General features: G+C 65.8%; 34 protein-coding genes (1 of these 34 only partly in view). 19 read left to right on the plus strand and 15 right to left on the minus strand.

The genetic code is table 11. The annotated features are described in order from the left end of the window. A protein-coding gene (locus FIV42_RS18535; protein ID WP_141199128.1) for an alkaline phosphatase crosses the window boundary here: on the plus strand, positions 1-656 show its 3' portion. Its footprint begins 1972 nt before the window's first position; only the last 656 of its 2628 coding nucleotides appear in the window; the start codon falls outside the window, past its left edge; its stop codon occupies positions 654-656. 2 nt (positions 657-658) lie between these two features. Here FIV42_RS18535 and trpCF read toward each other — a convergent pair whose 3' ends face one another. Further along, positions 659-2026 (minus strand): bifunctional indole-3-glycerol-phosphate synthase TrpC/phosphoribosylanthranilate isomerase TrpF, encoded by a 1368-nt coding sequence (gene trpCF / locus FIV42_RS18540; protein WP_141199129.1) that lies wholly within the window; start codon positions 2024-2026, stop codon positions 659-661. Between the two features lie 216 nt (positions 2027-2242). Here trpCF and panB point away from each other — a divergent pair, with 216 nt between their 5' ends. After that, complete coding sequence (gene panB, locus FIV42_RS18545; protein WP_141199130.1) at positions 2243-3046, plus strand: 3-methyl-2-oxobutanoate hydroxymethyltransferase; 804 nt, start codon at positions 2243-2245, stop codon at positions 3044-3046. Here the strand turns inward: panB and FIV42_RS18550 are convergent. Further along, positions 3043-5025 carry a hybrid sensor histidine kinase/response regulator gene (locus FIV42_RS18550; protein WP_141199131.1) on the minus strand — a complete coding sequence of 661 codons (1983 nt, stop codon included), beginning with the start codon at positions 5023-5025 and terminating at the stop codon, positions 3043-3045. The genes panB and FIV42_RS18550 overlap by 4 nt on opposite strands. Before the next feature lie 207 nt (positions 5026-5232). Between FIV42_RS18550 and panC the strand changes: the two genes are divergently transcribed. The 9 genes from panC (at position 5233) to FIV42_RS18595 (ending at position 24050) form a co-directional block, all read left to right on the plus strand. Then, complete coding sequence (gene panC, locus FIV42_RS18555) at positions 5233-6111, plus strand: pantoate--beta-alanine ligase (RefSeq protein WP_141199132.1); 879 nt, start codon at positions 5233-5235, stop codon at positions 6109-6111. A gap of 226 nt (positions 6112-6337) precedes the next feature. Next, positions 6338-6940 (plus strand): TetR/AcrR family transcriptional regulator, encoded by a 603-nt coding sequence (locus FIV42_RS18560; RefSeq protein ID WP_141199133.1) that lies wholly within the window; start codon positions 6338-6340, stop codon positions 6938-6940. Between the two features lie 94 nt (positions 6941-7034). Then, positions 7035-7739, plus strand: a complete 705-nt coding sequence (locus tag FIV42_RS18565) for an electron transfer flavoprotein subunit beta/FixA family protein (protein ID WP_246099064.1) — start codon at positions 7035-7037, stop codon at positions 7737-7739. 78 nt (positions 7740-7817) lie between these two features. After that, positions 7818-8792, plus strand: coding sequence for an electron transfer flavoprotein subunit alpha/FixB family protein (locus FIV42_RS18570; RefSeq protein WP_141199135.1), 975 nt, complete (start codon positions 7818-7820; stop codon positions 8790-8792). Positions 8793-9015: 223 nt separating this feature from the next. Continuing rightward, positions 9016-14202: an Ig-like domain-containing protein gene (locus tag FIV42_RS18575; RefSeq protein ID WP_141199136.1), complete on the plus strand. Its 5187-nt coding sequence runs from the start codon at positions 9016-9018 to the stop codon at positions 14200-14202. Between the two features lie 193 nt (positions 14203-14395). Beyond that, entirely contained in the window at positions 14396-17086 is a 2691-nt protein-coding gene (locus tag FIV42_RS18580; RefSeq protein ID WP_141199137.1) for an Ig-like domain-containing protein, read from the plus strand. Positions 17087-17158: 72 nt separating this feature from the next. Continuing rightward, positions 17159-19273: a hypothetical protein gene (locus FIV42_RS18585; RefSeq protein ID WP_141199138.1), complete on the plus strand. Its 2115-nt coding sequence runs from the start codon at positions 17159-17161 to the stop codon at positions 19271-19273. Between the two features lie 207 nt (positions 19274-19480). After that, positions 19481-22096, plus strand: coding sequence for an ATP-dependent chaperone ClpB (gene clpB / locus FIV42_RS18590; RefSeq protein ID WP_141199139.1), 2616 nt, complete (start codon positions 19481-19483; stop codon positions 22094-22096). 343 nt (positions 22097-22439) lie between these two features. Then, on the plus strand, positions 22440-24050 hold the full coding sequence (locus FIV42_RS18595; RefSeq protein ID WP_141199140.1) for a CTP synthase: 1611 nt from the start codon (positions 22440-22442) through the stop codon (positions 24048-24050). Between the two features lie 154 nt (positions 24051-24204). Here the strand turns inward: FIV42_RS18595 and FIV42_RS18600 are convergent, their stop codons facing one another. Both FIV42_RS18600 and tpx read right to left on the minus strand, forming a co-directional pair. Beyond that, a complete protein-coding gene (locus FIV42_RS18600; protein WP_141199141.1) occupies positions 24205-25626 on the minus strand; it encodes a monooxygenase in 1422 nt (473 codons plus the stop codon). Positions 25627-25719: 93 nt separating this feature from the next. After that, positions 25720-26244 carry a thiol peroxidase gene (gene tpx, locus FIV42_RS18605; RefSeq protein ID WP_168210750.1) on the minus strand — a complete coding sequence of 175 codons (525 nt, stop codon included), beginning with the start codon at positions 26242-26244 and terminating at the stop codon, positions 25720-25722. A gap of 71 nt (positions 26245-26315) precedes the next feature. On the opposite strand from tpx, the gene FIV42_RS18610 reads away from it, so the two are divergent. Genes FIV42_RS18610 through FIV42_RS18620 form a run of 3 tightly spaced genes read left to right on the plus strand, consistent with a single transcriptional unit; the run spans position 26316 to position 30403 of the window. Then, positions 26316-27602 (plus strand): C69 family dipeptidase, encoded by a 1287-nt coding sequence (locus FIV42_RS18610; RefSeq protein WP_141199143.1) that lies wholly within the window; start codon positions 26316-26318, stop codon positions 27600-27602. Positions 27603-27624: 22 nt separating this feature from the next. Further along, positions 27625-27909 (plus strand): acylphosphatase, encoded by a 285-nt coding sequence (locus FIV42_RS18615; protein ID WP_141199144.1) that lies wholly within the window; start codon positions 27625-27627, stop codon positions 27907-27909. A 7-nt stretch (positions 27910-27916) separates the two neighbouring features. Beyond that, positions 27917-30403: a helicase-related protein gene (locus FIV42_RS18620; RefSeq protein WP_141199145.1), complete on the plus strand. Its 2487-nt coding sequence runs from the start codon at positions 27917-27919 to the stop codon at positions 30401-30403. A 216-nt stretch (positions 30404-30619) separates the two neighbouring features. Here FIV42_RS18620 and FIV42_RS18625 read toward each other — a convergent pair whose 3' ends face one another. Beyond that, positions 30620-31021 carry a cereblon family protein gene (locus FIV42_RS18625; RefSeq protein ID WP_141199146.1) on the minus strand — a complete coding sequence of 134 codons (402 nt, stop codon included), beginning with the start codon at positions 31019-31021 and terminating at the stop codon, positions 30620-30622. 108 nt (positions 31022-31129) lie between these two features. Next, on the minus strand, positions 31130-34513 hold the full coding sequence (locus FIV42_RS18630) for a serine/threonine-protein kinase (RefSeq protein WP_141199147.1): 3384 nt from the start codon (positions 34511-34513) through the stop codon (positions 31130-31132). A gap of 1145 nt (positions 34514-35658) precedes the next feature. Between FIV42_RS18630 and FIV42_RS18645 the strand changes: the two genes are divergently transcribed. Continuing rightward, entirely contained in the window at positions 35659-36384 is a 726-nt protein-coding gene (locus FIV42_RS18645; RefSeq protein ID WP_141199149.1) for a hypothetical protein, read from the plus strand. An 844-nt stretch (positions 36385-37228) separates the two neighbouring features. Here the strand turns inward: FIV42_RS18645 and FIV42_RS18655 are convergent. Then, the gene (locus tag FIV42_RS18655) at positions 37229-40813 is read right to left on the minus strand and encodes a serine/threonine-protein kinase (RefSeq protein WP_313788402.1); all 3585 of its coding nucleotides are present in this window, start codon (positions 40811-40813) and stop codon (positions 37229-37231) included. A gap of 300 nt (positions 40814-41113) precedes the next feature. Here FIV42_RS18655 and FIV42_RS18660 point away from each other — a divergent pair, with 300 nt between their 5' ends. Next, complete coding sequence (locus FIV42_RS18660; RefSeq protein WP_141199151.1) at positions 41114-41428, plus strand: hypothetical protein; 315 nt, start codon at positions 41114-41116, stop codon at positions 41426-41428. A gap of 15 nt (positions 41429-41443) precedes the next feature. Here FIV42_RS18660 and FIV42_RS18665 read toward each other — a convergent pair whose 3' ends face one another. Further along, positions 41444-45031 (minus strand): serine/threonine-protein kinase, encoded by a 3588-nt coding sequence (locus tag FIV42_RS18665; protein ID WP_141199152.1) that lies wholly within the window; start codon positions 45029-45031, stop codon positions 41444-41446. A 170-nt stretch (positions 45032-45201) separates the two neighbouring features. Here FIV42_RS18665 and FIV42_RS18670 point away from each other — a divergent pair, with 170 nt between their 5' ends. Further along, on the plus strand, positions 45202-46173 hold the full coding sequence (locus tag FIV42_RS18670) for an isoaspartyl peptidase/L-asparaginase (protein WP_141199153.1): 972 nt from the start codon (positions 45202-45204) through the stop codon (positions 46171-46173). Positions 46174-46186: 13 nt separating this feature from the next. On the opposite strand, the gene FIV42_RS18675 is transcribed toward FIV42_RS18670, so the two are convergent. The 3 genes from FIV42_RS18675 to FIV42_RS18685 form a co-directional block, all read right to left on the minus strand. Next, a complete protein-coding gene (locus tag FIV42_RS18675; protein ID WP_141199154.1) occupies positions 46187-49750 on the minus strand; it encodes a serine/threonine-protein kinase in 3564 nt (1187 codons plus the stop codon). Between the two features lie 32 nt (positions 49751-49782). Continuing rightward, positions 49783-50571, minus strand: a complete 789-nt coding sequence (locus tag FIV42_RS18680) for a hypothetical protein (RefSeq protein ID WP_141199155.1) — start codon at positions 50569-50571, stop codon at positions 49783-49785. Positions 50572-50678: 107 nt separating this feature from the next. After that, the gene (locus FIV42_RS18685; protein ID WP_141199156.1) at positions 50679-51518 is read right to left on the minus strand and encodes a hypothetical protein; all 840 of its coding nucleotides are present in this window, start codon (positions 51516-51518) and stop codon (positions 50679-50681) included. A gap of 368 nt (positions 51519-51886) precedes the next feature. On the opposite strand from FIV42_RS18685, the gene FIV42_RS18690 reads away from it, so the two are divergent. Next, the gene (locus tag FIV42_RS18690) at positions 51887-52102 is read left to right on the plus strand and encodes a hypothetical protein (RefSeq protein ID WP_141199157.1); all 216 of its coding nucleotides are present in this window, start codon (positions 51887-51889) and stop codon (positions 52100-52102) included. An 11-nt stretch (positions 52103-52113) separates the two neighbouring features. Then, positions 52114-52758: a hypothetical protein gene (locus tag FIV42_RS18695; protein ID WP_141199158.1), complete on the plus strand. Its 645-nt coding sequence runs from the start codon at positions 52114-52116 to the stop codon at positions 52756-52758. A gap of 98 nt (positions 52759-52856) precedes the next feature. On the opposite strand, the gene FIV42_RS18700 is transcribed toward FIV42_RS18695, so the two are convergent. From FIV42_RS18700 to FIV42_RS18715, 4 genes are read right to left on the minus strand one after another with little or no spacing between them, the layout of a single operon-like run. After that, complete coding sequence (locus tag FIV42_RS18700) at positions 52857-54830, minus strand: ATP-dependent DNA helicase (RefSeq protein ID WP_222615265.1); 1974 nt, start codon at positions 54828-54830, stop codon at positions 52857-52859. 10 nt (positions 54831-54840) lie between these two features. After that, positions 54841-55473, minus strand: a complete 633-nt coding sequence (locus FIV42_RS18705) for a hypothetical protein (RefSeq protein WP_141199159.1) — start codon at positions 55471-55473, stop codon at positions 54841-54843. Further along, the gene (locus tag FIV42_RS18710) at positions 55470-56768 is read right to left on the minus strand and encodes a Na+/H+ antiporter NhaA (RefSeq protein ID WP_141199160.1); all 1299 of its coding nucleotides are present in this window, start codon (positions 56766-56768) and stop codon (positions 55470-55472) included. Before FIV42_RS18710 ends, FIV42_RS18705 begins: the two co-directional genes overlap by 4 nt. A 45-nt stretch (positions 56769-56813) precedes the next feature. Continuing rightward, a complete protein-coding gene (locus FIV42_RS18715; protein ID WP_168210751.1) occupies positions 56814-57560 on the minus strand; it encodes a 3'-5' exonuclease in 747 nt (248 codons plus the stop codon). Positions 57561-57671 lie beyond the last annotated feature (111 nt).

The following is a 57671-nucleotide window of genomic DNA, read 5'->3' on the forward strand; positions in this document are numbered from 1 at the left end:
GGAAGCAAGTCGTTCGCTTTCTGGGCGAAAAAGGAATGGCCCCGGCGTCCGAGCGCATGAATGACGAGGATGCGTCGACGCCGACGTTGCGTCAGATGACGCGCGCGGCGATCAACCAGTTGTCGCAGTCGAACAACGGTTTTGTCCTCGTCGTCGAAGGAGGCCAGATCGACTGGGCGCAGCACGGATTGGCACGTGACAAAAGCCTCATCGACGAGGTGGCCGATTTTGACGACGCGGTCGCAGAGGCACACGCGTTCGCGCGCCGCGACGGTAATACGCTGCTCGTAGTGACCGCCGACCATGATCACACGACGTCTGTCATCGACGACCACTACCAATTCGACAACTGCTCCTGCGCGGCGGCCGTGGAGTGTGGCGGCGATTTCGAGCTCGAGAAGATCGAGGCCGCCGTCGACAAGGTCGGCTTTAATGAAGGTCTGACCGACACCACGTTGCAGGGCAAATATTCGCCGCTGGAGATCTCGATCCAGTACGCTTGGCTGGTCCAGGAAGGCGCAAAGCGTGCGGGGCGCCCGGGCCCGCATTCGGCGAACTTCGTGCCGCTCTTTGCCTATGGTCCCCAGTCGGACGCTTTCGGTGGATTCAACGATATCCCCGACATCGGCGCGTTGCTCCAGCAGGCGCTGCGCTAATCCTAACGCCGCAGGGCGGCGAAGAACTGGTCGAGGAGGGCGCGGCTCTTGGTGCCGGTCGAGCTCTCGACGCCCAGGTTGACGTCGAGCGCCCACGTTCCGAAGTCGTCGGCCCGCGCAGCGTTGTCGGGAGTGAGCCCGCCTCCCAAGAGGATCCGGTCGCGGCTGCGGGCGTCGAGTTCTCCGAGAAGCGACCAGTCGAAGATGGCGCTTTTGCCTGCGCGGCCGCGCTCGAAGTTGTCGAGCAGGATGCGGTCGGCGTGGATGGACGACAGGTTGGGCAACTTGCCATCGACGTGAACCGCCTTCCAGATTTCGGTCTTGCGGGGGATGCGGCGTCGAAGCTCGAGGATGTAGTCGTTGCTCTCACGGCCGTGAAGTTGCACCGCGCTCATGCTCAGCCGCTCGGCACAGCAGGCGATTTCGTCCATCGAGTCGTCGACAAAGACACCGACGAACTCCAGGGGCGCCGCCGCACAGATGACCCGCGCGGCGTCGTAGTTGACGTGACGCGCCGAGCCCGGCGCGAAGATAAGCCCGCCGTGAGTGGCGCCCGCCTGCCATGCGGCTCGCGCGTCGGCAGGATGCGCCAAGCCACAGACCTTGACCCGGCCAAAGATAAGCTCTCGAAGTGCTCGCGGGACGTCGCCCGAATCGACCAGCGACCCTCCGGTGAGCACCGCGTCGAAGTGGGCGCGCAGTGCGACGATCTGGCGGTGGTCGTCGAAACCGCCCAGTGAAATGACGGTGCAGTCGTCGGGCACCTTCGGGGCGAGCTCGCGGGTATGCCCCAGATCGAAACTCATGTCGTCGAAGTTGCGGTTATCGATGCCGACCAGCGAGATGCCGGCGTCGAGCACCTGGTCGAGATCGTCGCTATTTCGCACCACCCCGACCACGTCGAGGTTGACTGAGCGCGCCGCGGAGACGCACTCGTCGAAGACCGCCGGGGTGACCACGGCGGGCATCAGCGTGATGGCATCGGCCCCGAACTCACGCGCCTCGTGGACCTGATAAGGCTCGACGACGACGTCGTCGCAGACCACCGGAAGGTCGACCACGTCACGGATCGCGCGGACTTTTTGACGATTCTGCTCGAAGCGTCCCTCGCGAAAGCTGATCGCGACGGCCTGGGCGAAGGGCGCGAAGGTGCGTGCAAGCGCGGCGGGGTCGATCTCGCCGGTGGACTGCTCGCCGAAGGCCAATGCCTGTTCGCATTCGAGAATGTAGCCGAGCCGATCGCCGGCCAGCGCGTCTGCGAGGCTGCGGTTCGACGGTCGTTGTTGACGGGCGTGTGCGGAGACATCTCGGTCTTGCGCGCGTTGCTCGAGTGCGGTGCGCGTCTGATTGACCAGGTCTTCGAGTGCCATCGGAAAACCCTACTTTGAGTCGTGTATTCGAGAACCTGTAGTGCCTTTCAATGCTGCGGCACGTCTGGAACCTAGCCGCGAGTTAGAATTCGTGAAGGTTTGGGCGCGTGGGTGGCAGGTGGAGGTCGAGGTCCCTAGTGTTGGAGTCGTTGACCGAACCCTGCTCAACCCGTAGGATAGCCGCCCCCTGAGCAGTTCCTGTTTGGAGTAAACACCATGGCCAGAAGAACGACGACGCGTGACCTGCACGAGCTGTACGAGGCCGGCATCCCCATCACAATGGTGACCTGCTACGACTACACGTTTGCGCGTCTGGTAGAGAAAGCCGAGATCGACACGATTCTCATCGGTGACAGCCTCGGCAACGTGATGCAGGGCCAGGATACGACCCTGCCGGTGACCGTCGAGGATATCATCTACCACTGTCGGGCGGTCGTGCGCGGGAACCACAGCGCGCTCATCGTCGCCGACATGCCCTTTATGAGCTACCAGGCGAGCTTCGAGGAGGGGATGCGCAACGCTGGGCGTCTGCTCAAGGAAGGGGGCGCGCAAGCCGTCAAGGTCGAAGGAGGGCGGGCCGTCGCGCCGCTGGTCGAGCAGATGAGCGCCCACGGGATTCCGGTGGTCGGCCATCTGGGCTTGACCCCTCAGTCGGTGCACAAGCTCGGCGGCTACCGAGTGCAAGGCCGAGGCGAGGCCGCCGGCCAAGAGCTGCTGGCGGACGCCAAGGCACTCGAAGAGGCCGGCGCGTTCATGTTGGTGCTCGAGATGGTGCCCACCGAGCTGGCCCAAAAGGTCACCGAGAGCCTGTCGATTCCGACCATCGGCATCGGGGCGGGCAACGTGACGAGCGGCCAGGTGCTCGTGCTTCAGGATCTGCTCGGGATGAACCAGAGCTTTACCCCCAAGTTTTTGAAGCGCTTTGCCAACCTCGAAGAGACGGTGACCGAGGCCCTCGGCGCTTACCGCGATGAGGTTCGCGAGCGCAGCTACCCCGGCGACGAGCATTCCTTCGACTAATCGAGGGCGTCGAGCACCCGCTGGAGCGCCTTCAAGTCGACCGGCTTGGTCAGGTGCTCGTCAAATCCGGCTTCGGCCGACCGCCGACGGTCTTCCGGTTGTCCGTAGCCGGTCAACGCGATCAGTTCGAGTCCATCGAGTGAGGCGTCTTTCTGGACCGACCGCGCCAATTCGTACCCGCTGGCGCCGGGCAGGCCCAGATCGCAAAAGACCACGTCGAAGTCTTGGCTCGAGAGCTCCTCGAGTGCCTCCGAGACCCGATGGGCCACGGTCACTCGATGGCCCTTGAGTTCGAGCAAGTCTTGTAGCATCTGCGCTGCATCGGGGTTGTCTTCGACCACCAGAATGCAGCGTGACCCTGCTTCCTGGGGACGAGCCGCCGAGTCCTCGACGGCGGGCGCCTCGACCAGGGGCAGGCGGACCACGAACTCCGCGCCGCTCCCCCGGCCGGGGCTGTACGCCGAGATTGTTCCCCCATGAAGCTCGGCCAGATTCTTGGCGAGCGCCAGCCCCAGCCCCAGGCCCCCTGCAGACCGCGCGAAGTCTTGCGCTTCTTGGCGAAATGCCTCGAAAATCGACGGCAGCAACTCGCTGCGTATGCCGACCCCAGTGTCGGTGACACGTACCACGGCTTCGTCGTCGTCTTCGAACACTTCGACCAAGATGCGACCGGGCGGTTCGGTAAACTTGATGGCGTTGCTCATAAGATTGCCGAAGATCTGGGTGAGGCGCACCGGGTCGCCGGTGACCCAAACGGGGGTGTTCGAGATGGACGCTCCAATCTGCAGGTCGCGAGCCTCGACTTGGCTCGACTGGTCGTTCAGGAGTTCCTGCAACAGCTCGCGTAGATCGAGGGTCTCTTGACTCAGCGAGATCTTACCACGCGCGATACGCGACACTTCCAGCAGCCCATCGATGATGCCGGCCATATGATCAGATTGGCGCTCGAGCACGCGGGCAGCATTGACCAGACGCGGGTCATCGTCGTGAGCCGCCATCTTGACCACGTCGGTCGCGCTCTGCACGGCCGCAAGCGGGTTTCGCAGCTCGTGGCCGAGCATGGCCAGGTACTCGTCTTTGCGCCGGTCGGCTTCATGGAGGCGGTCTTTGCTCTCGCGCAGCGCTTCTTCCATGCGAACCCGTTCGGTCACGTCGCGGAAGATATGCGCGGCGCCGAGTAACCGGTCTTCCTCGTCGTAGATCGGGTTGAAGCGCAACTCGTAGACGCGCATCTCGTCTTCGGATGGTCCGAACTCCATGGTGGTCGTGAATGACTCCCCATCGAGCGCGCGGCTCCACAGCTTCTTGGCTTTGCGCTGTTCCTCGGGCCATGGCGCCATCGCCTCGATCATGCTGGTGCCCACCTTAATCTGCTGGCCCCACAGCTTTTCGAACTCTCGAGAATAGGCCTCGTTGAAATAGAGGTAGCGAAAGTCACGGTCTTCGGCGGCGATCATGTCTTCGGTGCCCCGGGTGATGCCCTCGATGAGGCTATGGGCGCGGCGAAGCTTGTCTGCGGCGCGTTGGCGTGCAGTGGTGTCTTTGAGAATGCCCAGTACACCGGCGACCTCACCGTCATCATTGCGAAGAGGCGTGCACGAGACGCTCTGATATGCATTGTTTGGCTGACCGCGCGCCTGGAGCACCACGTGGTTGTCCTCCATCCGGCTCGGTTCGCCGGCCAGGCCGCGCTCGACCACCGAGACCAGCTCGGGGAACAGCCTCGGGCCCACTTCCTCGAATGAGCCCCCGAACGCCTCAGGGTGGTCGGGCCCGACGATGTCGGCGAAGGCGTTGTTGTAAAGCCACGTGCGCGCGGCTCCCCAGACAACGAACATTGACTGGCTCGACGCAAGCATCGTGTCGACGACCGTGCGAAGCGTCGGGGGCCAGGCTTCGGGGGGGCCGAGGTCGGCAAGGGTTCCGTCATGGGCGCGGATATGTCCAGCGATGTCACCGCCGTGCTCGAAAGCACTCATTCGAAGTCCCGTGGATTGTCGGATCCGGTACCAAAAGCGACTGCGCCGCAAATATGGGCGCGATCACACGGTTAACAAGCTGCGACCGTGCGTTTCAACAGCGCAGCAAAGCGCTTGTGTGCTTGTCTTTGTCTGGCTGCTCCGCATATTGTGCCCGCCAAGAAGTGCCGAGCCATCGTTGATCACCCTTTTGTCATGTTGCATCTCATGAAAGTCATCGATTCCATCGACGAGCTCCGACGTGCGCGCCGTGCACTGGAGGGGAGCGTCGCGTTTGTTCCGACCATGGGCTATTTGCACGAAGGGCACCTCGAGCTGATGCGCGAGGCCAATCGCCGTGCCGACCACCTGGTGGTGAGCATCTTCGTCAACCCCACGCAATTTGCGCCCGGCGAAGATCTCGACGCCTACCCGCGCGACCCGCAAGGGGATCAGAACAAATGCGCCGAACTCGGCACCGAGCTTCTGTTCATGCCCACCCCCGACAACATGTATGCCGGCGACCACGCCACCACCGTCGAGGTGGCCGGGCTCGACGAGGTGTTGTGCGGCCAGAGCCGGCCGACGCACTTTCAAGGGGTCTGCACTGTCGTCAGCAAGCTGTTCAATATCGTCGCCCCTGATGTGGCCATCTTCGGCGAGAAGGATTACCAACAACTGGCTATCCTGCGGCGCATGACGCGTGACCTGAACTTCCCCATCGAGATTGTCGGCGTGCCCACGGTGCGTGAAGAGGATGGCCTGGCCATCTCGAGTCGCAACAAATATCTCGACGGCCAGCAGCGTCAGGATGCGCGTTGCTTGTCCCAGGCGCTTGCCATGGCGTGGCGAGCGTACGAGCGAGGCGAGCGTGATGCCGAGAAGTTGGTCGGGGTGGCCAAAGCGCGGCTGAGGGAGACGGTGCAGCTCGACGCGATCGACTACGTCGAGTGCGTCGACCCGGACTCGCTGGAGCGCCTGAATGGTGACAAGCGATACATCGATGAGCAGCGTGGGGCTGTGCTGGCAATGGCCGTACAGGTCGGCCACGCACGCCTGATCGACAACCTGAGGCTTGACAGACCCCTGCCGGACGCGCTTAGGTGAGCGCGCACTAACTTAGGTGGCGATTTCGGTCGCGTGTTCTGATTCGTCTTCGGGACGAGGGCGACAAGCGTTGGCGGTGGGCAATACACGCGAGATTTGTCTCGAGATCAATGTGCGTTGCTTGACACCGGCGAGGCGGGTGGTTAGGAATGAATGGCGATTCATTTTAGGGTGAATCGTCATTCAGTCGTAACGATTCCAGAGGTATTAACCCGGACCCTGAAGTATGGCTGACGCCGACAAAAAGCGAAGCGACAAGCGCGAGCGCATTCTCGACGGAGCGCTGAAGGCCTTCGCGAAGAAAGGTTTTTACAACACCAAGGTCTCGGAGATCGCCAGCGAAGCTGGTGTGGCGGACGGCACGATCTACTTGTACTTCAAGAACAAAGACGATCTGCTGATCTCTTTGTTCGAGGATCGCATGGAGTGGATCATCGATCGGCTCAAGACCGAGTTGAGCGACATGGAAGGTGGAGCCGTGGCCAAGTTTCGGCACATGGTCACCATTCATTGTCGCCTGGCAGTCGAGAATCCCGAGCTCGCCGAGTTCATCACCGTCGAGCTGCGCCAGAGCGCCAAATTTGTCAAAGAATACGAGAACCCGAAGTTCGGGGACTACCTCAAGATTTTGCAGAGTCTGATCGAAGAGGGCCAGCAGACCGGAGCGATGCGCGACGATGTCGACGTCCGCCTGGTCAGTCGCGCGTGTTTCGGCGCGCTCGACGAGGTGCTCTTGCAGCTGACCCTGTCACAGGCCGGCCCCGAAGAGGTCGACGCCAAAGCCGCGCAGATTGCCGGCATGCTCGTCGACGGACTGGTCGCCAAGTAAATAGATGAAGAAGTAGCACGAAGTTGGTTGGTAACTCTCAATGGAGGGCAACGTGAAGATCCTCACCACGGTAAAGCGGGTCGCAGACCCGGATATGAAGATCAAAATTGCGCCGGACGGCTCGCAACTCGTCACCGAGGGCGCCGAGTTCGTCATGAACCAGATGGATGAGTGGGGCGTCGAAGAGGCGATCCAACTCAAAGAAGAGCACGGCGGCGAGGTCGTGGTGGTCTCGGTCGGCCCGTCCGCGGCGACCAAAGAGATCCGCACCGCACTCGCCATGGGCGCCGATCGCGGCATCCTGGTCGAGACCGACGCCGATCTGGACAGCGACGCGGTCGCCCGCGTGCTGGCCGAAGTGGTCAAAGAAGAGCAGCCCGACGTCATCACGATGGGCAAGCTGTCGCTGGACACCGACCGCAACCAGACCGCGCAGCTTCTGTCGGCCTACCTCGACTACCCGCAGGCGACCTACGCCTACAACGTCGAGATCGCCGACGGTTGGGCCAGTGTCGGCCGCGAGATCGACGGCGGCACCAACACCAAGCGCGTCAAGCTGCCGGCGATCATCACCGCCATCGAGCGCCTCAACGAGCCGCGCTACGCCAGCCTGCCGGGCATCATGAAGGCCAAGCGCAAGCCCATCGACACCAAGAGCCCCGAAGATCTGGGCGTCGACATCGCCCCGAAGGTCAAGGCGGTCCAGTACGAGCTTCCGCCCGAGCGTGAAGCCGGTGAGATCGTCGAGGATGTCGACGAGCTGATCAGCAAGCTCAAGAACGAAGCAAAAGTGCTCTAAATGCTCGGTTTGGCGGCCCGGGGTCGACCCTCGGGCCACGCGCAACCCGAAGATTGAACTTAGATTGAGGAGTTGATCATGGCCAACGTACTCGTTGTTGCCGAACATCAGGATGGCAAGCTTCGCAAGGTGACGCTGCCGACGATCACCTTTGGTGAACAGGCTGCCGAAGTCGTCGGCGGAGAAGTCCACGTGCTCGTGCTGGGTCACGGCGTCGATGCCATTGCCGACGAAGTCGCCAAGTATGGCAACGTCGCCAAGGTGCACTACGCCAACTCGGCGGCCCTCGAAAAATACACCGCCGAGGGCTTCGCCCCGGTGATCGCTCAGGTGGCCGAGCAGGTCGACGCTGAGATCGTCGCCGCACCTGCCAGCGCCCAGGGCACCGATTACCTGCCCCGCGTGGCCGTCGCGCTCGACGCCGGCATGGTCACCAACGCCATCAAGGTGTGGGACGACGGTGGCGTGCGCTTCCAGCGCCCGATGCTGTCGGGCAGCGTGCTCGAGACCGTCGAGGTGACCACCCCGCGCAAAATCGCCGCGGTGCGTACCACCGACTTCGACGACGCCAAAGAAGGCGACGGCGCGCCGGTCGAGACCGTCGAGCTCGGCGAGAGCCGCGACGACGTCGAATTCGTCTCGATGGAGCTCGTCAAGAGCGAGCGCCCCGAGTTGACCGACGCCGACGTGGTCATCGCCGGTGGCCGCGGACTCAAGTCCGGTGAGGCCTTCGAGATGCTCGAAGAGATGGCCGACCTGTTCGGTGGCGCCGTGGGCGCCAGCCGCGCGGCCGTCGACAGCGGCTATGCCCCCACCGACTGGCAGATCGGCCAGACCGGTAAGGTCGTCGCCCCGAACCTGTACGTGGCGATCGCCATCAGCGGCGCCATCCAGCACCTTTCGGGCATGAAAGGCTCGAAGGTCATCGTCGCCATCAACAAGGATGCCGAGGCGCCCATCTTCCAGGTGGCCGACTACGGACTTGTGGCCGATGCCTTCAAGGTCGTGCCCGAGCTGAACGAAAAGCTCAAGTCGATGGGGCTGGGTAGCTAAATCAAGTCGCCCAAAGCCATCCGGCTCGACGCGGGAGCGCACATGCGCTCCCGCGTTTTTTTTTGCCCGCACATTTGTTAGGGTTCCGCGACGCTCTCGATCTCGAACACTGGGGGAGCTGGCTGCGCTGGACGAGCGCGAGTTCTCCTCTCAATAATTGAATGACAGTGCCACGAGCCGCTCGGCTCGTCGTGTGTGATTGGTTTTTTTAGGAGTCGTAGTCATGATGTATCGAAGTTCGTACCGGCAGGTCCTCGCGGTACTCGTGGTGGGCCTTTGGGCAGGCATGGCGGGCGTGAGTTGCGCGCCGGAGTTCACCGACGAGCAATGTGCCACCGACCAAGATTGCTTTCCCGACGAGTTCTGCTCGGCACAGGGCATCTGTCAGCCGGGCGCTGGCGGCGACGTCGGCCCCGACGTCGAGCAAGATGCCGACACCGTCGAAATCGCCAGCATCGAAGTCACCCCGCAGTCGGTCGACGTCGCGCTGGGTCTGACCGTGCCGCTCGACGCCACGGCTTTCGACGCCGACGGTAACGAGATCGCGGACGCGACCTTCGAATGGGAGAGCTCCGACGAGGTGGTCGCCACCGTCAACGCCGACGGCGAGGTGACCGGCCTGGAGATTGGCACGGCGACGATCACCGTGACTTCGACCGAAGATCCCTCGGTGCAGGCAACCGCCTCCATCACCGTGGTCGAAGGCGAAGTCGACACTGTCACGGTCGAGCCGAGCGCGGTGACGCTCATCGTCGGCGAGACGCAGACGCTCACGGCGACTGCGCTCAACGAAGCCGGCGAAGAGATCAGCGACCCGCAGGTAACCTGGACGAGCGACGACGAGTCGATCGCCACCGTCGATACCGACGGTACGGTCACCGCGGTTGCCGCCGGCCAGACCACGATCACGGCGACGGTCGAAGGCGTGCAGGCCACGGTCGACGTCGAGGTCCAGCTGGTGCCCGTCGCGCGCATCGAGCTGACCCCGGCCGACCCGACCGTCGAGGTGGGCAGCACGGTGGAACTCACCGCCCAGGCGTTCGACGCCGAGGACAACGAGTTGACCGGCCGCCAGATCACCTGGACGAGCGACGACGAGTCGATCGCGACGATCGATTCGGGTGGCATCGTCACCGGTGTGGCGGAGGGAACCGTGACAATTACCGCCGAAATCGGCGGTGAGACCGCCACGGTCGACGTCGACGTCGTGCCCGCCAACACCTCGCCGGTGGCCGATGCCGGGGCCGACCAGGTCGTCAGCGTCGGCGACACGGTCACCCTCGACGCTTCCAACAGCGACGACGCCGACAACGATACGCTGACCTACAGCTGGACGTTCTCCAGCCAGCCGACCAACTCGACGGCGACCTTGAGCGATGCGTCGGCCGTGCAGCCGACCTTTACCGCCGATGTCGCCGGCGACTACGTGCTCGAGTTGACCGTCGACGACGGCTCGGCCACAGCCACCGATACCGTCACCATCACCGCCAACACCCCGCCGGTGGCCGACGCAGGAAGTGATCAGACGGTCACCGAAGGCGACACGGTCACCCTCGACGGCTCCAACAGCTCGGACGCCGACGGCGACACGCTCAGCTACAGCTGGACGTTTACGAGCACGCCGACCGGCTCGAGCGCCGCGCTCAGCGACTCGACGGCGGCCTCGCCGACGTTTACGCCCGACGTGGCCGGCGACTATGTCCTCGAGTTGACCGTCGACGACGGCAACGCGACGGCGACCGACACGGTGACGATCACCGCCGAGGCGGCCAACACTGCGCCGACCGCCGACGCCGGCACCGACCAGACGGTCACCGTCGGTGACACCGTCAACCTCGACGGCTCGAACAGCTCCGACCCCGACACGGGCGACAGCATCGCGAGCTACGCGTGGACACTCGACTCCGTACCCACCAACTCGGGCGCGACGCTGACCGATGCAGCCACGGCGACCCCGTCGTTCACCGCCGATGTGGCCGGTGACTACGTGCTCACGCTGACGGTCACTGACCAGAGCGGCGCCACGGGCACCGACACGGTCACGATCACCGCACAATCGCCGACGAATACGGCCCCGGTGGCCAACGACGACGCCTTCTCGACCGATGAAGATGTCGCGGCGATCTTCGACGTGGTCGGAAACGACACCGACGCGGACAACGACTCGCTGACCCTGACGGCGATCACCGTCGATCCGACGAACGGCACGGCCAGCATCGCCAGCAACCAGATCGACTACACGCCCGACGCCAACTTCAACGGCACCGACACGCTCACCTACGAGATCTCGGACGGAAACGGCGGCACGGACACGGCCACGCTGACCATCACGGTCAACGCGGTCAACGACGCTCCCACCGCCGCCGCCGGCGCCGACCAGACGGTCACCACGGGCACGCTGGTCAACCTGGACGGCTCGAACAGCTCGGACATCGATTCCGGCGATAGCATCGCAAGCTACGCCTGGACGATCGACAGCGCGCCGACGAACTCGACGGCGACCCTGACGGATGCGGCCACGGCCACCCCGTCGTTCACCCCCGACGAGGCCGGCGACTACGTGCTACTGCTGACCGTCGAGGACCAGAGCGGCGCCACGGGCACCGACACGGTCACCATCACCGCGCAGGCTTCTGCGAACAATGACCCGGTGACCACCGACGACACGCTCACCCTCGACGAGGACACCACCCAGACGATCGACGTGGCCGCCAACGACACCGACGCCGACGGCGACAGCCTGACGGTGTCGATCGTGACCGGCCCGACGAACGGCACGGCCAGCGTGGTGAGCAACCAGATCGAGTACACCCCGGACGCGAACTTCAACGGCAGCGACTCGCTGACCTACCAGGTCGCCGACGGCAACGGCGGCACCGCCACCGGCACGCTCAGCATCACGGTCGACCCGGTCAACGACGCGCCGACCGCGAACGCAGGCGCGGACCTGACGGTCAACGAAGGCGACGTGGTCAACTTGAACGGCGCGAACAGCTCCGATATCGACACCGGCGATAGCATCGCGAGCTATGCCTGGACGCTCGACACGAAGCCGACCAACTCGACGGCGACCCTGACGGATGCGGCCACCGCCACTCCGTCGTTCACAGCCGACGTCGCCGGCGACTACGTCTTGACGCTGACGGTCACCGACCAGAACGCCGCCACGGCGACCGACACGGTCACTGTCACCGCACAGGCCGTGAACACCGCCCCGGTGGCCAACGACGACACGCTGACGCTCGACGAGGACACCACGGCCTTGGCCGACGTGCTCTCGAATGACACCGACGCGGACAACGACACGCTGAGCATCTCGGCGATCACCGCCGGCCCGACGAACGGGACGGCAAGCATTGTCAGCGGCCAGATCGAGTACAGCCCCGACGCCGACTTCAACGGCAGCGACTCGCTGACCTACGAAATTTCCGACGGAAACAGTGGCACGGACACCGCGACGCTGACCATCACGGTCAACGCGGTCAACGACGCTCCCACCGCCGACGCCGGCGCCGACCAAACGGTCAATGAAGGCGACGTGGTCAACCTCGACGGCTCGAACAGCTCCGACCCCGACACGGGCGACAGCATCGCGAGCTACGCTTGGACGCTCGACACGACGCCGAGCAGTTCGACCGCCGCGCTCACCGACGCCAATACGGCGACTCCGTCGTTCACCGCCGACGTGCCCGGTGACTATGTCTTGACGCTGACGGTCACTGACCAGAACGCCGCCACGGCGACCGACACGGTCACTGTCACCGCACAGGCCGTGAACACCGCCCCGGTGGCCAATGACGACACCTTCTCGACCGATGAAGATGTCTCGGCGACCTTCGACGTGGTCGGAAACGACACCGACGCGGACAGCGACTCGCTGACGCTGACGGCGATCACCACCGGGCCGACGAACGGCACGGCCAGCATCACCAACAACCAGATCGACTACACGCCCGACGCCAACTTCAACGGCACCGACACGCTCACCTACGAGATCTCGGATGGAAACGGCGGCACGGACACGGCCACGCTGACCATCACGGTCAACGCGGTCAACGACGCTCCCACCGCCGACGCCGGCGCCGACCAGACGGTCACCACGGGCACGCTGGTCAACCTGGACGGCTCGAACAGCTCGGACATCGATTCCGGCGATAGCATCGCAGGCTACGCCTGGACGATCGACAGCGCGCCGACGAACTCGACGGCGACTCTGACGGATGCGGCCACGGCCACTCCGTCGTTTACCCCCGACGAGGCCGGCGACTACGTGCTGCTGCTGACCGTCGAGGACCAGAGCGGCGCCACGGGCACCGACACGGTCACCATCACGGCTCAGGTTCCTAACAGCGACCCGGTGACCACCGACGACACGCTCACCCTCGACGAAGACACCACTCAGACGATCGACGTGGCCGCCAACGACACCGACGCCGACGGCGACAGCCTGACGGTGTCGATCGTGACCGGCCCGACGAACGGCACGGCCAGCGTGGTGAGCAACCAGATCGAGTACACTCCGAACGCGAACTTCAACGGCAGCGACTCGCTGACTTACCAGGTCGCCGACGGCAACGGCGGTACCGCCACCGGCACGCTCAGCATCACGGTCAATGCCGTGAATGACGCGCCGACAGCTGACGCCGGCACCGACCAAACGGTCACCGAGGGCGACGTGGTCAACCTCGACGGCTCGAACAGCTCTGATATCGACGCCGGCGACAGCATCGCGAGCTATGCCTGGACGCTCGACACGAAACCGAGTTCTTCGACCGCCACTTTGACCGACGCGGCCACGGCGACCCCGTCGTTCACCGCCGACGTCGCCGGCGACTACGTCTTGACGCTGACGGTCACCGACCAGAACACGGCTACGGCCACCGACACGGTCACCATCACCGCGCAGACGGCGAGTGTTCAGCCCTCTTCGGCCGGCGAGCTTGTGATCTCGGAAATCATGCCCAGCCCGGACGTCCTCGCTGACAGCGCCGGGGAGTGGTTCGAGTTGTATAATCCCAGCACCACCACCACCTACAACCTCAACGGCTGCACAATTGAGGACCTCGGGGCCGACTCGCACACAATCACTGTCGACGTTACGATCGCTCCCGGCGAGTATGTCACTCTCGCAAACTCCAGTTCGCCTGGCTTCACCCCGTCGTACGTCTATGGAAGTAACTGGTTTTTGAGCAGTGGTGATGAAGTCGTTTTGAACTGCGCAGGCACTCAAATCGATGTTGTCAACTACGACGGCGGTGGGTTCTCCGTTACAAGCGGTGCATCGTTGACGCTTTCGCCAGCTTCGCTCGACGCCACGAGCAACGACGACAGCACAAACTGGTGCGACGCGACAACCAGCTACAATGGCGATCTGGGCACGCCCGGAGCCGCCAACGATTCCTGCCCGTGATCGCGAGAACGGCGTGAGCAGTGTGAACTCGCCACGTCCGTGACCTCCTGATTTGGCAAAACCGCCGCCCGCAAATCGCGGGCGGCGGTTTTTTTGTGGCCGCGATCCCTTGCCGCGGCGTCGCGGCGTATTAGCTTTGGGGCATTCGATCAGCTGTTGGGCGTTGAAGATCCTCTCGAGTCCGAATGTCGCTATGGATATCTCTGACTGTTGCCGCTCGTCTCTGTGCGCGTTGTTCGCAACCTTTGCCCTGACCAGCCTGTTTGCAGCGGGGTGCGAGCCCGAGTTCAATGATCGTCAGTGCCAGTCCGACCAAGACTGCTTTGCCGACGAGGTCTGCGCGGTCGATGGGATTTGCCAGCCCCAGGACTTCTTCCCCGACGTTGGGGAGGATGGCGGCACCGGCGACGATGCCGGGCCCCAGGAGATCGTCAGCGTCCAGCTGAGTCCGGCCACCGCCGACCTCGCCATCGGGGGCTCCTTGCAACTCGAGGCGACGGCCCTCGATGCGGACGGCAACCCCGTGAGCACGGCGCTATTCGAGTGGCGCTCGTCGGATCCCGATATTGCCGATGTCGACGGGCGCGGCATTGTCACCGGTGAGCTGCTCGGCACCGTGACCGTCAGCGCGCGATCGGTGCAGAATCCCGAGATCGAGGGTTTTGCCGAGATCACTGTGGTCGAGGGAGAGGTGGCGAGCGTCGAAGTCGCCCCCAACCCGAGCACGCTCTTTGTCGGCGAGACCGCCACCTTTCAGGCAACCGCGTTCAGCGAGGAGGGCTCGCCTATCCCCGAGCCGTTCGTCGTATGGAGCGTCGAGGACGAGCAAGTCGCCACGGTCAACTCCAGCGGCGTGGTCACTGCGCTGGCCGAAGGAACGACCAACCTCGTGGCCAACGTCGAGGGCATTACCGGCAGCGCCGAGATCGAGGTGATCCCGGTGCCGGTCGACCGTATCGAGATTACGCCCCAGGACCCGTCGGTCACCGTCGGGGGCACGGTTCAACTGCGAGCGAAGGTCTTCGACGTGGCCGCCAACGAACTCACCGACCGTACGCCGACCTGGACGAGCAGTAACACGGGCGTGGCCACCGTCGACGCGAGCGGCCTCGTCAGCGCCCAGTCGGCGGGCACCTCGACGATCACCGCCGAGGTCGGCGCAGTCTCGGCCGACGTCACCGTCACGGTGGTCGAGGGCAACGCGCCGCCGTCGGCCAACGATCACACGGTGACCACCGATGAGGACACCTCCGTCGACATCGACTTGAATGGAAGCGACGCCGACAACGATCCGCTGACGTTTGCGATCCAGTCTGGCCCGACAAACGGTTCGCTGGGCACGCTCGAAACGTCCACCGGCCAGGTGACGTATACGCCGGACCCCAACTACTCCGGATCGGATACGTTCACCTTCACGGTCGACGACGGCCAAGCGACCTCGTCGCCGGCCACGGTCGATATCACCGTGCGCGAGGTCAACGACGGACCCACGGCGACAGACGACACGTTGACGACCGACGAGGACACCCCTGCGACGGCCGACGTACTCGCCAACGACACGGACCCCGAGGGCGACAACCTGTCGGTGAGCATCACCACCTCGCCGTCCAACGGCACGGCCAGCGTCACCTCGGCGGGCGAGATCTCCTACACGCCCGACGCCGACTTCAACGGCTCGGACAGCCTCGCCTACACGCTGTCGGACGGAAATGGCGGTACGGCGATGGCCACGCTGAGCATTCAGGTCACCGCGATCAATGACGCACCGGTGGCCGCGGACGACACCGCCGGGACCAACGAGAACCAGTCGGTCAACGTGGCCGTGCTCCAAAATGACGACGACGTCGACGGCGATACACTCAGCGTGACGGGCACGACCACGTCCGCCCAGGGCGTCACCGTGACCGTCGAGAGCGACAACTCGGTGACGTACCAACCGCCGACCGACTACGTGGGCACCGACTCCTTCGACTACACCATCTCCGACGGCACGGCGACGGCGACCGCCACGGTCACCGTCACCGTCAACAACGTCAACGACGCGCCCACCGCAGCGGACGACACGGCCACCACCGACGAAGATACCGCCGTGACGATCGACGTACTCGCCAACGACGGCGACCCCGACAACGACCCCCTCGGTATCATCTCGGCGACGACGCCGTCGCAAGGCTCGACGAGCGTGGCCAACGGCCAGATTACTTACACGCCCAACGCCGATGAAAACGGCACGGATACCTTCGAATACACGATCAGCGACGGCAATCTGACGGCCACGGCGACCGTGACGGTGACCATCACGCCGGTCGACGACCCGCCCACGGCCACCGACGACACCGCCTCGACGACCGAGGACGTGGCGGTGACGGTCGACGTGTTGCAAAACGACTCCGACATCGACACCTCCGCGCTGACCATCGCGTCGGTGACCACACCCACTCAGGGCGCCGCGTCCATCGATGACGGCGGCACTCCCAACGACCCGTCGGATGACACAGTGACCTACACGCCCGATCCCGACACCAACGGCTCGGATACCTTCGACTACACGGTCAGCGACGGCACTTCGACCGACACCGGCACCGTCAGCGTGACGATCACCGCCGTCAACGACTCGCCGCAGGCCGTCGACGACACCGCCACGGCCGCCGTCAGCGCCACGATCACCATCGATTTGACGAGTAACGATACCGACGTCGACGGCGATACCCTGAGCGTCTCGTCGCTCGACACCACCAACACCGACGGCACGGTCACCGACAACGGTGACGGCACCGTCGAGTACACCGCCCCGGGCACCGCCGGCACCGACACGTTCACCTACGTGGTCAGCGACGGCAACGGCGGCTCGTCGACCGGCACGGTGACCGTGACGGTGCAGTGAAATCCGGCACACACTCTGCTACATTGGCGCCATTGAAGCTCAATGGTGTGAACCCAACGCGGAGTGTGTGGCATGTTTTCTTTGCGAGTCGGTGCAGTTTTCGTCGCCTTGGTCGTGGCTTTGGGCCTGGGATGTTCGGAGCCGGAAGAGAAATCCGAGGCGCTCGACGCCGGCTCCGATACGTCGGCCGCCGATACTGGTGCTGACACGGTGTCTGACACCGGTGCAGACGACGACGCCGCCCAGGAGTGCCCGGGCGTCGCTCCGTGTGAAGAGGGCGAGCGCATGGTCGATTGTCAGTGCGTCTCCAACATGGACCGGCGCTGCGTCGACGACTCCGACTGCCGCCCCGAGGAGACCTGCCAGACCTTCGACGCGCACAAGGTGTGCATCTACGAGCCCGAACCGGTGCAGGCTTGCCCGGGGTCGCCGGGCTGCGACGCCGGTGGTGACGACGTCTTTTATGCCGGCGCCGCCAGCCGCGTGATCACCCCGCAGGGCTTCGAAACGCCCAAGCCGGCCGGCTTGGACGGCAGTTACCTTAACTTCAGCCCCGGCGGCCTCACCGACGAAAACTGGAACGACTGCGGCTACGACGGGCTTTGCCCCGGCGACGAGGGCTATACCGAGCCCGACGAAGGCGAGGGCGACGGCAAAATGCAGGGCATGTGGATCGCAGGCTTCTCCAGCGGCCGGCCCGCCCAGTATTGCCCCGAAGATAAAATCGGCTGCGACGCGCCCGACTGCTGTGTCTCCAAATACGCCCACGACGACCTCATGATCCAGGTCGCCGTGATGCGCCACAACGACATCACCGTAGCGTTCGCCGCGGTCGACACCGTCGGCTGGTTTCACACCGACATCGAAGAGATTCGCCGTCGCGTCGCCGACGAGGTCGACGTCGACCTGCTCATCATGGCCGGCACTCACAACCACGAGGCCCCCGACACCGCCGGCCAGTGGGGCCCGGGCGATCCCATGCCCTCGTACTCCGGCCGCGACGACCGCTTCATCGAGGGGATCTACGAAAAGACCACCGAGGCGGTCGTCGAGGCCGTCGAGTCCCTGGAGCCGGCCACCGTCGAGGCGACTGTGCTCGACGTGGGCGTCGAGGGCTTGGCGATGAGCGACAGCCGCCCGCCGTATATCTTCAACGACGACGTGCCGGTGGTGCGCTTGGCCTCCGAGGACTCGGGCGACACGATCGCCACGCTGCTCAGCTTCGGCAATCACCCCGAGGTGCTGTGGAGCAACAACCCGTACATCACCTCCGACTACCCGCACTTCGTGCGTAAATACATCACCGAAGGCCTCGACGCGGTCACCGACACCAACGGCGAGGCGAAGCCGGCCCTCGAAGGACTCGGCGGCGTGACCGTCTTCTTCGCCGGCTCGGTCGGCGGACTCATCAACCCGGGCAAGGGAGGCGGCAAAAACTACGCCGAAGAGATCCCCGAAGACGACCACTCCTTCGAGGCCGCCGACGCGGTCGGCCAGCGCCTGGCCAGTCACGTGCTGTCGGCCGCCGCCGACGGCGAGCTTGGCGCCGTGGACAACCCCGGGCTTCGCTTCGGGCGCAAGGAATTCTTGTCGCCCATCAAGAACCGCATCTTTCAAATCGCCGCCCTCGGTCTGGGGCTGCTCGAGCGCGACGTCTACAACACCAAGAGTCTGGGCGGCAGCAACTACGTTCCCAACGATCCGATGGTCCTGACCGAGGTCGCCGTGGTGCGCCTGGGTTCGATCACCTTCTTCACCGCCCCCGGCGAGGTCTTCCCCGAGACGCTCACCGGCGGGTTCCCGGGCAAGCCCACAGCGCGCACCCCCGTGGTCGGCGACGTCGAGGAGCATCGCGTGGCCAAAATCTGCGACGAAGACGGCCTGCCCACCGACGACGGCAGCGGCACCCATCCGTGCATCGTCAAACCCGACCAGACCAACCCGCCCGACTGGTCGGCGGCTCCCGACGGTCCGTACATCTACGACCTGATCCCCGGCGAGCATCCCTTCTTCATCGGACTGGGCATGGACTTTTTGGGCTATTTTGTGCCCGAGTACGACTTCCAGACCAACGGCTACTTCAGCCAGGCGCCCGGCTCGCACTACGAAGAGACCAACGGCATCGGGCCCGACATCATCGTCGACTGGAAGGAAGCGCTCGGTCAGAGCCTCGAGGTCGTCGAATAGTGCTTCGCAGCGCGGGCTTCCACTGCTCTCAGGAAGAGCTGGAGGCCCGCGTGCCTCGGCCTTGACGGTCTGCTGCCGGTGCCTAGTTTTGCCTCGAATAAGACCGAGGTGTCGGAGGGGCACGCACACGTCATGGGCGGCTCGAAGCCGATTGCGTCCGCCGTCTCCGGCCCACAAAAACATTATTTGAAGCAGTACGGGGTAAAAATGCGTAGTGAAAAATTCACGATCAAATCGAGGGAGGCGATCGCCGACGCCCAGGACTTGGCCGGCGATCGCGATCACGCCGAGGTGCGCCCGATTCACCTGTTGCACGCTCTGTTGGAGCAGCGAGAGGGCATCGTGCCGCCGATCATCGAAAAGCTCGGTGTAGGCACTGACCGGCTGCGCCAGTCGGTGGCCAAGGAGCTCGACCGACTGGGGCGAGTGCAGGGCGGCCAACTGAGCGTGTCGCGATCGCTGTCGGACGCGCTGCGCGTCGCACAGGACGAGGCCGACAAGCTGGGTGACGAGTACGTCTCCACCGAACACCTGCTCCTGGCGCTCGCCGAGAGCAAGGACTCGACGGGCCGACTTCTGCGCGAGCAGGGCGTCGACCGCGACAATGTGTTTCGGGCGATGGAAGAGGTGCGCGGCTCGCAACGGGTCACCGATGTCGACCCGGAGGGCAAGTACCAGACGCTCGAAAAGTACACCCGCGACCTGACCGAGCTCGCTCGCCAGGGCAAGCTCGACCCGGTCATCGGCCGCGACGCCGAAATTCGCCGCTCGCTGCAGGTATTGAGCCGGCGGACCAAGAATAACCCGGTGCTCATCGGTGAGCCCGGCGTCGGCAAGACCGCCATCGTCGAGGGCATCGCCCAGCGCATCGCCGCCGGCGACGTGCCCGAGAGCATCAAGGACAAGCGGGTGCACGCGCTCGACTTGGGCGCGCTGGTGGCCGGCGCGAAATTTCGCGGTGAATTTGAAGACCGTCTCAAGGCGGTGCTTCGTGAGATCGACGCCGCCGAAGGCCAGATCATCGTCTTCATCGACGAGCTGCACACGCTCGTGGGCGCCGGCGCGGCCGAAGGCTCGATGGACGCCTCCAACATGCTCAAGCCGGCCTTGGCCCGTGGTGAGCTCCACGCCATCGGCGCCACCACGGTCAACGAGTATCGCAAGCACATCGAGAAGGACGCCGCGCTCGAGCGACGCTTCCAGCCGATCATGGTCGAGGAACCCAGCGTCGAGGACACGATCACCATCCTTCGCGGCCTCAAGGAGCGCTACGAGGTCCACCACGGTATCCGCATCTCGGACGCCTCCATCATCGCCGCCTCCAAGCTCAGCGACCGCTATGTCGCCGACCGCTTCTTGCCCGACAAGGCCATCGACCTGGTCGACGAGGCCGCCGCGGGCGTCAAGATGGAGCTCGAGAGCCTGCCCACCGACATCGACACCATCGAGCGCCAGATCACGTCGCTCGAGATCGAAAAGCAGGCGCTCAAAAAGGAGACCGACGAGGCGAGCCAGAAGCGCCGCGAGGAGCTCGAAGAGGAGATCGCCGAGCTGCGCGAGAAGGCCAGCGGCATGAAGGCGCAGTGGATGCGCGAGCGCGAGGTCATCTCGACCATCCGCGAGCTCAAGCAGAAGATCGAGGACCTTCGCATCGAGTACGAGCAGGCCGAGCGTCAGGGCGAGCTCGACCGCGCCGCCGAGATCCGCTTCGGCAAGCTGCCGGAGGCCGAAAAGGAGCTGGCCAGCCGTCAGGAGAAGCTCGAGGCACTCCAAGAGAAGGGAAGCTTCCTTCGCGAGGAGGTCACTGACGAGGATATCGCCGCCATCGTAAGCCGCTGGACGGGGATTCCAGTCCAGAAGATGCTCGAGAGCGAGCAGAAAAAGCTCTTGCAGATGGAGGATCGCCTTCACGAGCGCGTCGTCGGCCAAGACGAAGCCATCGAGGCGGTCTCCGATGCGGTTCGTCGTGCCCGAAGCGGCCTGCAGGACCCGCATCGTCCCATCGGTAGTTTCATCTTCTTGGGGCCCACCGGCGTCGGTAAGACCGAGCTGGCCAAGAGCCTGGCGCAATTCCTGTTCGACGACGAGCAGAATATGGTGCGCCTCGACATGTCCGAGTTCATGGAGAAACACGCCGTGGCTCGCCTGATCGGTGCGCCTCCCGGCTATGTGGGCTACGACGAGGGCGGCTACCTGACCGAGCACGTGCGTCGGCGTCCCTACACGGTCGTGCTCTTCGACGAGATCGAAAAAGCCCACCAGGATGTGTTCAATATCCTGCTGCAGATCTTGGACGATGGCCGACTGACCGACGGCAAGGGCCGCACGGTCGACTTCACCAACACGGTCATCATCATGACCTCGAACGTCGGCAGTCACCATATCCAGGAGTACGGCCTCGAAGATCCGGACAAGGCCAACGAGTTGGTCGAGGAAGAGCTTCGCTCGATGTTCCGCCCCGAGTTTTTGAACCGTGTCGACGACACGATCATCTTCCACGGGCTCACCCGCGACCACATGGATCGCATCGTCGAGATCCAACTCGAGCACGTCGAGGGGCTGCTCAAAGAGCGCGACTTCGATCTCGAGTTGACCGCGGAGGCCAAGCATTGGCTCGCCGACCGCGGCTATGACCCGGTCTACGGAGCGCGTCCGCTCAAGCGCGTCTTGCAGCGCGAGGTCCAAAACCAGCTCGCCAAGTATCTGCTGCGCGGCGACTTCGAGCCCGGCTCGACGATCCACGTCGATGTCGACGAGGACGCCGACGAGTTGACGTTCGTCGCCGATGGAGCTCCCGACGACGAGGTCAGCGTCGCCCAATAACGATCATACATCTTCATCGGAGGCAGTCCGTGCTGCCGGGCCATTCGTCCAGGCAAGGTCTGCCTCCGATGGAATCTTTCCTTCCCCGGTTGCCAACTCAACCTCGCCTCACTATAGTGCCGGCAACTCGCGCTGCGAGATTTTAGGCTTGCTGGCACTCACCCTTTAATCAACTGACAAATAAGCAGAATCGGTGCTGCATATGCGCCGTGGTCTGTATGTTTGTGAGTGCGAAATCTTGGCGGGAAATGTCCGGGCGGGACCGCGCGTTGGGCAGGCGAATGACGTATCGCGAGGGATATTCTGTCCTCATCAATCTCTGTTGAAGCCGTAGTAGAAGATCATGCCGAGGAATCAAACAAAGTATGTGTTCATCACTGGCGGTGTCATGTCGAGCCTGGGCAAGGGGATTACCGCCTCGGCTCTGGGCGCGCTGCTGGAAAACCGCGGGCTGAAGGTCACCTTCGTCAAGCTCGACCCCTACGTGAACGTCGACCCGGGCACGATGAACCCGCTGCAGCACGGCGAGGTCTTCGTCACCGATGACGGCGCCGAGACCGACTTGGACTTGGGTCACTACGAGCGGTTTACCTCCGCGAAGATGACCAAGGCCAATAACTTCACCACCGGACAGATCTACGATTCGGTGATCAGCAAGGAGCGTCGTGGCGAGTACCTCGGCCGCACGGTCCAGGTCATCCCGCACATCACCGACGAGATCAAAGAATCGGTCTACCGCGCCTGCGAGGGCGCCGACATCGGCATCGTCGAGGTCGGCGGCACCGTCGGCGACATCGAGTCGCTGCCCTTCTTGGAGGCGATTCGTCAGGCCCGTTTGGACCTGGGCGAGCAGAACTCGGTGTCGATGCACGTCACGCCGGTGCCGTATATCGCGGCCGCCGACGAGATGAAGACCAAGCCGACCCAGCACTCGGTCAAGGCGCTTCGCGAGATCGGCATCCAGCCCGAGTTCTTGGTCTGCCGCAGCGAGCGCGACCTGCCCGAAGAGATCAAGAAGAAGATCGCGTTGTTCTGCAACGTCGATCCCAAGCGCGTGATCACCGCGCGCGACGCCGACTCCATCTACGAGGTCCCGCTGCTCCTGGCCGACCAGGGCATCGACCACGAGCTGGGCGAGGCGCTCAACATCTGGTCGCGCGCCACCGACCTGAGCGAGTGGCGCCGCGTCGTCGGCCGCATCCAGAACCCCAAGCACGGCGTCGAGATCGGCATCGTCGGCAAGTACGTCGACCTGACCGACGCGTACAAGTCGCTCAATGAGGCGCTGTTCCACGCCGGCATCCAGAACAACACCGACGTCGAGCTTCGCTTCGTCGACTCCGAGGAGCTCGCCAAAAAGGGCGCCGAGAAGCTTCTGGAAGGTTGTGACGGTGTGTTGGTCCCCGGCGGATTCGGCGAGCGTGGCACCGAGGGCAAGATCCAGGCGATCAAGTACGCCCGCGAGAACAACGTGCCCTTCTTCGGCATCTGCCTGGGCATGCAGCTTGCGGTCGTCGAGTACGCCCGCGACGTGTGCGGCCTCAAAGACGCCAACAGCATCGAGTTCGACGAGAAGACCAAAAACCCGGTCATCCACCTGATGGCCGAGCAGGAAGAGGTGGTCGACAAGGGCGGCACGATGCGCCTGGGCGCCTATCCCTGCAAGCTCAAAGAGGGCTCGCGCGCCGGTGAGATCTACACCGCCGACGAGATCAGCGAGCGCCACCGCCATCGCTTCGAGGTCAACAACGCCTACCGCGAGAAGCTCGAAGCCGACGGCATGGTCATCAGCGGCACCTCCCCCGACGAAGTCCTCGTCGAGATGATCGAGCTGCCGGAACACCCGTGGTTCATCGGCTGCCAGTTCCACCCCGAGTTCAAGAGCCGGCCGACCAAGGCGCATCCGCTGTTTGCGAGCTACATCGCTGCTTGCCTGGCTGCTAAGGGGAACTAAGGGGAACTAAGGGAGACTAAGGGAGACTAAGGGGAACTAAGGGAGACTAAGGGGAACTAAGGGAGACTAAGGGAGACTAAGGCAGCCCGGTTGAAAGTGGCTGCTTTAGTAACCCTAAGTAACCTTTAGTAACCCTAAGTAACCTTTAGTAACCCTACTCGAACGTCACATAGAAAATCCCCAAACACATCTCATCGGTCGTTCCCTCCCCCCAGGTCACGTCGCGCGGCTGCAACCGCTCTCCGTCGACGACGGGCTGATTCTCGGCCGTGTTATCCCACTGACATTCGATCGAAAGCTTGTCGCCGGCCGACAGCGTCTTGGGTGCCTGTAGCCTGTAGCCGTATTGCCAGTCGAAATCCCAGCGGGGGATGTCGAGCAGACAGTCTTCGGAGCCGTCGGCGCGGTCGATCCACAGGCGTCCCTTCTCGCCGAGGGTGTGCATGTGGAAGGCGACGTCGTGGATGAGGATGCTCTGGCCGACGAACGAGGCGATGTCGAAGCCCCATGAGTGGGTCGTGTCGGCGCTGCCGGCGGGGATGAGCATATTATCGCCGCTGAGCCACTGCGGGTTGGTCCAGGGCAGGTACATCGCCTCTTTGTCGACCTGGTCGTCGACCTTGAGCACGACCTCGGATTGGTCGGCCACCGGCTCGGTGGTCAGCGTGTTGTAGTGCACCTGCAAGACCACCGTGGAGCCGGGCTCGACGGCGATGCCGGTGCCCTCCGGGAAGTTGACGCCCTGGCCGCCGGGCGCCCACGAGCCGAGCCACGAGGTCGAGTCGTTGTTGGTCGGGTTCTGAGTGCCCACGCCCGGGCCGCCAAAGCAGGTGTAGCCGGGGCCTTCCTCGGCGCTATCCTTCTGGGCGATCTCGTCGGCGAGGCTCGGCGGCGCCAGATAGGCGATGACGTGGTGGACGACCTCGTCCTTGTCGGGGTTGACGCCGAAGCCGGTCACGTACTTCTTGGCGTCCTCGGGCCAGGCGATCGGAAAGCAGCGGTAGTCGTCGGGCGACTGCTGCGGGGTGTAGGCCTCGGGCATCTGCAGCGTCAAATCGGTGCGTGACAGCCCGCCGCCGACGGCCGGCAGCGGGTCGCCGGGGTTGCTCGCATCGCCCTCGGGCGTGCCCCCGTCGATCCAGGCGGTGACCGTGTCGATCTGCTCCTGGGTCAGCGAGAAATCGTGCTGGTATTCGGTGCAGCCCTCGGCGGCCAGCCACGGCGGCATGGTGCGGGCGTTGACGTGGGCGCGGATGCCCGGGCTCGCGGCCTTGGCCTCCTCGTAGGTCGTCAGCGACAGGGGCGCGATGCCGTCTGGGACGTGGCAGCTCGTGCAGCGTCCGTCGAGGATCGGCTTGACGTGCTCGTAGTAGGTGGCCTCTTCGGGGACGCCACCGTCGACGCTCGCGTCCGACTCGGCGTCGGATTCTGCGTCGGGCTGCGCGTTGTTATTGGCGTTGTTGGTGGTCCCAATGCCGTTACTGTTGGCGTTGGGCTCTTCCTCGGAGCCGCAGGCGGCGGTCGAGGCAGACAGAAGGGCGATCAGCAGCAGAGAAGCAGCGCGGCGGGTAGTCATTTGCTATCATCCTGGGCCCGATTTTGGATTGGTGGCCCGGATGATAGCAAATGAACCGAGTGGTTAAAACATCGCCCACTCGGTCTCGAATCACTAGTTCATCGCCGCGCTCTTGGCGGCGTTGACCGCCGCGTTGTAGTCGGGCTCGTTGGTCGCCTCGCTGACGACCTCTTTGTAGACGACGTTGCCGTCCTTATCGACCACGATGGCCGAGCGGGCCAGCAGGTCGAAGTCGCGGATGGTCAGGCCGAAGCTGTCGCCGAACTCGCGGAACTGGTAGTCCGACATGAAGTTGACCTTGTCGATCCCCTTCTCTTTGGCGAAGCGCTCGAGTGCAAACGGCAGGTCGCGGGTGATGTACCAGATCTCGACGTTGCCATCGATGTTGTCGGCCATCTCGTTGAACTTCTCCAACTGGTGGGCGCACACGTCGGTGTCGACCGACAGCGCCGAGGTCAGCAAGAAGACCTTGTTGCCCTTGTTCTCGTCGAACTCGACGGTGTCCTGCACGTTGCGCTTGACGCGGAAATTGGGCGCCTTGTTGTTGGGCTCGACAAGGTTGCCCTCGAGCGTAACGGGGTTGCCTTGGAACGTGACTGCTCCTTCGAAGGTTGCCATCTTAAGCTCCATTTGTTGGGGTTGTGTGAGCAATGTGAGAATGAACACGATCAGCCCGACGGCAAGCTCTCATGTGTGACACCATCGTAGCGACCCCGCCTGCTACCGCTGACGGCGCGGTCTTCCTGGGAAAAAACAGCGATCGCGAGCCCGGCGAGGCGCAATTCGTCGAGCACGTGCCCGGCCAAGATCACCTGCCCGGCGCGACGCTTCGCTGCACGTGGGTCGAGGTGCCGCAGGCCAGGCGCACCCACGCGGTGTTGCTCAGCCGCCCGTTCTGGATGTGGGGCGCCGAGATGGGCGTCAACGAGCACGGCGTGGCCATCGGCAACGAGGCGGTGTTTACGCGGCTGCGGGTGCCCGAGGTCGGCCTGACGGGCATGGACCTGGTGCGCCTGGCGCTCGAGCGCGCCCACACCGCCGAGGAGGCCCTCGAGGTCATCTGCGCGCACCTCGAGCGCTTCGGCGGGGGAGGGCGTGCGGGCTACCGCCACGCAAAATTCCGCTACGACAACGCCTTCGCCATCGCCGACGCCCACGAGGCGTGGGTGCTCGAGACCGCCGGGCAACACTGGGTCGCCAAGCGCGTGCGGGGCGTCTACACGCTGTCGAACGCGCTGACGGTGGGCGAGCACTACGATCGCATCTCCGACGGCGCGATCGCGTTCGCCCAGAAAAAAGGCTGGCACAAACGCGGCGCGCGCTTCGACTTCGCCAAGAGCTTCTCCGACCCGGCTTACCGGGTGCTCACCGGCGCGAAGATCCGACGCGCCTGCACCCTCGACACGCTCCGGCGCGCCAAAGGCACCCTCGGCCGCAAGCACTTCTTTGCCGCGCTCCGTAGCCACAACGATCATCGGCCCTCCGAGGGCTGGCGCATGCAGATGCCGTGCGCTCACGCCTCTTGGCAACCGACGCGTCAATCGGGCCAGACGACCGCTTCTATGGTGTGTCGTCTTGACTCCGGCGAAAACGAGCACTGGTTTACAGGCACGTCGTCGCCGTGCATGAGCATCTTCAAACCGGTTGTCTTTGGAGAGCGTCCAATGGACCTCGGTCCCCAACCCGGGGCCGGCTACGACCCCGACAGTCTCTTCTGGCGCCACGAGCGGCTCCACCGCCTCGTGCTCGCCGACTACGAGCGGCTCCGGGGGATCTTCGAAGACGAGCGCGAGACGCTGCAGCAAGGCATCTTGGCGACGGGCCACTCCGCCGAGGCATCACAGCATGCCTTCGCCGCCCACCGCGAGGCGATCCTGCGGTGGGTCGAGCGGGTCGAGCGCGCCAGCGAAGAGCGCCGCGCGCCCACGCCGTTCGGGTGGTTCTGGAAGTACCATGCAATGATGGACCAAACTTGAACTGTCACACCGGAGGTTCCAGATGACCGTCGAGCGTAAGCGCGCACAAATTCGGATTGCCGGCAAGGTACAGGGCGTTTTCTTCCGGGCCTCGGCCCGCGAGCAGGCCCGAGCTCGAAACCTTGGCGGGTGGGTCAGAAATAACCCCGATGGCACCGTCGAGGCGGTGCTCGAGGGGCCGGCCGACGACGTCGAAGAGGTCGTCGAGTGGGCCCACCACGGCCCCAAGGCCGCCCAGGTCGACGATATCGACGTGCAGTGGATGGACCCGAAGGGCGATGTCCAAACTTTCGAAGTGAGGCGATAGTCGCAGTATGCAGTTGCCGGTTGATGCAGTACGGGAAGAATTCGAAAGCGCACTCGGAGCCGGGGCGCCGTTGATCGTGACGGCGCCCACCGGCTCCGGTAAGTCGACGCGGCTGCCGCTGTGGATGGCAGAGAGGCTCGACGGGCCCATCTTGGTCGTCGAGCCCAGGCGCGTGGCGTGTCGGTCGCTGGCCGGTTGGCTCAGCGAGGGCCGCGGCGAGCCGGTGGGCAAGACGATCGGCTACACGGTGCGCTTCGACGACCGCACGAGCGACGCGACCGAAGTCGTCTTCGCCACCACCGGCGTCGCGCTGCGCATGCTCGGCCAAAATCCAACGGAACAAGACGGCTTTCGCTTCGCCGGCGTGCTCATCGACGAGTTCCACGAGCGAAGCTGGCAGGTCGACCTGATCTTGGCCGTGCTGCGCTCGCGCCGTCAGGCCGGCGACGATCTCCCGCTCGTCATCACCTCGGCCACCCTCGACGTCGACGCCCTGGTGGGCGACCTCGGCGCGAACCTCATCGAGGCCTCCGGGCGCACCTATCCCGTCGACGTCGAGTATATCGACGAGCCCAAAGCCCCCAGCCGCCACAACCTCGACAGCCGCGTGGCCGACGCGGTCAAACGCGCCCTCGACGGCGACGACGGCGACGTGCTCGTCTTCTTGCCCGGCAAAGGCGAGATCGCCGATTGCGAGCAGGCCCTCTCCAAAATCTGCCAGAAACGCGGCGCCGAGGCCGTCGCCGTCCACGGCGGCTTGCCGCCCGACCGCATGAAGCAGGCGCTCGCCCAATCGGCCGACAAACGCCGGGTCTACCTGTCGACCAACGTCGCCGAGACCTCCGTGACGCTCCCCGGCGTGACCACCGTCATCGACAGCGGCCTGGCCCGCATGCGCATCCACCGCGGCGGCCGCAGCGCGCTCGCCCTCGTCCCCATCGCCCAGGACTCGATGGACCAGCGCGCCGGCCGCGCCGGCCGCGTGCGCCCGGGCCGCTGCATCCGGCTGTGGAGCCGGCGCTTTCGCCCCCAGCGCGTCACCGCCCCCGAGGTCGAGCGCATCGAGCTCGACGACGTCTTGCTGCACGCCGGCGTCTGCGGCCTCGAGGGCCCCAAACTCGACCGCGCCCCCTGGGTCACCGAGCCGCCCGAATTCGCCGTCGCCGGGGCCAAAGAGCGCCTCGTCGCCGTGGGCGCCTTCGACCGCCGATTCCACATCACGCCCAAGGGCGAGACCTTGGCCGAGCTGCCCGTCGACGGCCACGACGCGCGCATGCTCATCGGCGTGACCGACGAGATGGCCGGCATCACCTGCGACCTGGTCGCCCTGCTGCAGCTCAACCGCCCGCTGATGCTGTCCACCGGCGACCGCGACGTCCACCGCGCCCGCGCCGAGCTGTGCCGCGGGCTGACCAACGAGGTCTTCGTCGAGGTGCAGATGATCCGGCGCGGCTCGGTGCGCAAACACCGGCTGCACGGCTCGGCGCTCGACGAGGCGCGCAAGGTCTCGGCGAGCCTGCGCGAGCTGGTCGACGCGCCCGTCAAAGACCCCACCCGCGACGACGCCGAGCTCCCCGACCCGCACGCCTTCGCCGAATACCTGCTCGAGCGCATCCCCGAGACCGCCTTCGTGCTGCGCGAGCGCGCCAAGCGCCGCCGCGACGGCAACAAGCCGCGCCCGGGCCGAAGCGAGCCGTGGGCCAACGGCGAGGTCGAGCTGAGTGTGTGGCCCTACAGCCCGCCGCGCCTCGAGCACGAAGACGAGCCCCCCGCGCCCATCGCCGGCCTCGTGCTCGACCATTTCTGGCTGGGCGACGGCGGCACCGGCGTGCGCGGCACCGGCCGCATGGTGCTCCCGTGCACCTACGACCAGCTCGCCGACGCCGGCTTGGGCAACGAGACGCTCGGCAAGGTCGAGCTGCGCGGCGGCCGCGTCGTCGCCCGCGTCGAGCGCGAGCTGGGCGGCGTGACGATCTCGGCGCGCGACGAAGGCCTGCGCGGCCCGCGCCTGTGGGACGCCGCCGCCGACCTCATCCTCGAAAACCGCCTCTTCAAAGGCGCCGGCGACGCCGTCCGCGACGACCTGCACCTGTGGGGCGTCCTCGCCGACTGGCCCGCCGAAGAGCGCATGTGGGACGACACGCCGGCCCCCGCGCCGCGCGCCTACCTGGTGGAACGCCTCAAACTCCTCGGCCTCACCCGCTCCGACGAGCTCGCCCTGCTCGAAGCCGACGACCTACGCCCCGACCTCGTCGCCGAGCTCGACGTCCCCGCCTACGAACTCGAACGCTTCGCCGACGACTTCCCCCGCCAATGGGAGCACATGGGCTGCGTCTACGAATGCCTCGTGCAGGCGACCAGCCGCAAGATCATCCTCGAGCCGGCCAACAAGAAAGCCAAACGCGGCAAAGACCCCAAGGCTGGGGTGTTGCCGCGCTTCCGTGGCTTCTCGGTCTACTTCCGCAACGCTAGCCGGGTTGTGCGTGTTCGTTGATTCTTTGACCTTGGTCGAGTTGGTTTTGAACCGCAAAGGTCGCAATTTGCCGTTCGCATTCTGAGCCTCGTCGCAATTCGCAGCCCCTATGTCCTTAATTGCCCATATAGAAGGCGTTTCAACCCCTGCAACGCCGCCGACGGCCCCCATTTTCCCTTTGCTTCCTTTGCGTACTTCGCGACCTTTGCGGTTAGCCCCCCTGGTGGTGTCACGCCACTAGCTCAACCGATTCAGAATCAGCCCATAGAACTCGTTGTCCGACGACCAGAAGCGCCAGCCCAAATGCGTCTTGCAGTTCGTGCAGATGGCGACCTGCCACACGTAGCCGTCGAACCAGCTGAAGTCGTCGCTCTCGGGGCCGATTTCGCGGCAGCCGTCGGCTTCTTTGAAGCAGCCGATCTCGAACAGGATGCCCGCCGGGTTGACGCAGGTGTGGGCGAATTGGCCGCCCACGCTGGTGCGGTGTTTGGTGTGGGTGACCTCTTGGCCGCAGGCGGCGCAGTTGAGCGCCTCGTCTTCTTGGCGTTGCTCGTCGTGCTCGGGCTGGGCTTCGTCGGTGGGGGCTTGGGCCGGAGGGGCGGCCGTGGTGGCGTCGTCGGTTTGGTCGAGCAGTTCCATGGCGGCCTCGTCGGCGTTGAGAGTCGGCGTTGGGAGTCGGCGTAATGGGCGGCGGAGCGGGTGGGTGCTTTCGAGAATGTGGGGGCGAGGGCGCGGCTTGGCAACCGTTCAGGCGCCTTGGGCGTTCAGGCGTTGCTGGGCGGCGGCGTCGAAGAGGCGCGTGGCGTAGTCGTTGTGGCGCGCGTCGGCGGCCAACTGGCCTGCTTTTTCGAGGCAGATGGCCAGGTCGACGTCGACGAGGCCCGTCGCCCCGATGCCCTCGAGCACGAGCCCCAGGCGTCGCTCGAAGGTGTACCAGTCGGCCTCGGCGGCCAGGCAGGGCAGCGAGATGGCGCGGGTGTAGAGCAAAAAGCGCGCGTGTTGCTGGCGCTCGAAGCCCGGGGCGAGGTCGTCCAAGATCGGCTTGGCTTGCTTGAAGCGGTCGGTCTGCACGTAGATCAACGCCAGGTTGAGCAGGGCGGTGCTCACCCCGCGTTGGTGGTGGGTGTCCTCCCCGGCGACCACCTTGCGGTAGATCTGCTCGGCCTCGGCCAGGCGTCCCTGCAGGCGGACCACGTCGCCCAGCGAGTTCATCAGCATGCTCAGCACCAGGTAGTGCCCCGTCTCGTTGCAGTGGGCGAGGGCCTCGCGAAAGACCGCCTCGGCCTCGGCCAGCCGGCCGCGATGGCGCTCGCAGCTGCCCAGCGCGTCGAGCACGGCGGGCAGGTGGAGGGTGTCGTCGAGCGCGGTGGCCAGCGCGCGGGCCTTCTCGAGGTGCTCGACGGCCTCGTCGGGGCGGCCCAGACGGGTCAGCGCCTGGCCCATGCCGCTGGCCAGGCGCATCGCCAGATCGTCGTCGTCGAAGTCCGCGGCGAGCGCTTGCGCGCGCTGCAGCAAGGGGAGGGCGCGCCCGTAGTCGCCCTGGAATTGGACGCACTGCGAAAGCCGGTAGCAGCACGTGGCCGTCAGCCGCGGGTCGTCGAGCTTCTCGGCGCTGTTCAGCGCGCGCCGGGCCAGGGCGTAGGCGGCCTCGTAGTCGTGCAGAAACGCCATGCAGATCGCCCGCAGCGCCCAGTTCTCGATGCGCGGCGCGCACACTGTCGGCAGACCCAGCGCCTCGATCGCCCCCTCGCGAAGGTCGAGCAGGACCAGCGTGGCCTCGAAGTCCGAGGCGTTGCCGCGCGCCCTCGCGCCGACGAGCAGCGGGTCGAGCGCGTCCAAATAGGCGCGCGCGGCCAGCAGGTGGCGGCCGAGGCGCTCGGCGGCTTGCTTCTCGCCGCCGTAGCGCTCCTGGAGCATCCGCGCGCACACCCGGTGGTGGCCCACGTAGCGGCCCGCTTCCTTGGCGCGGCGCTCCAGCGACTCGCGCAGCATGCTGTGGGCGAAGCGCACGCCCGTGTCGGTCTCGTCGAGCAGCCGGTGCGACAAGAGTCGCTGGATCTGGGCTTCGGGAAAGCCCGTGCCCGTCAGACGCAGGCTCGCTCGCCACTCGGCTTCGTTGACCTCCAGGCCGAGCACGGCGGCGAGCTCGAGGGCGTACATCGTCTCTTCGTCGGCCTGCGACAGCGCGCGCTCCAGCCGGCTCGACCACACCTCGAAGACGTCGTCGGGCACCGGCGCCTCCTCGCCGTCGGCGAGCACGAACCCCGCCTCGCCGACCTCGAGCACCCCGCGATCGACCCAGTCGCCCACCAACTGCACCGCAAAGAGCGGGTTGCCCCGCGTGCGGTCGGCGACCTGCCGGGCGAGGGCGGGGGCCAGATGCAGCAAGGTCTCGATGAACCGAGCCTGCTCGTGCGACGGCAGCGGGCCGAGCCCCACGTGGGTGATGGCCTTGTGCAGGGCGAACTCGGCGACCAGATGCATCGCGGTCGACTGGTCGACGAGCGCCTCGCTGCGGATGGTGCCCACGAGCACCAGCGGCACGTCGGCGCACGCGTCGCTGTCGAGGCAATAGCGCAAAAGGCTTAGGCTGTCGGAGGACCACTGCAGGTCGTCGAGCCACACGATCACCGCGCGCTCCCGGGCGATGAGGCCCAGCACCCGCGCGATCAGCGCGTAGCGTTGCTCGGGGCGGGCGAACTGGATCTTGCGCTGGCCGCGCTCGAGGTCGGCCTCGGTCGCAGGCGAGATGATCTCGGCCAGCGCGTCCCACTCGTAGGCGTCGTCGACGCCGCGCGCTCGAAACCAGCCCCGCAGCCGCTCGACGAGCGCGGCGCGCTCGAGCCCGGCGGCGCGAAAATGGCGGGCGAGCATCTTGGGCAGCCCCTCGCCGCCGCCGGGGCTGGGGCTGTGGGTCGCGCGCAGGTTCAGCGCCAGGCCCAACTCCTCGGCGCGCTCGCACAGCCACTGGGCCAAAAAGCTCTTGCCCACCCCCGACGGCCCGCGGATGAGCGCCGCGCGCGGGCTGTGCGTCTCGACCGCCTCGCACAGCGTCGTCCACAGCGCGTCGCGCTCCTCCTGACGGCCGACCAGCGGCACGTGGCGAAGCCCGTACAGGCCCAGCCCGGCGCCCAGAAGCTGGAAGGAACGCTCCGGCTTGGACGCGCGGCGCGGCCTCGTCGCCTTCTGGGTGCCCGTCGACTGCAGCGGGCTCATCTCCGGAAGCGGCCTCATTTCCTGCAGTGGACCGGACGCGTCGGCCGCGTTGCGGTAGCGCTCGAGCGGATCTTTGTGCAACAGCCGGCGCACCCAGCCCTCGAACGCCTCGGGCACCGCGATGCGCGGCTCGAGCGGCGGGATAGGCGCGTGCAGGTGCTTCTTGGCGACCGAGACCGTCGGAAACGCGCGGTACACCGGCTTGCCGCACACCAGGTAGTAGGCCAGGCACCCGATGGCGTACAGGTCGGTCCAGGGGCCGACGTCTCGCCAGTGGCCCCGGAACTGCTCGGGCGACATGAACGACGGCGTGCCGCAGGCGCCACGCAAGACCGCGTCCTCGAAGCGCTCGGCGACGAACGCCAGGCCGAAGTCGGTCAGCTTGACGCGGCCCCAGTCCGGTTCGTCGGCCAGCAGGATATTGCCGGGCTTGATGTCGCGGTGGATGACCCCGCGAGCGTGGGCGTGGGCCAGGGCGTCGAGCAGCGCGAGCAGAATGGAGCGAATCGACGCGAAGGAGAGCTGGCGCTCGACGTCGGCCAGCGACCCCCGCGGGCACAACTCCATCGCCAGGTACGGACTATGCGCCCGAAGCTCGCCGAGCGTCGCGTCCTCGACCTCGGGAGTGACCTCGCCGTGGTCGAAGACCATCACCACGCCCGGATGACTCAGCCCGGCGACCGCGCGCACCTCCTGGCGAAACTGACGCCCGTACTCCTCACGCAGCGCCTGCTCCTCGGTCACCACCTTGATGGCCGCGTCCACCCCCTGCTCACGATGCCGCGCCCGCCACACCTGGCCCATCGCCCCCTCACCCAAAAACTCGAGCAGGTCGAACGGCCCCAACTGACCGATCGGTTCGGCAGGGCGATAATGTGGAGAGTTGGAGGTCACGGCGGCTACGACTCGGTACAAAGGCTGCTCAGTGCAGAGGTGCCGGTGAGGATCGGGGATTCGAGGGCGCTTGCCAAGGGGCGCAGAGAGAAAAATGTGATTTTTGGGGCGCGGTCGTCTCGACCGCCGGGGTCCGTCTCGGGCCCCGCACGTGTACGAGCAGGGCGTGCGCCCTGCTGAGACGGCTACGGTCACGGACACGGTGTCCGGCACCGGTCACGGCCCCCGGCCCCCGGCTCCGGCACCCGAGACCGTGTCCGTGTCCGTGTCCGTAGCCGTAGCCGTGACCGTGACCGTGATGGTGATCGTGACCGGCCCCGCACGTGTACGAGCAGGGCGTGCGCCCTGCAGAAGACATGCAAGCTGGGGCGGTGACGCCCCAGGGCGGGCGAGGACGCCGCGCGCCCCGGGCAGGTTGTGCGTGCAGCAGGGAAGGGGCGCGGTCGTCTCGACCGCCGGGGTCCGTCTCGGGCCCCGCACGTGTACGAGCAGGGCGTGCGCCCTGCAGAAGACATGCAAGCTGGGGCGGTGACGCCCCAGGGCGGGCGAGGACGCCGCGCGCCCCGGGCAGGTTGTGCGTGCAGCAGGGAAGGGGCGCGGTCGTCTCGACCGCCGGGGTCCGTCTCGGGCCCCGCACGTGTACGAGCAGGGCGTGCGCCCTGCAGAAGACACGCAAGCTGGGGCGGTGACGCCCCAGGGCGGGCGAGGACGCCGCGCGGCCCGGCTGGGGCGGTGACGCCCCAGGGCGGGCGAGGACGCCGCGCGCCCCGGGCAGGTGTGCGTGCAGCAGGGAAGGGGCGCGGTCGTCTCCGGCCGCCGGGGTCCGTCTCGGGCCCCGCACGTGTACGAGCAGGGCGTGCGCCCTGCTGAGACGGCTACGGTCACGGACACGGTGTCCGGCACCGGTACGGCCCCCGGCCCCGGCACCCGAGACCGTGACCGAGACCGTGACCGAGACCGTGTCCGAGACCGTGTCCGTAGCCGTGACCGTAACCGTGACCGTAACCGTGATCGTGATCGTGATCGTGATCGTAACCGTGACTTGCGCGCCCACCCCCCCTCGGAGTATTTCTGGGGGGCACCATTTATATTGTCAGAGTCTGCAGCCCGAGCCTGTATGGGGGGCTGTTCCTAACCTCAACCCCTTTTGTGAGGAGAAGAACGTTATGGCGAGTGGACCGGATTTGAAGACGCCTGTGTCGGACCTTGTGTTGGCGACCCGTGAGGTTGCCCAGTGGGTCGGACGCAATAAGGCGAAGTTCGAGGGTGTTGTCGCGGCCGATTTCGGCGGCGCCGACGCCGGCCGCGCGGCAGCAGCGCTGCTCGATGGCCAGGAAGCCGAGTTTCAGACCGAGCGGCGCGAGGACGTCGCCTGGACCAACGAGAAGAACGCGTTGGTCTCGCGGGTCGGGCCGTTGGCCGACGTGGCCCGGTCGGGCGTGCGGCTGGCTTATTTCGAGGACGAGAATTTGGACGACGTGCTCAAGGATTTCTCGACGGCTCATGCCTCCGATATCCGCACGTTGCCGAGGGCGAGACGGGCGTTGCAGATCCTCGAGGCGGGGCTGACCCGTCACGCCGACGAGCTGCGCGGGTCGATGGGTCACTTCGACCGGGTGCTCGAGGAGTGCAAGCAGTTGCGCGAGCGCTCCATCGAGCTGTCCGATGCGTACGGTGAAGAGACCAGCGAGACCCGCGAGGCGGCGCGCGAGCGCCGTACCGCGCGGGTGCAATGCCTCGAGTTCATCGAGCGCGTCGAGCTCGCCGCGCGCATGGCCCAGCTCGACCACCCCGAGCTGTTGGTCGAGCTCGACGCCATCTACGCCGAGTTCTTGCCCCAGCCGGAGCCCTCACCCGCCGGCGGCGACCAGCCGGAGCCGACCGAGGCCTGATCGGCGCCCGATGCATCAACGGCGCGAGCGCCGCAAGCCCCCGCACTTTGCCGTGCGGGGGCTTCTTTGTTTGGGGCGGCGTAAGCGCTCGCGGCAAGCACGGCGCGTGCGCCGCAGGCCCGCCGGACGCCGGGAGGTGCTCGGCGACGCGCGTGACGAGCATGGCGCGGGCGCCGCAGGCCCGCGAGGCGGCTGGAGATGCACGGCGCGCAGGTCGCAAGCGCGGCGCGGGCGCCGCAAGGTGCTTCGGCACCGCCGCGAGGTGCCTCGACACCGCCGCAACGACGGCGGCCCGATGGAGGCGGTCGCGGCGAGCGTGGCAGGTTTGGCGACTGCGCCGCGACCCCCTGCGAGGGCGCCGCGACCCCCTGCGAGGGCGCCGCGACCCCCTGCGAGGGCGCCGCGACCCCCTGCGAGGGCGCCGCGACCCCCTGCGAGGGCGCCGCGACCCCCTGCGAGTGAGTTACCCCCCCTGCGACAGCCGCGACCACGGTTACGGTCACGGCTACGGCTACGGTTACGGCTACGGCTACGGCTACGGTTACGGTCACGGCTACGGCTACGGCTACGGTCACGGCTACGGCTACGGTCACGGCTACGGCACCCGAGACCGGCTCCGCGACCGTGTTCGTGTTCGTGTCCGTGTTCGTGTTCGTGTTCGTGTCCGTGACCGTAACCGTGCCCGTGACCGTAACCGTGCCCGTGTTCGTGTCCGTGTTCGTGTCCGTGACCGTGACCGTGTCCGTGACCGTGTCCGTGTCCGTGACCGGCCCCGCACGTGTGAGGTGCGCGTGGGCGCGCTCCCCAGCCAGGAGGTAAGCGGTATTGCATTCAAGCGGACGAATTATCGGGCAGATTCGAGTTTTTCGGTCGCGTGATGCGTCGCCTTCGCTCGTTCTTGGTTGCCCACCTTGACCCACTGCTCTCGGGCGAAGCCGAGCAGCGCCTTGGCGCAGTCGGTTTGTTCGCGTTCGACACACAACTCGCCGGCGAGTTCGAAAAGGATCGCCAAGTCGACGTCGACCAGATTATGAGTCCTGATGGTGGCGATCAGATGGGGCGTGGCGCGGTCGAGAGTGCTCCAATCGCCCGCGCTGGCCATGACCACCAGCTCCATGGCGCGTACGTACACGAGCATCAGTGTGCGATTGTCGCGCTCGAACTCCTCGCGGACTTGCTCCACGAGCGGCTCGGCGCTGTGAAATTGGCGGCGCTGCAGGTGAACCAGGGCCAGGTTGAGCTTGGCCGTCGAGTTCATCGAGGGGTCGCTTTGCGCTGTTTGGTTCATCACGCGACGGTAGACGCGGCTTGCTTCGCTCAAGTCGCCGCGCATGCGGGCGAGTTCGCCGAACTCGAGCAGCAATTCAGCCCCGCGCACATAGGTGCCCAGTTCGCGGTAGATTTCGAGGGCGCGCTGCAGGTGGGTCTGCGCGGCGTCGAGGTTGCCGCGGCGACGCTCACAGCTTCCGAGAATAAAGTAGCGAGACAGCAGACGGCCGGGCACCGCGCAGTCGAGCGACTCGGTGAGCTTGGCGACGGCTTCATCGAAGCGGCCGAGTCGCTGCAAGATGGCGCCCATGGCCTGGGCGATATCGCCGGCCAGTTCGGCGTCGGTCTGCGACGGGCCCAAGAAGCGCTGGGCCGTCTCCAGGTCGCCCAGCGCGGCGTCGTAATCGCCGTGGATGTGGTGAACCTTGGCGCGGCGAAAGTGGGTGCGTGCCAAGAGGCGCGCGTCGTCGAGTTGTCGAGCGGTGTCGACGGCGCGCTGGGCGGCCACTATGGCTGTCTGGTGCTGTGCCTGCAGGGAGAGCGTGTGGGCGCGCAACATGTCGTTTTGCGCGCGGGGCGCGCAGATCTCGGGCAACTGGAGCGCGTCGATGGCATCACGGTGTAGGTCGAGGAGGGTCAACGTGGTGTCGAATTCACCGGCATTGCCGCGCGCCTTCGCCCCCTCGAGCAGCGGCTCGAGCGCCTCTTGGTAGGACTCCGCGGCCAACAGGTGACGGCCGAGCCTCTCGGCGAGTTGGGGTTCGTCGTCGTACAGGCGTTGGAGGACCTGGGCGCAGATGAAGTGGTGGGCGACCAGTCGGTCGTGTTGCTCGGCGCGGCGCTCGAGTGACTCGCGCAGCATGCCGTGGACGAAGCGGATGCCGGTGTCGGCGTCTTCGAGCAGGTTGTGTTGCAGCAGGGTTTGCGTGGCCGCCTCGGGGTAGGCCCAGCCGGCTTCGTCGAGGCAAGCTCGCCACTCGTCGTCGTCGACCTCCATGCCGAGCACGGCGGCGAGCTCGAGGGCGCACATCGTCGCGTCGTCGGCGTCGGCCAGGACCTCGTCGAGGCGGCTCGACCAGACGTCGAAGATGTCGGCGGGGATCTGGGCGTGTTCGCCGTCGGCGAGCACGAAGCCCTCCTCGCCGACCTCGAGCACGCCCCGGTCGACCCAGTCACCGATGAGCTGGACCGCGAAGAGGGGGTTGCCGCCGGTGCGATCGGCGACCTTGCGGGCCAGGGCGGGCGACAGGTAGAGCAGCTTTTCGATCAGGTCGGCCTGCTCGTACTTGGAGAGCGGGTCGAGGCCGACGTGGGTGATGGTCTCGTCGACGGCGAGCTCGGCGATCTTGGAGTGGGCGGCCGACTCGTCGGCCAGCGCCTCGTCGCGGATGGTGCCGAGCAGCAAGATGGGCAGCCGGGCGCACAGCTCGCTGTCGAGGCAGAAGCGCAAAAAGGCGAGGCTGTCGGTCGACCACTGCAGGTCGTCGAGCCACACGATCACCGCGCGCTTCTGGGCCATCAGCTCGAGCAGGCGGGCGACGAGCGCGTAGCGTTGCTGGGGCCGGGCGAATTGGATCTTGCGTTGGCCCCGGGCGACATCGGTTTCGGTCGCCGGCGAGATGAGCTCGGCCAGCGCGTCCCACTCGTAGGCGTCGTTGACCCCGCGCGAGCGGTACCAGTCGCGCAGCCGGGCGACGAGGTCGGCGCGGTCGAGGCCGGCGGCGCGAAAGTGGCGCGCGAGCATGCGCGGCAGGCCCTCGGCGCCGCCGGGGTTGGGGCTGTGGGTGGCCTGCAGGTGGACGGCCGCGCCCGACTCGAGGGCGCGCTCGCAGAGCCACTGGGCCAAAAAGCTCTTGCCCACGCCCGACGGGCCGCGAACGAGCGCGGCGCGGGGGCTGCGGGTCTCGATGGCCTCGCAGAGCGTGTTCCAAAGGGCGTCGCGCTCGTCTTCGCGGCCGACCATCGGGATATGGCGCAGCCCGTAGAGGCCGAGGCCGGCGCCCAGCAGCCGGATCGAGGGGCGTCGGCCGACCATGTGCTGCCAGCTCGTCGACAAGGGGGCAGGGGCGGCGTCCAGAAGTGGTCCCGCCGAGGCGGGCGGTCGAGTGGGCGGGGGCGGCTCGTCGAGGACGGGCGCCGAGCTTCGAATCGCGCGTCCCGGTCCCGTCGAGTTCAACAGCTCGTCGAAGGGTGCGAGCACCAGGGTGCTGGCCTGGCCGCTAAAATCGTAGGCGTCGCCTCGCGGCGCGTCCTCGTCGGGCGCGTCCATCAACAACAGCGGCCAGGCGGCGTCGGCGGCGTTTCGAAAGCGCTCGAGGGGGTTCTTTTGAAGGAGTCGTCGCACCCAGCCCTCGAACTCGTCGGGCACCGCGATGCGCGGCTTCAGGCGAGGGACGGGGGCGCGCAGGTGCTTTTGGGCGACCTGAACGATGGAGCGGCCCGCGTAGGCCGGCTCGCCACAGACCAGGTAATAGGCCAGGCACCCGATGGAGTAGAGGTCGGTCCAGGGGCCGACGTCTCGCCAGCGTCCACGAAACTGCTCGGGGGACATGAACGCGGGCGTGCCGCAGGCCCCGCGGGTGGTCGCGTCCTCGACGCGTTCGGCGACGAAGGCGAGCCCGAAGTCGGTCAGCTTGACGCCGGTCCAGCCGGCCTTGTCGTGCTGCGAGACGTCGTCCAGCAGGATATTGGCCGGCTTGATGTCGCGGTGGACCATGCCGCGAGCGTGGGCGTGGGCCAGGGCGTCGAGCAGCGACAAGAGGATGGAGCGGATCGACCCAAAGGAGAGCTGGCGCTCGACGTCGGCCAGCGAGCCCCTGGGGCACAGCTCCATGGCCAGATACGGGCTCTGAGCTCGAAGTTCGCCCAGCGTCGCCTCCTCGACTTCGGGGGAGAGCTGGCCGTAGTCGAAGACCATGACCACGCCCGGGTGACTCAGCCCGGCGACGGCGCGCACTTCTTGGCGAAATTGGCGCCTGTATTCTTCGCGCAGGGCGCGCGCCTCGGTGACGACCTTGATGGCGGCGGGCACTCCCTGCTCGCGGTGACGCGCGCGCCACACCTGGCCCATAGAGCCCTCACCCACAAATTCGAGCAGGTCGAAGGGCCCCAACCGAGCGATGGGTTTGGGAGAACGATGGTCTGGTGCGTTCGAAGTCACGGCGTCACTGGCAAGAGATAGTGCATTGCTAAGAATCGGGGATCTGGCAGTGATTGCCAAGGGGCGCAGAGTGCGTTTGTGATGGGGCTGGTCTTTCTGTACATTTAACGAAGCTGCCAATAACGAGGGTTTCAACAAAAACGTGTGCTTTTTGGCAGCGGCACCCTACCTCGCCTGAATCACGCTACACCCGGTGAGGGGGGGATGGATCGATCGCGGGCCCTGACGGCCCGTGGAGTTTGTTTTTTTTTCAGGTGAGGTGCGCGTGGGCGCGCCCACCCCAGCCAGGAGGTAAGCGGTATGGCATTCAAGCGAGCACATCACCGAGCGGAGTTCGACAGCAACCTGAGCACGTCGGATATCAACCAGTTCGTCGACGACTTCTACAACTACTGCGTCAAGAATAGTGTCGATGGGCTGATCGTTGAAGCTGATATTGGGGGATGCTTCATCTTGGAGGGAGATGACTCTGGGGTCGACAATGCTCTCAACTATTTGGATAGCGCTAACGAACTCGTGAGCAACGATACGTACCTGGTGGAGACGACTGGAGGCTCGTTCTACACGTGTCTGTCGTCGTTCGTGTCGGCCGATGCGCGCAACAGCAACTGCTAGATCGGTGGTGGCGCGCTACGCGGAGGGAGTGGAGATGGTCTCCATCTTCTGGAGCGTAGCGCGCTGGCGCGCTTCATCGCCGACTTTCTCCCACTGGAGCGCGGCGAAGCGCAGAGCTCTCCGAGCAACTTCCCGGCGTCCCGCTTTGCTGGCTAACTCCCCGGCCAATTGGATGGGGATCGCCAGATCGGCGTCGCACCTTCCCGACGCGTCGAGTTGGGCGAGCAGGTCATCGAGCAGAGTCTCGAATGCATTCCAGTCGGCGTCGTGTGCGAGACAGGGTAATAGGACGGCGCGCGCGTAAGGGAGATAACTGTCGTTGCGGTTCCGCTCGAACTCTTCAATTAGTTTTTCGGCAGCCGTCCGAGCCTCAGGAAAGCGTTGGGTTTGCAGATAAACGAATGCAAGGTTGAGTTTCGCAACCGGCACCAAGTTGGGGGCCAACGTCTGCGACTCGGCGAGAGCCGCTGCGTAGAATTGCTCGGCATCACCGGGCTTATCTTGTAGCCTCACCACATCGCCGAGAGAGAAGAGAATGGTGCAACTATGGAGGTTGCTGCCCATCTCTTTGCTCCACTGAAGCGCTTCTCGAAGCCAAGCTTCGGCGGCGTCGAGATTGCTGCGCCTGCGCTCGCAACTGCCGAGATTTCTCAGGATGGAAATCTCGACGACTTCTTTGTCTTGCTCGGCTGCTCGTCGACGCGCCTGCTCGAGCAATTCGGCGGCTTCGTCGAGCCGGTCCACCCGGATCAGCGCGATGCCAAGCGCGTCGTCGATTTGCAGGAGAAGGTGGTCGTGGCCACCCACCTGTCGCACGAGCTCCTTGGCTCGCTCGTGTAAGGGCAGCGCGGCTTCCTGATTGCCCTGAAACTGATGGCACTGGGCGAGGCGAAAAGAGCAGGTGGCGACCAGAAGAGGATCTTCGGTCTTTTCGGCAAGTTCGAGCGCTTGTGTAGCGAGTTGCTCGGCCTCCGAGTGATTGCCTCGCACTGCCTCCGTAAGGGCACGAAGCGCCTGGTTGTGGACCCTGGGGGCCGCGTTTTGAGGAAGTTCGAGCGCGTCGATGGCCGCCAGGCGCAGGTCGAGGAGCACGAGCGCAACGTCGAGTTCCATCGCATTGCCGCGCGCCTTCGCCCCCTCGAGCAGCGGCTCGAGCGCCTCCTGGTAGGACTCCGCGGCCAACAGGTGACGGCCGAGCCTCTCGGCGAGTTGGGGTTCGTCGTCGTACAGGCGTTGGAGGACCTGGGCGCAGATGAAGTGGTGGGCGACCAGCCGGTCGTGTTGCTCGGCGCGGCGCTCGAGTGACTCGCGCAGCATGCCGTGGACGAAGCGGATGCCGGTGTCGGCGTCTTCGAGCAGGTTGTGTTGCAACAAGGTTTGCGTGGCCGCCTCGGGGTAGGCCCAGCCGGCTTCGTCGAGGCAAGCTCGCCACTCGTCGTCGTCGACCTCCATGCCGAGCACGGCGGCGAGCTCGAGGGCGCACATCGTCGCGTCGTCGGCGTCGGCCAGGACCTCGTCGAGGCGGCTCGACCAGACGTCGAAGATGTCGTCGGGGATCTGGGCGTGTTCGCCGTCGGCGAGCACGAAGCCCTCCTCGCCGACCTCGAGCACGCCCCGGTCGACCCAGTCACCGATGAGCTGGACTGCAAAGAGGGGGTTGCCGCCGGTGCGATCGGCGACCTTGCGGGCCAGGGCGGGCGACAGGTAGAGCAGCTTTTCGATCAGGTCGGCCTGCTCGTGCTTGGAGAGCGGGTCGAGGCCGACGTGGGTGATGGTCTCGTCGACGGCGAGCTCGGCGATCTTGGAGTGAGCGACGGATTCGTCGGCCAGCGCCTCGTCGCGGATGGTGCCGAGCAGCAAGATGGGCAGCCGGGCGCACAGCTCGCTGTCGAGGCAGAAGCGCAAAAAGGCGAGGCTGTCGGTCGACCACTGCAGGTCGTCGAGCCACACGATCACCGCGCGCTTCTGGGCCATCAGCTCGAGCAGGCGGGCGACGAGCGCGTAGCGTTGCTGGGGCCGGGCGAATTGGATCTTGCGTTGGCCCCGGGCGACGTCGGTTTCGGTCGCCGGCGAGATAAGCTCGGCCAGCGCGTCCCACTCGTAGGCGTCGTTGACCCCGCGCGAGCGGTACCAGTCGCGCAGCCGGGCGACGAGGTCGGCGCGGTCGAGGCCGGCGGCGCGAAAGTGGCGCGCGAGCATGCGCGGCAGGCCCTCGGCGCCGCCGGGGTTGGGGCTGTGGGTGGCCTGCAGGTGGACGGCCGCGCCCGATTCGAGGGCGCGCTCGCAGAGCCACTGGGCCAAAAAGCTCTTGCCCACGCCCGACGGGCCGCGAACGAGCGCGGCGCGGGGGCTGCGGGTCTCGATGGCCTCGCAGAGCGTGTTCCACAGGGCGTCGCGCTCGCCTTCGCGGCCGACCATCGGGATATGGCGCAGCCCGTAGAGGCCGAGGCCGGCGCCCAGCAGCCGGATCGAGGGGCGTCGGCCGACCATGTGCTGCCAGCTCGTCGACAAGGGGGCGGTCGTGGCCTCGATGAGCGGGGCGTCGGTGGGTCGCACGTGCCCGGCCAGCTGCTTGTCGAAATCGGGCGCCGAGCTTCGAAGCGCGCGCCCCGGCCCGGTCGAAACCAGGAGGTTGTCGAAGGGCTTGAGCACCAGCGTGCTCGCCCGCGAGTCGAAGCTGTACTCGGCGTCGGCGTCGGTGGGCGCGTCCTCGTCGGGCTCGCTCATCAACAACAGTTGCCAGGCGGCGTCGGCGGCGTTTCGAAAGCGCTCGAGCGGGTTTTTCTGGATGAGCCGTCGCACCCAGCCCTCGAACTCGTCGGGCACCGCGATGCGCGGCTTCAGGCGCGGGACGGGGGCGCGCAGGTGCTTCTTGGCGACCTTGACGATGGAGCGGCCCACGTAGACCGGCTCGCCGCAGACCAGGTAATAGGCCAGGCACCCGATGGAGTAGAGGTCGGTCCAGGGGCCGACGTCTCGCCAGCGTCCGCGAAATTGCTCGGGGGACATGAACGCGGGCGTGCCGCAGGCGCCGCGGGTGGTCGCGTCGTCGACGCGCTCGGCCACGAAGGCGAGCCCGAAGTCGGTCAGCTTGACGCCGGTCCAGTCGGTGTCGTCGCCCAGCAGGATATTGGCCGGCTTGATGTCGCGGTGGACCACGCCGCGAGCGTGGGCGTGGGCCAGGGCGTCGAGCAGCGACAAGAGGATGGAGCGGATCGACCGAAAGGAGAGCTGGCGCTTGATGTCGGCCAGCGAGCCCCGGGGACACAGCTCCATGGCCAGGTACGGGCGTTCGGCGCGCAGCTCGCCCAGCGTCGCCTCTTCGACTTCGGGGGGGATTTGGCCGTAGTCGAAGACCATGACCACGCCGGGGTGGCTCAAGCCGGCGACGGCGCGAACCTCCTGGCGAAATTGGCGTCCGTAATCTTCGTGCTGGGCGCGCGCCTCGGTGACCACCTTGATGGCGGCGGGGACGTCCTGCTCGCGGTGGCGAGCGCGCCAAACTTGTCCCATGGCGCCCTTGCCCAAAAACTCGAGCAGGTCGAAGGGGCCGAGCTGGGCGATAGGGGTGAGTCGTCGATTGTCTGGAACGTTCGAAGCCACGGCGTCACTTGCAAAAGATGGTGCGTAGCAAGGATCGGGGATCAGATTCGATTTGCCAAGTAATAGATTGGAAGGCGAGAGATTGGAAAGCGAGAGATTGATCGGATGGGCGGTGTTGCTCGATAGTGCTTGCCTGTAACCCACCAAACTCGAGGAAAGGAGGAGCTGTGATGGCACAACCCCGACTCATCATTCATGGCGGCGCGGGGAGCGCGCTCAAAGATCCGTCGCGCGGCGACCGGGTGCGCGAGGCGTTGTACGCGGTGATCGACCCGGTCTACGAGATGCTGCTCGACGGGGCGTCGGCCTTCGAGGCGGTCGTCGAGGGGTGTCGGCGCCTCGAGGAGGACCCGACGTTCAACGCGGGGACCGGCTCGGCGATCCAGTCGGACGGACAGGTGCGCATGAGCGCGTCTTTGATGGACGGCGCCACGCAGAGCTTCAGCGGGGTGATCAACGCGATGCGCCTGGCGCATCCGGTCGAGCTCGCCGAGCACCTGCAGGGCGAGCGCGATCGGGTGCTCGACGGGGCGGGGGCGCAGGAGTTGATGCGCGAGCTGGGCGTGCCCCCGCACGATCCGATCGTCGAGCGGCGCTTTCGCCAGTGGATCCGCGAGCGGGAGCGCGGGTTTTCGAAGCAGGCGGTGGAGGTCGTCGCCCAGGAGGATCGAACCGAGCAAGACGAGCCCGACGATCGAGGCCGCGGCACCATCGGCGTGGTCGCCTTCGATAAGGACGGCAAGCTGAGCGCGGGGACGTCGACCGGCGGGCGCGGCTTCGAGCGCGTCGGGCGGGTGAGCGACTCGGCGATGCCCGCGGGCAACTACGCCGACGCCCACTGCGCGGTCAGCGCCACGGGCATCGGCGAGCATATCATCGACGCGTGTTTGAGCGCGCGGATCTGCGTTCGCGTGGCCGACGGCATGAGCCTCGAGGAGGCGCTTCGAAAGTCGTTCGACGAGAGCGAGGCCAAACAATACAGCTTCGGGGCGATCGCCATCGACCACGAGGGCCGCATCGGCTGGGGCAAGACGAGCGATATCTTGCTGGCGGCGTACCGGGTGGGCGACGAGGTGGGGGATACGATTTCGTTGCCGGGCGGAACGATTGTGGGGGTGTTGGGGGCTCTGCAGGGGGTGTGAACCGCGTTGGCGGTCATTGCGGTAGTTTTTTGCGGGTGGCGTGGGCTTTTTCGTGGGCGCCGGCGGCTTCCCATTGGTGGGCGGCGGCCTCGTAGAGGCGTCGGGCGTGGTGGGGTTGGTTGGCGGTGGAGCAGAGGCGTGCGGCGGCGTCGAGACAGATGGCGACGTCGGCGTCGACGAGTTGGGTGTCGTCGAGCTCTCGCTGTACGTGGTCGACGTGGGCGTCGAGCGCGGCCCACGCGCCGCGGTCGGCGAGGCAGGCGAGCTTCATGACGGCGACGTAGAGCAGCATCGTGCGGTTTTGGCGTTCCTCGTACAGCTCTTCGAGTCGGTCGAGGAGGGGGGCGGCCTCGTCGAAGTCGCCGGTTTGAATCGCGACGAGGGCGAGGTTGAGCCGGCCGATGAGCGTCTCGTGTTGGCGTTCGCTGTGCCCGTAGTCGAGCACACGGCGATAGAGCTCGGCGGCGTCGTCGAGGCGGCCTTGCAGGCGGACGACGTCGCCCAGCGAGACGAGCGCGCGGGCCACGGTCATCTGGTGGCCGAGCTGCTCGCCGCGGGCGATGGCGTCTTCGAGCAGCGTCTCGGCTTCGGCCAGGTTCCCGCGGTGTCGCTCGCAGCTTCCCAGCGCCCACAAGATATTGTCGAGTTTGAGCGTCCTGCCGATGGTGTCGGCAATGTCGCGGGCGCGGTACAGATGCTCGATCGCCTCGTCGGCGCGGCCCAGCCGGGCGAGCGCCTGGCCGGTGACCCCTTCGAGATCCATCAACAGACGTCGCTCGCAGTCGTGCTCCTCGACGAGGTCGCTGCCCCGGGCGAGCAGGGGGAGGCAGGCGTCGAAGTCGTTCAAGAATAGATAGGTCTGCGCGAGGCGGTAGCAGCAGGTGGCGACCAGGCAGGGGTCGTCGAGCGCCTCGGCCTCCTCGAGCGCGGCTCGAGCGAAGGTCGTGGCCAGCTCGCGCTTGCCGAGCACGGCCTTGGTCAAGCCGCGGAGGGCCTGGTTTTCGGCGCTCGCGCGTCGGGCCAGCGAGGGCGATTCGATGCGGTCGATCGCCTCGCAGCGCAGGTCGAGGAGCGTGAGGCATCGGTCGAACTCGGCGGCGTTGCCGCAGCGCATGGCGCCCTCGTACAGCGGAGCGAGGGCGTCTCGGTAGGCCTGCGCGGCCAAGAGGTGGCGGCCGAGGCGCTCGGCGAGTTGGGGCTCGTCGGCGTAGCGCGCCTGGAGCATGGCGGCGCAAACGCGATTGTGCGCGACGCAGCGCGCGCCTTCCCTGGCGCGACGCACGAGCGTCTCTCGCAGCATGCCGTGCGTGAAGCGAACGCCGGTGTCGGTCTCCTCGAGCAGCCGCTGTTGCAGCAGCGACTGGACGACGCGCGTCGGGAACGAGAGGGACGCGAGGTTCAAGCAGGCGCTCCACTCGTTCTCGTCGACCTCCTGGCCCAGCACCGCGGCGAGTTCGAGGGCGTGGAGGTTCGGTTCGTCGTCGTCGAGGAGTTCGTCGAGGCGGCTCGACCAGACGTCGAAGATGCTGTTGGGCACCGGCGCCTGCTCGTCGTCGGCGAGCACGAAGCCTCGCTCGCCGACCTCGAGCACGCCGCGATCGACCCAGTCGCCCACGAGTTGGACGGCGAAGAGAGGGTTTCCGCCGGTGCGGTCGGCCACTCGGCGGGCCAGCGGGGGGGCGAGGTAGAGCAGCTTTTCGATGAAGTCGGCCTGCTCGTGCGAGGTGAGCGGGCCGAGCTCGACGTGGGTGACGGCGTCGTCGAGGGCGAGGCGAGCGAGGCGCGCCTGGGTGCGCGTGTCGTCGGCGATCGCCTCGTCGCGCACGGTGCCGACGACGACGAGCGGCAGGTCGACGCACACGTCGCTGTCGAGGCAGAAGCGAAGAAAGGCGAGGCTGTCGGCCGACCACTGCAGGTCGTCGAGCCAGACGATGACCGCGCGGCGGCGGGCGATGAGGCCGAGGACACTCGCCACGAGCGCGTAGCGTTGCTCGGGGCGGGCGAACTGGATCTTTCGCTGCCCCGCGTCGACGTCGGCCTCGGTCGCAGGCGAGAGGATCTCGGCGAGCGCGTCGGGCTTGTAGGGGTCGTCGACGCCGCGCGCTCGGAACCAGTCGCGAAGCCGCTCGAGGACCTCGGCGCGGTCGAGGCCGGCGGTGCGAAAATGCCGGGCGAGCATCGTGCGAAGCCCCTCGCCGCCGCTGGTGTTGCGCCCGTGACGAGCCCGCAGGCAAATCGCCGCGCCTGTCTCTTGGGCGCGCTCGCACAGCCACTGCGCCAAAGAGCTCTTTCCCACCCCGGACGGCCCGCGAACGAGCGCCGCGCGCGGCTGTCGCGTCTGAAAGGTCTCGGCGAGGGTGCACCACAGCGCGTCGCGCTCGTCGTGGCGGCCGACCAGCGGGATATGGCGAAGCCCGTACAGGCCGAGGCCGGCTCCCAAGAGCTGCAATGAGGGGCGATGGTCTTTGATCTGCTGCCAATCGCTCGCCAGCGGCGCCGGCGTCGGCTCGAGCAGCGGGGCCGCGTCCTGCGGTGGGCTCGACGCGGGCGGCTCGCCGACTTCGGGGCTGGTGGCGTATAGCAGCTCGTCGGTGTCGGTCGAGTGGAGCAGGTTCTCGAGCGGCTGCAGCACAAGCGTGCTCGGCCGTGAGCCGACGTCGTAGCTGCCCTCGTAGTCCTGACGATCGTCGAGCGGGCTCATTTTGAGCAGGGGCCACGCGGCGTCGGCCGCGTTTTGGTAGCGCTCGAGCGGGTTTTTCTGGAGCAGCCGTCGCACCCAGGCCTCGAACTCCTCGGGGACCGCGATGCGCGGCTCGAGGCGCGGGACGGGGGCGCGCAGGTGCTTCTTGGCGACTTCGACGATCGATCTGCCCCGGTAGGGCGGCTCGCCGCAGGTCAGGTAGTAGGCGAGGCATCCGATGGAGTAGAGATCGGTCCAGGGGCCGATGTCTCGCCAGTGGCCGCGAAACTGCTCGGGGGACATGAACGCCGGTGTGCCGCAGGCGGCGCGGGGGGCGCCGTCGAGGCCCTCGGCGACAAACGCCAGGCCGAAGTCGGTCAATTTGATGCCGGTCCAGTCAGCGTCGTCGCCCAGCGAGACGTCGCCTAACAAAATATTGGCCGGCTTGATGTCGCGATGGACGACGCCGCGAGCATGAGCGTGGGCGAGGGCGTCGAGGAGCGACAAGAGGATCGAGCGGATGGACACGAAGGGAAATTGGCGATCGATGTCTGCAAGCGAACCCTTCGGGCAGAGCTCCATCGCCAGGTAGGGGCTCCCGGCGCGGAGCGCGCCGTACGTCGCCTCCTCGACCTCGCGGGAGACCTCGCCATAGTCGAAGACCGTGATCAGCCCGGGGTGGCTCAGCCCGGCGACCGCGCGCGTCTCCTGGCGAAAATGGCGCCGGTAGTCGGGGAGCCGCGCGCGCCTTTCAGTGACGACCTTGATCGCCGCGGGTACGCCTTGGGCGCGATGACGCGCACGCCAAACCTGCCCCATGGCCCCTTGACCGAGGAAGGCGAGCAGGTCGAAGGGGCCCAGTCGGGCGATCGCGGCGTCGGTGTCGGTAGCGGTCAAGTCACTGCGGGTTAATGACGGAGTAAAGCTATTTAACCAAAAGGAGCGATGGTCTGCACGCCAAATGTGCCAGAAAAAGGCACTTGTTCGTCGCGCGGGCCCTCTTGGCCGTCGGCCAGCTTGTAGGTTTTGGGGCCGACCGACAGCTTCGAGCCGTCGGGGAAGGCCTTGTTTTGGGCGATCATACCCGCGGCAATGTCCATGAGGCGGAAGTAGGCGGCGTTCATCCCCTCGTCGATGGGCGTCTCGAGTTCGGGCAGGCCGAAGGCGGTCAACCCGCGGGTGGCCATCCAACCCTCTTCGTGCCAGGCGTGCACGCACAGGTTGGCCAGGTTCTGGGTCTGGTCGAGGTCCATGGTGATGACCTTGATGAACCGCGGCGAGTGCAGCGTGACCACGCCGGGCATGAAGATGCCGGCGGCGCCCGCCTCGATCATCGTGCTGGCGATGCGCGCGAAGTGGCGGGCCGCGTCGGTGCCGCGCTTGGAGCCGCCCTTGACCACAAAGCGCCACGAGGCCTTGTGCTCCTTGAGCATGACCACCTCGGTGGGCGTGTAAGGCTCCTTGCTGGTGCCCGCGAGCGTGTGCAACTGCTCGAGCGGCTCCTCGACGACGAGCACGGCCTCGACGCCGTCTTCGAAGACGACGCGACCGCGGGCGAGGACGCCCTCTTCACCCTCGACGGGCTCGACTTCGTAAGTCGCCTCCTCCTGCCAATGCACGGCGTGGGTTTCGGTGAGCACGTCGGTGTTCTCGAGCCCCCAACTGACCGGGGCGACGCCGACGAACGAATCTGGTGTGGCTTTGTCTGTATGTTGCATGGTGTGAGTGGTGGCTATGGGGCGTGATTCACCACGGAGAACACAGTGAGCACGGGGAACTACTTTTTCTCTCCGTGGCCCCGTGTGCACCGTGGTGAAATCGCAGTTTAGGGGCGTTTGAACTTGCGAATGCGCAGTTGTTTTTCGAGTCGCTCGAGCACCGTTTGGGCCGCGGTCGCGTCGGCCTCGGACGACCCGGCGAGTTGCTCGGGCGTCAAGCCTGCGAATAGCGCGGGGGTGACGGTCTTGTCGAGCAGGATCATCTTGCTCTGCGACGGGTCTTCGAGGCGCAGCGGGGTGGCGCCGGTCGACGGGTCGATGGCCTCGAGGGGGACGACGTCGCGGGCGTCCGAGGACGAGGAGAAGGTCTGCCACTCGGCGTCGGCGCCGGTGCGGAAGCGTCCGCGCAAGAGGAGGCTCTTTCCGACGATGTCGGCGGTGTCGAGCGCGCTCAGGTTGCGCACGTCGTCGTCGGCCGGCGAGACGACCGCGTAGATTCGGCAGTAGTCGCCCAGCGGCGGGGCGATCTCGCCGACGATGCGCGCCTTGCCCTCGGCGAGCAGGTCTTCGACGAACGGCGTCCCCAGCCGCGTCGCCGAACTGGGCACGTGCGCCCAGGCCGTGCCGATGAATAGCTCTTCGAGGCTGCTCCCTTTGGACGCCTGCTCGGGCTCGCACAGGTGCGCTTCGATGCCCGAGACGACCAGGTACGCCTCCTGAATCTCGATCTCGGCGCCTGCGTCGGTCGTCAGCGTGACCGGGCCGCCCGGCTCGAGGTCCTCGAGCTCGTGGATATAGCCGAAGCTCATCGAGGCGCGCGGCGGGCGCTCCTTGGCCTGGGCTTCGAGCCGGCGTTTGAGCTCGGCGTCTTTGTCCTCGGGCTGGCAGGCGGTGAGGGGGAGCGCTGCCAAGATGAGGATGAGTAGCTTTAAGGAGACGTGTTGCATGAGTTGATTCGAAGTTGTGGGTGTTGCTTTTCTTGGGGCGCCCCATCCGCCTCGCGCTGTAGCGAGTTGAGACGTGGCAGCTTTGTGGCGCCCCCCATCCGCCTCGCGCTGTACTGCGCGCTCGGCACCTTCCCCCGGGGGGAAGGGTTGCCTTAGCTATTCTGGACTACGTTGCTCTTCGCAAGGGCATCCCTTCCCCCCGGGGGAAGGTGCCCGTAGCGAAGCGAAGGGCGGATGGGGGCGCCGCCAAGCCGCCACGTTCAATTCTGAAGTTGAAACCTACACGATTTCTCCCCATCTTATAACAGGGGCGCAAACGGTGCGCTTCCCGGGACATTCACCATCCCATCGGGGCCAGGCGATCGGCGATGGAACATATCGAAGCCTTATTGCAAAGCGCGAGTTATTTCGGAGTGATCAAGAAGTTGATGGCGATGTCGCCCACCGACATCGCCGTGCTCTTCCTCGTCTCCAAGCCCGCCTTCATCCTGACGGCGGGCGTGGCGGTGTTGACCTCCCGGAAAAAAGACGGCCCGCCGCAGTTGTCCGAAGAGGGCGGAGCGGCTGGACTTTTGCCGGATTGAGGTAATCTGAAGTGTCTGAATTGGAAAATAGCGGTAAGAGCAAACTCGGCTACCTCATCGTCGCCGTGTCGGTCATCGTCGGCATCGCCGCCGTCGGCGCGGTGGGCTATCTCTCCGGCGCCGGCTGGTTCGGCTATCGCCAGATCATGTACGGCAACGCGCAGGTCTACCTGCTCAATATGGGCGACGAACCGCTCGAGGTGACCGTCGAGGAGCGCGAGAGCGTCGAAGTGCCCCCGGAGGACGCCCGCGCGGTCGACGTGGTCGGCGGGGAGTCGCAACTGGTGGTGCGCAACGCAGCCGGCGAGGTCGTCGAGCGCCACACGGTCTTCGTCGACAACTCCCACGCCCTGCTCAAGCTCACCAAGGACGGCTGCCTGGTCGCCTCGGATGTCGGCGCCTTCTACGGGCGCGGCGGCGAGGGCCTCGAGTTCGTCGAGATGATCGAAGAAGAGCAGCAGCTCTACGTCCCCGGCACCACCAACGTCATCTGGCCGCGCCAGACCTTCCCGCGCAAATTCGCCCGCGAGGGCGGCGACGCCATCTGGCTCGAACTCGTCGGCTGCTCGCTGCTCGAGCAGGAGGAGTTCTTGCGCGCGTATTTGGATGTGCGGTTGGGGAATCGGCTCAAAAAGGCCAAGGGAGCGAAAGAGTGAAAGAGTGAAAAAGTAAAAGAGTAAAAAAGTGAGTTCACTCCTTAGCTTCTTCACTCCTTAGCTTTTTCGCTCATCCACTTTCGCTCATCCACTTTCGCTCATTCGCTTTTGGCTCTTTCGCTCGCCTTACTCATCCACCACCCCTTCACCTGTGGGGCCGTCCACGCGATCGGCGCGGGCGGAAGCGAATTCAAAAAGTAGCTGCCGTAGCTCTTGTTGGCGATGCGTGAGTCCAGAATCGCCACGATGCCGGTGTCGGTGCGCGAGCGAATCAGGCGGCCGAAGCCCTGCTTGAGCGTCAGCGCGGCCGAGGGCATCGACAGGTCGCGGAAGGAGTTGCCGCCGCGGGCCTCGATGTCGTCGAGGCGAGCGCGGGTGAGCGGGTCGGAGGGGTTGGCGAAGGGGAGCTTGTCGATGATGACCAGGCTCAACGCCTCGCCCTCGACGTCGACGCCCTCCCAGAACGAGCTCGTGGCGAAGAGCACCGAGTGGGTGTCCTTGCGAAACTTGTCCAACAGCTCGGATTTGGGCGCGTCGCCCTGCTTGAGGATGGGGTAGTCGAGCTTGTACTCGAGCAGCTCGTGCACCGCGTTCATGTTCGAGTAGCTCGTAAAGAGCACGAACGCGCGGCCCTCGGTCACGTTGGTCAGGTACTCGACGATCAGCGCGACGTTGTCGGCGAAGTCGTCGGAGTTCGGCGCCGGGAGCTTTTTGGGGATATACAGCGCGCACTGCTCGCCGTAGTCGAAGACCGGCTCCAAGATGAGCTCGTCGACCTCGTACTCCTTTTTGTCGGGGACGGTCATCCCCATGCGCTTTTTGAAGAAGTCGAAGTGGCCGCCGGTGGTCAGCGTCGCCGAGGTGAACACGAGGGTGTCGTGGGTGTTCAAAAGCTTGTGGCGCAGCAAAAACGCGAGGTTGATGGGCGAGGCCTGCAAGAAGACGCCGCTGTCTCGTTTTTCGACGAGGTAGGCGTAGCGGCTCTTCTCCATGGCCAAGATCATCTGGACGTCGAGCTTGATCTCGAGGCAGCGTTCGGCCAGGCGTTTGCCGCCTTCGCCCAGGTCCGAGAGCGCCGACACGGCGTTGTGCAGATCGCTCAGCGCGTCGCGCAGCTCGAGGTGGGCCTCCGAGATCTTTTCGGACTGCGAGCCGTCGAGGACTTCTTCGAGGGCGTAGCGCCCGTCGTAGAGCCCGAAGCTCACGTGGGTGAAGAAGTCGGTGTAGACCGTCGATAACTCGCGTAGCGCCTCGTCGACGTCGACGTCGTCGATGTCCTCGCCGTCGAGGGTGCGGCGGATGTCGCCGATCAGGTCTTTGAAGCGCCAGTTCGAGACCTGCATGCCGAAATACGAGGTGGCCACGTTCTCGAGATGGTGGGCCTCGTCGAAGACGACCGCGTCGTACTCGGGCAAGATCTCGCCGAAGCCGACGTCGCGCAGGGCGAGGTCGGCGAAGAAGAGGTGGTGATTGACGACAATGATGTCGGCGTGCTGGGCGCGCTCACGCGCCTCGAAGATGAAGCACTCTTCGTAGAACGGGCATTTCTGGCCCAGGCAGCCCTCCGAGCCGACCGACAGGTCGCTCCAGGCGGCGTAGTCGTCGGGAAGTCCCTCGATCTCGGCGCGGTCGCCGGTGGTCGTCTTGTTGGCCCACTGCATGATCTTGGGCCAGTGCTTGGCGTCCTCGCGGTTTCGAAACCGCGGGCGGTCGCGCATCTCCTTGAAGCGCTGCAGGCACAGGTAATTTCGCCGCCCCTTGAGCTGGACCATCTTGAAGGGACGGTGCCAGTGCTTTTGCAAAAAGGGCAGGTCCTTGTTGAAGAGCTGGCCCTGCAGGGCCTTGGTGCCGGTGGAGACGACGACGCGCTTGCCCGACAACAGCGACGGGACCAGATAAGCGAGCGTCTTGCCGGTGCCCGTGGCGGCCTCGACGATCAGCGGGCGGCGCTTGTCGAGGGCGCGCTGGATGGCGCTGGCCATCTCGACCTGCTGCTCGCGGTACTCGTAGTTGGCGTGGACCTCGCTGAGGAGTCCGCCCTTGCCCAGAATGTCGTCGATAGATTGTGTCACGCTGAACTATCTATTTGTTCAGTAGTTTCCAGATCTCGTCCCAGTCATTTGGCGTGACATGAGCCCAAATGTCAACGTCCTCGCCGCTGATTTCTTGGGCTTCCTCGGGTGTCGAGCCGTGGCCAGGGGAGCAGACCCAGATCGATTCGGCCTTGCGGCCCGACGGAGGACGCACCCCAATGCAGGGCGACTCGCCGCGGCGGCGAAGCTCGAGGCTATGCTCGCCGCGGTCGACGAGCACGCGGCGAAGCTTTTTGCCGTCTTCGCGCAGGATGAAGCGCTTGCCGTCGTGGACGAGCTCGCCCTGGGTCTTGGCGTCACGTACCTGCTGGGTACGGGCGCGCTTGAGGCGGCCGAGGAGGCTGCGCTTGGTGATCTCGGACATCGGCAAAAAGAGGGCGGACGCCATGATGGCGGCGCCCAGGAGAATCAGCCCGAGCTCGCCGCCGAAGATCATGATCGCCAGGCCGATGCCCAAGATGAGCACGCGGATCTGCTTGGCGTTTTGGCGGCCTTTTTTGGTGGCGCGGTGGGAGGGAAAGAAGCTGATGAGGGCTTCGATGGGCTTGAGAAGTACGCCCCAGGCGGGGGCGTACTTCTCTCGCCGAATCAGCGTGGCGGGGATGGTGAGCTCGTCGCTCAATGCCCGTGCCCCGTTGCTTGACCCGGTTCCGGGTGGATCTTTTCGACCTTCATGATGATGGCCATGATCCAGGCGATCGGGCCGGCCGCGAAGCTAAGCAGCGCGCCCAGCTTGAGCATGTCGCCGGTGCCCGGCGGAAGCTCCCAACCCTGCGCGGGCGCCAGACCGAGGGCGACGGTGGTCACGAACAACGCCACCGTAAAGCCGATGCCGGCCACGCAGCCGAGCACGAGGGTCTGGGGGAGCGTCATCGGCTTGGGCAGGCTGAGGCCGAATTTGCTGCCGACCCACGAGAAGCCGAAGATGCCGAAGGTCTTGCCCAAAAGCAGGGCGCCGAAGATGGCCCAGGTGGCGCCGCCGCCGAAGGACTCGCCGCTGAGGAACACGCCGGCGTTGGCCAGACCGAAGGCGAGCAGGCCGACGTCGACGATGGGCGCGAAGAAGTGCTCGAAGTGGTTCATCGTGTCGTCGTGATGCGCGCTCTCCTCCTCGGCGGACTCGAACAGACCAGCGTCGCGCTCGCCGTGCGGCATGAACGGCACGATGGGCACTAGCGCCAGCGCAGCGTGCACGCCGGTGTTGTGCAGACCGATCCACGACAGCACGCCGCCGATGATGGCGTAGGGCCAGAAGTTTTTGACGCCCATGCGGCGCATGCCCTCACAGATCGCCATCGCCAGCACCACCAGGCCGAGCCACTCGATGTGGACCTCGGGGGTGTAATAGACGGCGATGATCATCATGCCGATCATGTCGTCGAGCACGGCGAGCACCAAAAGGAAGGTGACCGCCGGGTGGGCGCGTCCGAAGATCAGGCCGGCGAAGAGCCAGCAATAGGCGATATCAGTCGCCGTGGGCACCGCCCAGGCGGCCTTGGCCAAGTCGGGGGAGAGGCCCAGCGCGGCGTGCAGCGCGAAGAACGCTGCGATCGGGCCGAGCACGCCGCCGGCAGTGGCGATGGCCGGCATGGCTGCTTTCTTGAGGCTCGACAGCGCACCACCGGGCAGGAAACTCTCGGAGACCTCTTTTCCGGCGATGCCGAAGAAGAGGACCATGAAGATGTCGTTGACCACAAAGTGGAAGCTGACCGGGTGCTTGGATGGATCGTACTCGGTCTTCATCCACTCCATGGCTCCTTCGACGCCGCTGGCGAAGAGCACCGACAGGGGCGCGTCCATCACCGCCTTGTAGGTGTCGGGGTCGAGGTTGGCCCAAATGAGCGCGACGACCGTGCCGAAGAGCAAGAAGGCCGAAAAATCGCGCAGGAGTTTGAAACTGCTCTTGAGAATATCCATCTGTATCATCGATTCAATCCAGACGTCGTCGGGAGATTGTGCTGTTTAATCGCGGTCGCGGGCCTCTGGCACGCTCGTGTAGAGCGCGCGCAGCGGGTCGGCCTCGTCGCCGTAGATATAACCGGGGCCCAGCCCGATAGGCTGCTCCCCGAGTGCATCGGCGAGGGACTCGCCGGAGTCGTTCTTTCGCCAGCTCATCTCCTGAGCCTGGGCATTCTCCCACTGAGCCTGCAGGACCAGCAGGTCTTGCAGATTCTCCGGGAGCCTGTCGGCAAAGGCGTAGAGCACGTGGCCGGCGACCTCCGCATCGTGGGTGGCCCGGTGGGCCTCTTCGAGCGGAATGCCCAGCTTGTCGGCGATGGTTCCGAGGTTCTTGCGGCGCAAGTTCTTGTAGAACTGGCGCGCAAAGATCAACGGGTCGAAGGAGGGGGCTTCGTCAGGCCAAGCCAGGCCGCAGCGTTCGAGTTCGGCGGCCACAAAACCCTTATCGAAGCTCAAGTTGTAGGCGACGATGCCCACCCCTTGGAGTCGCTGGTGGATTTCGTCGGCTACCTCGGCGAAGGTCGGCTTGCCCTCGAGGTCTTCGGGCTTGATGCCCGTCAGTTCGACGACCTCTTCGGGGACTTCGCACTCGGGGTCGATGAGCTGGCCGTAACTCTCGACCACCTCACCTTGTTCGAAACGAATGATACCCACCTCGATGACGCGGTCGTTTTCGCTGTCGAGACCGGTGGTCTCGACGTCGATAACCGCGAGGGGCAGGTCCTTCCATTTTTGGGGCCACTGGGACACGCTTTCGGCCTCGATTTTTACTGCAGTTTTTGGCTGAAAAAGCCGTTCCGGGGCGGATTGTGCCATTAAGGGACTGTAGGCACAAGGGTGGGTCCGCAACACGGTTGCACC

The sequence above is a fragment of the Persicimonas caeni genome, assembly GCF_006517175.1.
Taxonomy (GTDB): domain Bacteria; phylum Myxococcota_A; class Bradymonadia; order Bradymonadales; family Bradymonadaceae; genus Persicimonas; species Persicimonas caeni.

Bases quoted from the DNA above. Each gene is read 5' to 3' on its own strand.
- trpCF (WP_141199129.1), bottom strand. From the start codon at position 2,026: ATGGCACTCGAAGACCTGGTCAATCAGACGCGCACCGCACTCGAGCAA.
- panB (WP_141199130.1), top strand. From the start codon at position 2,243: ATGGCCAGAAGAACGACGACGCGTGACCTGCACGAGCTGTACGAGGCC.
- FIV42_RS18550 (WP_141199131.1), bottom strand. From the start codon at position 5,025: ATGAGTGCTTTCGAGCACGGCGGTGACATCGCTGGACATATCCGCGCC.
- panC (WP_141199132.1), top strand. From the start codon at position 5,233: ATGAAAGTCATCGATTCCATCGACGAGCTCCGACGTGCGCGCCGTGCA.
- FIV42_RS18560 (WP_141199133.1), top strand. From the start codon at position 6,338: ATGGCTGACGCCGACAAAAAGCGAAGCGACAAGCGCGAGCGCATTCTC.
- FIV42_RS18565 (WP_246099064.1), top strand. From the start codon at position 7,035: ATGAAGATCAAAATTGCGCCGGACGGCTCGCAACTCGTCACCGAGGGC.
- FIV42_RS18570 (WP_141199135.1), top strand. From the start codon at position 7,818: ATGGCCAACGTACTCGTTGTTGCCGAACATCAGGATGGCAAGCTTCGC.
- FIV42_RS18575 (WP_141199136.1), top strand. From the start codon at position 9,016: ATGATGTATCGAAGTTCGTACCGGCAGGTCCTCGCGGTACTCGTGGTG.
- FIV42_RS18580 (WP_141199137.1), top strand. From the start codon at position 14,396: ATGGATATCTCTGACTGTTGCCGCTCGTCTCTGTGCGCGTTGTTCGCA.
- FIV42_RS18585 (WP_141199138.1), top strand. From the start codon at position 17,159: ATGTTTTCTTTGCGAGTCGGTGCAGTTTTCGTCGCCTTGGTCGTGGCT.
- clpB (WP_141199139.1), top strand. From the start codon at position 19,481: ATGCGTAGTGAAAAATTCACGATCAAATCGAGGGAGGCGATCGCCGAC.
- FIV42_RS18595 (WP_141199140.1), top strand. From the start codon at position 22,440: ATGCCGAGGAATCAAACAAAGTATGTGTTCATCACTGGCGGTGTCATG.
- FIV42_RS18600 (WP_141199141.1), bottom strand. From the start codon at position 25,626: ATGACTACCCGCCGCGCTGCTTCTCTGCTGCTGATCGCCCTTCTGTCT.
- tpx (WP_168210750.1), bottom strand. From the start codon at position 26,244: ATGGCAACCTTCGAAGGAGCAGTCACGTTCCAAGGCAACCCCGTTACG.
- FIV42_RS18610 (WP_141199143.1), top strand. From the start codon at position 26,316: ATGTGTGACACCATCGTAGCGACCCCGCCTGCTACCGCTGACGGCGCG.
- FIV42_RS18615 (WP_141199144.1), top strand. From the start codon at position 27,625: ATGACCGTCGAGCGTAAGCGCGCACAAATTCGGATTGCCGGCAAGGTA.
- FIV42_RS18620 (WP_141199145.1), top strand. From the start codon at position 27,917: ATGCAGTTGCCGGTTGATGCAGTACGGGAAGAATTCGAAAGCGCACTC.
- FIV42_RS18625 (WP_141199146.1), bottom strand. From the start codon at position 31,021: ATGGAACTGCTCGACCAAACCGACGACGCCACCACGGCCGCCCCTCCG.
- FIV42_RS18645 (WP_141199149.1), top strand. From the start codon at position 35,659: ATGGCGAGTGGACCGGATTTGAAGACGCCTGTGTCGGACCTTGTGTTG.
- FIV42_RS18660 (WP_141199151.1), top strand. From the start codon at position 41,114: ATGGCATTCAAGCGAGCACATCACCGAGCGGAGTTCGACAGCAACCTG.
- FIV42_RS18670 (WP_141199153.1), top strand. From the start codon at position 45,202: ATGGCACAACCCCGACTCATCATTCATGGCGGCGCGGGGAGCGCGCTC.
- FIV42_RS18680 (WP_141199155.1), bottom strand. From the start codon at position 50,571: ATGCAACATACAGACAAAGCCACACCAGATTCGTTCGTCGGCGTCGCC.
- FIV42_RS18685 (WP_141199156.1), bottom strand. From the start codon at position 51,518: ATGCAACACGTCTCCTTAAAGCTACTCATCCTCATCTTGGCAGCGCTC.
- FIV42_RS18690 (WP_141199157.1), top strand. From the start codon at position 51,887: ATGGAACATATCGAAGCCTTATTGCAAAGCGCGAGTTATTTCGGAGTG.
- FIV42_RS18710 (WP_141199160.1), bottom strand. From the start codon at position 56,768: ATGGATATTCTCAAGAGCAGTTTCAAACTCCTGCGCGATTTTTCGGCC.